Source organism: Ectorhizobium quercum (assembly GCF_026552795.1).
Classification (GTDB): domain Bacteria; phylum Pseudomonadota; class Alphaproteobacteria; order Rhizobiales; family Rhizobiaceae; genus Ectorhizobium; species Ectorhizobium quercum.
In genome coordinates, this window is record NZ_JANFPI010000001.1 from 918,058 (window position 1) to 974,548 (window position 56,491).

52 protein-coding genes and 1 pseudogene (2 of these 53 running past the window's edge) are annotated in these 56,491 nt (G+C 65.8%); 36 read left to right on the plus strand and 17 right to left on the minus strand.

The features are described 5' to 3' along the window. The 3 genes from hisS to hisG form a co-directional block, all read left to right on the plus strand. Positions 1-390, plus strand: partial view of a histidine--tRNA ligase gene (gene hisS / locus NOF55_RS04130; protein ID WP_306410031.1) — the 3' portion only. The gene continues 1,128 nt to the left of window position 1, outside the view; the window shows 390 of its 1,518 coding nt (coding positions 1,129-1,518); the start codon falls outside the window, past its left edge; its stop codon occupies positions 388-390. Positions 391-568: 178 nt separating this feature from the next. After that, positions 569-1,690: an ATP phosphoribosyltransferase regulatory subunit gene (locus tag NOF55_RS04135; RefSeq protein ID WP_306410032.1), complete on the plus strand. Its 1,122-nt coding sequence runs from the start codon at positions 569-571 to the stop codon at positions 1,688-1,690. Further along, entirely contained in the window at positions 1,687-2,379 is a 693-nt protein-coding gene (hisG, locus tag NOF55_RS04140) for an ATP phosphoribosyltransferase (RefSeq protein WP_306410033.1), read from the plus strand. The genes NOF55_RS04135 and hisG overlap by 4 nt, the downstream gene beginning before the upstream one ends. A gap of 237 nt (positions 2,380-2,616) precedes the next feature. Here the strand turns inward: hisG and NOF55_RS04145 are convergent, their stop codons facing one another. After that, entirely contained in the window at positions 2,617-3,048 is a 432-nt protein-coding gene (locus NOF55_RS04145; protein WP_306410034.1) for a DoxX family protein, read from the minus strand. Between the two features lie 411 nt (positions 3,049-3,459). Here NOF55_RS04145 and NOF55_RS04150 point away from each other — a divergent pair, with 411 nt between their 5' ends. Then, on the plus strand, positions 3,460-4,476 hold the full coding sequence (locus tag NOF55_RS04150) for a TIGR04086 family membrane protein (protein ID WP_306410035.1): 1,017 nt from the start codon (positions 3,460-3,462) through the stop codon (positions 4,474-4,476). 85 nt (positions 4,477-4,561) lie between these two features. Here NOF55_RS04150 and NOF55_RS04155 read toward each other — a convergent pair whose 3' ends face one another. From NOF55_RS04155 to groES, 3 genes are all read right to left on the minus strand, one after another. Beyond that, positions 4,562-5,341, minus strand: coding sequence for an alpha/beta fold hydrolase (locus NOF55_RS04155; protein ID WP_306410036.1), 780 nt, complete (start codon positions 5,339-5,341; stop codon positions 4,562-4,564). Positions 5,342-5,485: 144 nt separating this feature from the next. Then, a complete protein-coding gene (gene groL, locus NOF55_RS04160) occupies positions 5,486-7,120 on the minus strand; it encodes a chaperonin GroEL (RefSeq protein ID WP_306410037.1) in 1,635 nt (544 codons plus the stop codon). A 76-nt stretch (positions 7,121-7,196) separates the two neighbouring features. After that, positions 7,197-7,493: a co-chaperone GroES gene (groES, locus tag NOF55_RS04165; protein ID WP_306410038.1), complete on the minus strand. Its 297-nt coding sequence runs from the start codon at positions 7,491-7,493 to the stop codon at positions 7,197-7,199. A 298-nt stretch (positions 7,494-7,791) separates the two neighbouring features. On the opposite strand from groES, the gene NOF55_RS04170 reads away from it, so the two are divergent. From NOF55_RS04170 to NOF55_RS04190, 5 genes are all read left to right on the plus strand, one after another. Continuing rightward, positions 7,792-8,640: a TIGR01459 family HAD-type hydrolase gene (locus tag NOF55_RS04170; protein ID WP_306410039.1), complete on the plus strand. Its 849-nt coding sequence runs from the start codon at positions 7,792-7,794 to the stop codon at positions 8,638-8,640. A 10-nt stretch (positions 8,641-8,650) separates the two neighbouring features. Next, positions 8,651-9,631 (plus strand): bifunctional riboflavin kinase/FAD synthetase, encoded by a 981-nt coding sequence (locus tag NOF55_RS04175; protein ID WP_306410040.1) that lies wholly within the window; start codon positions 8,651-8,653, stop codon positions 9,629-9,631. 125 nt (positions 9,632-9,756) lie between these two features. After that, positions 9,757-10,965: a GGDEF domain-containing protein gene (locus NOF55_RS04180; protein ID WP_306410041.1), complete on the plus strand. Its 1,209-nt coding sequence runs from the start codon at positions 9,757-9,759 to the stop codon at positions 10,963-10,965. 261 nt (positions 10,966-11,226) lie between these two features. Continuing rightward, positions 11,227-14,118, plus strand: a complete 2,892-nt coding sequence (ileS, locus tag NOF55_RS04185) for an isoleucine--tRNA ligase (protein ID WP_306410042.1) — start codon at positions 11,227-11,229, stop codon at positions 14,116-14,118. Positions 14,119-14,263: 145 nt separating this feature from the next. Then, entirely contained in the window at positions 14,264-14,896 is a 633-nt protein-coding gene (locus tag NOF55_RS04190) for a hypothetical protein (RefSeq protein WP_306410043.1), read from the plus strand. 25 nt (positions 14,897-14,921) lie between these two features. Here NOF55_RS04190 and NOF55_RS04195 read toward each other — a convergent pair whose 3' ends face one another. Next, positions 14,922-15,371, minus strand: a complete 450-nt coding sequence (locus NOF55_RS04195) for a nucleoside deaminase (protein WP_306410044.1) — start codon at positions 15,369-15,371, stop codon at positions 14,922-14,924. A 135-nt stretch (positions 15,372-15,506) separates the two neighbouring features. Between NOF55_RS04195 and NOF55_RS04200 the strand changes: the two genes are divergently transcribed. The 8 genes from NOF55_RS04200 to lpxK all read left to right on the plus strand — a co-directional run bounded on the left by NOF55_RS04200 (position 15,507) and on the right by lpxK (position 23,836). Next, positions 15,507-17,222, plus strand: a complete 1,716-nt coding sequence (locus tag NOF55_RS04200; RefSeq protein WP_306410045.1) for a pseudouridine synthase — start codon at positions 15,507-15,509, stop codon at positions 17,220-17,222. Between the two features lie 6 nt (positions 17,223-17,228). Next, positions 17,229-17,789, plus strand: a complete 561-nt coding sequence (gene rsmD, locus NOF55_RS04205) for a 16S rRNA (guanine(966)-N(2))-methyltransferase RsmD (protein ID WP_306410047.1) — start codon at positions 17,229-17,231, stop codon at positions 17,787-17,789. Between the two features lie 15 nt (positions 17,790-17,804). After that, positions 17,805-18,674: a patatin-like phospholipase family protein gene (locus tag NOF55_RS04210; protein WP_306410048.1), complete on the plus strand. Its 870-nt coding sequence runs from the start codon at positions 17,805-17,807 to the stop codon at positions 18,672-18,674. A 110-nt stretch (positions 18,675-18,784) separates the two neighbouring features. Beyond that, complete coding sequence (locus NOF55_RS04215) at positions 18,785-20,131, plus strand: TldD/PmbA family protein (protein WP_306410049.1); 1,347 nt, start codon at positions 18,785-18,787, stop codon at positions 20,129-20,131. A gap of 11 nt (positions 20,132-20,142) precedes the next feature. After that, positions 20,143-20,952 (plus strand): 3'(2'),5'-bisphosphate nucleotidase CysQ, encoded by an 810-nt coding sequence (locus NOF55_RS04220; RefSeq protein ID WP_306410050.1) that lies wholly within the window; start codon positions 20,143-20,145, stop codon positions 20,950-20,952. Positions 20,953-21,012: 60 nt separating this feature from the next. Continuing rightward, a complete protein-coding gene (locus NOF55_RS04225) occupies positions 21,013-21,249 on the plus strand; it encodes a DUF4170 domain-containing protein (protein WP_306410051.1) in 237 nt (78 codons plus the stop codon). A 186-nt stretch (positions 21,250-21,435) separates the two neighbouring features. Next, entirely contained in the window at positions 21,436-22,755 is a 1,320-nt protein-coding gene (gene waaA / locus NOF55_RS04230) for a lipid IV(A) 3-deoxy-D-manno-octulosonic acid transferase (protein ID WP_306410052.1), read from the plus strand. Between the two features lie 52 nt (positions 22,756-22,807). Beyond that, a complete protein-coding gene (gene lpxK, locus NOF55_RS04235; protein WP_306410053.1) occupies positions 22,808-23,836 on the plus strand; it encodes a tetraacyldisaccharide 4'-kinase in 1,029 nt (342 codons plus the stop codon). A 31-nt stretch (positions 23,837-23,867) separates the two neighbouring features. Here the strand turns inward: lpxK and NOF55_RS04240 are convergent, their stop codons facing one another. Both NOF55_RS04240 and mutL read right to left on the minus strand, forming a co-directional pair. Next, positions 23,868-24,095, minus strand: coding sequence for a DUF2093 domain-containing protein (locus NOF55_RS04240; protein WP_306410054.1), 228 nt, complete (start codon positions 24,093-24,095; stop codon positions 23,868-23,870). An 87-nt stretch (positions 24,096-24,182) separates the two neighbouring features. Beyond that, positions 24,183-25,991 (minus strand): DNA mismatch repair endonuclease MutL, encoded by a 1,809-nt coding sequence (mutL, locus tag NOF55_RS04245; RefSeq protein ID WP_306410055.1) that lies wholly within the window; start codon positions 25,989-25,991, stop codon positions 24,183-24,185. A gap of 381 nt (positions 25,992-26,372) precedes the next feature. On the opposite strand from mutL, the gene NOF55_RS04250 reads away from it, so the two are divergent. After that, complete coding sequence (locus tag NOF55_RS04250) at positions 26,373-27,989, plus strand: response regulator (protein ID WP_306410056.1); 1,617 nt, start codon at positions 26,373-26,375, stop codon at positions 27,987-27,989. A 27-nt stretch (positions 27,990-28,016) separates the two neighbouring features. Here NOF55_RS04250 and NOF55_RS04255 read toward each other — a convergent pair whose 3' ends face one another. The 3 genes from NOF55_RS04255 to NOF55_RS04265 form a co-directional block, all read right to left on the minus strand. Continuing rightward, entirely contained in the window at positions 28,017-29,921 is a 1,905-nt protein-coding gene (locus NOF55_RS04255; RefSeq protein WP_306410057.1) for a potassium transporter Kup, read from the minus strand. A gap of 339 nt (positions 29,922-30,260) precedes the next feature. Further along, positions 30,261-31,394: an iron-sulfur cluster carrier protein ApbC gene (apbC, locus tag NOF55_RS04260; RefSeq protein WP_306410058.1), complete on the minus strand. Its 1,134-nt coding sequence runs from the start codon at positions 31,392-31,394 to the stop codon at positions 30,261-30,263. A 419-nt stretch (positions 31,395-31,813) separates the two neighbouring features. Next, entirely contained in the window at positions 31,814-32,524 is a 711-nt protein-coding gene (locus NOF55_RS04265; protein WP_306410059.1) for a LuxR family transcriptional regulator, read from the minus strand. Between the two features lie 474 nt (positions 32,525-32,998). Here NOF55_RS04265 and NOF55_RS04270 point away from each other — a divergent pair, with 474 nt between their 5' ends. Continuing rightward, complete coding sequence (locus NOF55_RS04270) at positions 32,999-33,526, plus strand: PRC-barrel domain-containing protein (protein WP_306410060.1); 528 nt, start codon at positions 32,999-33,001, stop codon at positions 33,524-33,526. 67 nt (positions 33,527-33,593) lie between these two features. On the opposite strand, the gene NOF55_RS04275 is transcribed toward NOF55_RS04270, so the two are convergent. Next, positions 33,594-34,955, minus strand: coding sequence for a putative bifunctional diguanylate cyclase/phosphodiesterase (locus NOF55_RS04275; RefSeq protein WP_306410061.1), 1,362 nt, complete (start codon positions 34,953-34,955; stop codon positions 33,594-33,596). A 359-nt stretch (positions 34,956-35,314) separates the two neighbouring features. Between NOF55_RS04275 and NOF55_RS04280 the strand changes: the two genes are divergently transcribed. The 7 genes from NOF55_RS04280 (at position 35,315) to NOF55_RS04310 (ending at position 40,003) form a co-directional block, all read left to right on the plus strand. Next, positions 35,315-36,490 (plus strand): cell wall hydrolase, encoded by a 1,176-nt coding sequence (locus NOF55_RS04280; RefSeq protein ID WP_306410062.1) that lies wholly within the window; start codon positions 35,315-35,317, stop codon positions 36,488-36,490. Between the two features lie 242 nt (positions 36,491-36,732). After that, entirely contained in the window at positions 36,733-37,098 is a 366-nt protein-coding gene (locus NOF55_RS04285; RefSeq protein WP_306410063.1) for an AtpZ/AtpI family protein, read from the plus strand. A gap of 60 nt (positions 37,099-37,158) precedes the next feature. Beyond that, positions 37,159-37,911, plus strand: a complete 753-nt coding sequence (locus NOF55_RS04290; protein ID WP_306410064.1) for a F0F1 ATP synthase subunit A — start codon at positions 37,159-37,161, stop codon at positions 37,909-37,911. Between the two features lie 81 nt (positions 37,912-37,992). Beyond that, on the plus strand, positions 37,993-38,220 hold the full coding sequence (locus NOF55_RS04295; RefSeq protein ID WP_183793373.1) for a F0F1 ATP synthase subunit C: 228 nt from the start codon (positions 37,993-37,995) through the stop codon (positions 38,218-38,220). A gap of 83 nt (positions 38,221-38,303) precedes the next feature. Continuing rightward, complete coding sequence (locus NOF55_RS04300) at positions 38,304-38,882, plus strand: F0F1 ATP synthase subunit B (protein ID WP_306410065.1); 579 nt, start codon at positions 38,304-38,306, stop codon at positions 38,880-38,882. A 4-nt stretch (positions 38,883-38,886) separates the two neighbouring features. Next, complete coding sequence (locus NOF55_RS04305) at positions 38,887-39,372, plus strand: F0F1 ATP synthase subunit B (protein WP_306410066.1); 486 nt, start codon at positions 38,887-38,889, stop codon at positions 39,370-39,372. Positions 39,373-39,544: 172 nt separating this feature from the next. Beyond that, positions 39,545-40,003: a hypothetical protein gene (locus tag NOF55_RS04310; RefSeq protein WP_306410067.1), complete on the plus strand. Its 459-nt coding sequence runs from the start codon at positions 39,545-39,547 to the stop codon at positions 40,001-40,003. A gap of 5 nt (positions 40,004-40,008) precedes the next feature. On the opposite strand, the gene rnhB is transcribed toward NOF55_RS04310, so the two are convergent. Together rnhB and NOF55_RS04320 are read right to left on the minus strand one after the other, a co-directional pair. After that, entirely contained in the window at positions 40,009-40,680 is a 672-nt protein-coding gene (gene rnhB / locus NOF55_RS04315) for a ribonuclease HII (RefSeq protein ID WP_306410068.1), read from the minus strand. 227 nt (positions 40,681-40,907) lie between these two features. Beyond that, positions 40,908-42,065 carry a PA0069 family radical SAM protein gene (locus NOF55_RS04320; RefSeq protein ID WP_306410069.1) on the minus strand — a complete coding sequence of 386 codons (1,158 nt, stop codon included), beginning with the start codon at positions 42,063-42,065 and terminating at the stop codon, positions 40,908-40,910. A 142-nt stretch (positions 42,066-42,207) separates the two neighbouring features. Here NOF55_RS04320 and NOF55_RS04325 point away from each other — a divergent pair, with 142 nt between their 5' ends. Then, positions 42,208-42,726: a glycosyltransferase family protein gene (locus NOF55_RS04325; protein WP_306410070.1), complete on the plus strand. Its 519-nt coding sequence runs from the start codon at positions 42,208-42,210 to the stop codon at positions 42,724-42,726. Between the two features lie 18 nt (positions 42,727-42,744). On the opposite strand, the gene moaB is transcribed toward NOF55_RS04325, so the two are convergent. The 4 genes and pseudogenes from moaB to NOF55_RS04345 form a co-directional block, all read right to left on the minus strand. After that, entirely contained in the window at positions 42,745-43,287 is a 543-nt protein-coding gene (gene moaB, locus NOF55_RS04330) for a molybdenum cofactor biosynthesis protein B (RefSeq protein ID WP_306410071.1), read from the minus strand. Next, complete coding sequence (locus NOF55_RS04335; RefSeq protein ID WP_306410072.1) at positions 43,284-44,165, minus strand: 4-(cytidine 5'-diphospho)-2-C-methyl-D-erythritol kinase; 882 nt, start codon at positions 44,163-44,165, stop codon at positions 43,284-43,286. Before NOF55_RS04335 ends, moaB begins: the two co-directional genes overlap by 4 nt. 176 nt (positions 44,166-44,341) lie before the next feature. Continuing rightward, positions 44,342-46,162 (minus strand): annotated as a pseudogene (locus tag NOF55_RS04340) (tetratricopeptide repeat protein); the annotation flags it as partial. Positions 46,163-46,291: 129 nt separating this feature from the next. After that, positions 46,292-47,308 carry a polyprenyl synthetase family protein gene (locus NOF55_RS04345; protein WP_306410074.1) on the minus strand — a complete coding sequence of 339 codons (1,017 nt, stop codon included), beginning with the start codon at positions 47,306-47,308 and terminating at the stop codon, positions 46,292-46,294. Between the two features lie 205 nt (positions 47,309-47,513). Here NOF55_RS04345 and NOF55_RS04350 point away from each other — a divergent pair, with 205 nt between their 5' ends. The 9 genes from NOF55_RS04350 to glyS form a co-directional block, all read left to right on the plus strand. Further along, positions 47,514-47,735 carry a putative signal transducing protein gene (locus NOF55_RS04350; RefSeq protein ID WP_306410075.1) on the plus strand — a complete coding sequence of 74 codons (222 nt, stop codon included), beginning with the start codon at positions 47,514-47,516 and terminating at the stop codon, positions 47,733-47,735. Continuing rightward, entirely contained in the window at positions 47,732-48,538 is an 807-nt protein-coding gene (locus tag NOF55_RS04355; RefSeq protein ID WP_306410076.1) for a tRNA1(Val) (adenine(37)-N6)-methyltransferase, read from the plus strand. Before NOF55_RS04350 ends, NOF55_RS04355 begins: the two co-directional genes overlap by 4 nt. 82 nt (positions 48,539-48,620) lie before the next feature. Then, positions 48,621-49,481 (plus strand): S49 family peptidase, encoded by an 861-nt coding sequence (locus tag NOF55_RS04360; RefSeq protein WP_306410077.1) that lies wholly within the window; start codon positions 48,621-48,623, stop codon positions 49,479-49,481. A gap of 13 nt (positions 49,482-49,494) precedes the next feature. Next, on the plus strand, positions 49,495-49,689 hold the full coding sequence (locus tag NOF55_RS04365; RefSeq protein WP_306410078.1) for an NfeD family protein: 195 nt from the start codon (positions 49,495-49,497) through the stop codon (positions 49,687-49,689). Between the two features lie 124 nt (positions 49,690-49,813). After that, entirely contained in the window at positions 49,814-50,770 is a 957-nt protein-coding gene (locus NOF55_RS04370; protein WP_306410079.1) for a glycine--tRNA ligase subunit alpha, read from the plus strand. Positions 50,771-50,852: 82 nt separating this feature from the next. Next, positions 50,853-51,407, plus strand: coding sequence for a LemA family protein (locus NOF55_RS04375; RefSeq protein ID WP_306410080.1), 555 nt, complete (start codon positions 50,853-50,855; stop codon positions 51,405-51,407). Positions 51,408-51,415: 8 nt separating this feature from the next. After that, the gene (locus NOF55_RS04380) at positions 51,416-52,678 is read left to right on the plus strand and encodes a 3-phosphoshikimate 1-carboxyvinyltransferase (RefSeq protein ID WP_306410081.1); all 1,263 of its coding nucleotides are present in this window, start codon (positions 51,416-51,418) and stop codon (positions 52,676-52,678) included. Then, positions 52,675-54,612: a DUF2207 domain-containing protein gene (locus NOF55_RS04385; RefSeq protein ID WP_306410082.1), complete on the plus strand. Its 1,938-nt coding sequence runs from the start codon at positions 52,675-52,677 to the stop codon at positions 54,610-54,612. Before NOF55_RS04380 ends, NOF55_RS04385 begins: the two co-directional genes overlap by 4 nt. Before the next feature lie 98 nt (positions 54,613-54,710). Then, a protein-coding gene (gene glyS / locus NOF55_RS04390; protein ID WP_306410083.1) for a glycine--tRNA ligase subunit beta crosses the window boundary here: on the plus strand, positions 54,711-56,491 show its 5' portion. The gene runs 394 nt beyond the window's last position; 1,781 of the gene's 2,175 nt are visible here — the first part of the coding sequence; the start codon lies at positions 54,711-54,713; the stop codon falls past the right edge of the window.

Genomic DNA, 56,491 nt, shown 5'->3' on the forward strand with positions numbered 1-56,491 from the left:
GAGGTGTTCGCCCCCGTTCTCGTCACCGTCATGGACGGCGATGCCGAAGCGATGGGCCTCTACCAGCGCTTCACGCAAGAACTTCGCGCCGAAGGCATCCGCGCCGAAATGTATCAGGGCAACTGGAAGAAGTTCGGCAACCAGCTCAAATATGCCGACCGCCGCGGCTGCCCGGTCGCCATCATCCAGGGCGGCGACGAGCGCGCTGAGGGCGTCGTCCAGATCAAGGACCTGATCGAGGGCAAGCGCCTGTCCGGCGAGATCGAGGACAATGCCGCCTGGCGCGAGGCCCGCGTCGCGCAGGTCGTCGTGCCGCAGGACGAACTGGTTGAAAAGGTGAAGGAAATTCTTGGGGCTCAGGCGGAGGACCGCAGGCGGGCCGGGAAGTGACTGCTTCGATGCGCCTGAAATTCCCCCTCTGGCCTGCCGGCCATCTCCTCCACAAGGGGGGAGAAGACGCGCGGCAAACCCTCGCCTCCCACGAACCGCAGGAGCGGGGCAGACACGCCGCTTCCCCTTGTGGACAGGGGGTGGGGAGGGGGGCTTCTTTCAATCCGGAGGCATTTCCATGCCGATGACCGATCTGCCGGGTTTTGCCGGCGAACTGCTGGATGTCTTCGCGGTTAGAAGGGCAGAGCGCATCGATACGCCGATCATCCAGCCGGCCGAGCCCTTTCTGGATATCGCCGGCGAGGACCTGCGCCGCCGCATCTTCCTCACCGAGAGCGAGCGCGGCGAGAGCCTGTGCCTGCGCCCGGAATTCACCATTCCCGTCTGCCGCCGCCATATCGAGAGCGCCACCGGCACGCCGAAGCGCTATGCCTATCTCGGCACGGTGTTCCGCCAGCGCCGCGAGGGCGAGAACGAATTCTATCAGGCCGGCATCGAGGATCTGGGCGACCGGGATTTCGCCAGTGCCGATGCGCGTGCCGTCGCCGATGCGCTGGCCTGCCTGACGACGATCCTGCCCGGCCGCGCCTTCGCGGTGACGATCGGCGATCAGGCCGTGTTCGAGGCGGTGGTCGATGCGCTCGGCCTGCCGGCCGGCTGGCAGCGGCGGCTGGTCCGCGCCTTCGGCCAGACCGAGCTTCTGGAACAGATGATCGCCCGTCTCGCCCGGCCCGAGGCCGTGTCGGGCCTCGGGCCCGAGGTCGAGGCGCTGCTGGAAAAGGGCGACGACGAGGCGCTGGCCGCCCTGATCGCCGCCCGCATGGAGGCGACCGGCTATTTCACCAATGCCAGCCGCTCGCCGGAGGATATCGTCCGCCGCCTCAAGGAAAAGCGGTTGCTCGCCGGTGCCTCGCTCGATGCCGGCAAGCTGGATACGCTGAAGGAATTTCTGTCGCTCAATGTCAGCCTGCGCTATGCGCCGGGCGTGCTGGCCGATTTCGCCCGCGCCGCGAACCTGCCGCTCAACGCCGCCATCGCCGGGTTCGACGCGCGCGTTGCGGCCTTCGCCAATGCTGGCGTGCCGCTGGCCGACATCACCTGGCGTGCCGCCTTCGGCCGGCCGCTGGATTACTATACCGGCCTCGTCTTCGAGATCACCGCGCGCGGCGACCATGCCATTCTGGCCGGCGGCGGCCGCTACGACCGCATGTTGACGCTGCTCGGCGCGAAGGACCATATTCCCGCCGTCGGCTTCTCGCTCTGGCTCGATCGCATCGTAAAGGCGAGGGGGAACCCATGATCACCATCGCGCTTCCCTCCAAGGGCCGGATGAAGGACGAAGCCTCGGCGGTCTTCGAGCGTGCCGGCATGAAGATCGTCGCCGTCGGCAACGACCGCTCCTATCGCGGCCGGGTCGAAGGCGCGGACGATATAGAGATCGCCTTTCTCTCCGCCTCCGAGATCTCGCGGGAGATCGGCGCGGGCACCGTCGATTTCGGCGTCACCGGCGAGGATCTGGTGCGTGAGGAACTGGCGGATGCCGACGCCCGCGTCGACTTCGCCGCCCGCCTCGGTTTCGGCCATGCCGATGTCGTCGTCGCCGTGCCGGAAATCTGGTACGACGTGGAGACGATGGCCGATCTCGGCGATGTCGCGGCGGATTTCCGCGCCCGCCACGGACGCCGGCTGGCGATCGCCACCAAATACTGGCGGCTGACGCAGCAGTTCTTCTCCGGCAGCCACGGCATCCAGCTCTACCGCATTGTCGAAAGCCTCGGCGCGACCGAAGGCGCGCCGGCGGCAGGCCAGGCCGATATCATCGTCGATATCACCTCCACCGGCTCGACGCTCCGCGCCAACCATTTGAAGATCCTCTCGGACGGGGTGATCCTGCGCTCCGAGGCCTGCCTGGTGCGGGCGCGCAAGGCGGAACACCACGGCAATCCGGCCGTGGAACGAATCGCTAGCGCCATCCGCACGGTGCTGTGAAGCGACCGTTTCCCTGAACGGGAAAAACCCGCCGGTGCGATCCCGGCGGGTCCGTGTATCGATCAACCCTCTCTTTAGTCACCCTCGGGCTCGAACCGAGGGTCCATGCCGCAAGCACGGCGATGGATGGTCGGGTCAAGCCCGACCATGACGAAAGAGAGCGATACGCTCGCTGTCAGAAGTCTGACCCGCCGGATCGCCCCGGCGGGTTTTGCCGTTCAGGCAGAGCGCGGTCGTTCAGGCGGCGCGTCTGGCATCGAGCGACCAGGCGCCGGCACCGAAGGCGGCGAGGATGAGAAAACCGCCGGCCAGTGCGAAGTTCTTGACGAGCATGATGCCGTTCAGCGTGTTGATCCAGCCGAGCGCGGGTGCCGGCCAGCCGTCGACGGCAACCGTGCCGGAATGGAAGGCAAGCGCGGTGAAGACCGAGAACGCGGCGAGCGCGACGGCGGCGATCTTGGTCTGGAAGCCGACCAGAATGGCAAGCCCGGTGACGGTTTCGAACAGGCCGGCCAGATAGGCGAGCAGGGTCGCGGCCGGCAGGCCGGCGCCCTCGATCATGCCCGCGGTGCCGCTCGGGTCGATGAGCTTCGGCACGCCTGCGGTAATGAAAAGATAGGCGAGGAGGATGCGTCCGGCGAGGACGAGGGCGTTCTGGGCAGTGGTCATCAGTATCTCTCCGTTTGAGCGCGTTCGGGAAGGCCGCTCTGTCGGGATGAGATATGCACCTTTTTGGTTGTTCTTAAAAGACGAACGAATAAAGACATATCGTTCACTGTTATTGACATAATCACGACGGCGCCTTTTCCGCTACCAGCCGGCGCGGCCGATCCCGGAGCCCCATCGAAAAAGCGTCGGGTGAAATCGGCCATTTGCGACTCTGGTTGTTTCCCCGGATCCAGGGACGAAAGGCCCGCAACGCGTGGGCCGGTTTCACCCGCCGGCAATACCCGATGCCTCGCAAGATGGTCCGTTTATGGAGGTCTTCGTAAGCCTGGCCCCAAGATAACGCGGCGATCTCCCCGGAACTTTTCCTCATCCTATGGGTTGTCTATACACGTTAACGTTGAGGGAAAGCCAATGACTCAAATATCCATTCACGACGATCTCCGTTCCACATCCTGGGGGGCCATCTTTGCCGGGACGGCTACGGTCATCGCCGTTTTCTTCACACTGTCGCTTCTGGCAACATCTCTGGGGCTGGGGATGGTGGATGCGCAGTCTGGCAGTCCCCTTGAAGGTGTCGGAACGACGTTTGGAATATCTGCCGCGATAACGTTGCTTCTTAGCCTCGTTGCCGGTGGATTCGTCGCAGGCAGGTTGGCCGGGACCAGCGGTTTCACACATGGCTTTCTAACCTGGGCCGTAAGCCTGATCCTCGCCGTCCTGTTCGGTATGGTGACAATCTCGGGCGCGGCGCGGACATCGGTCAGTGCGCTCGGGTCGGTCGCTTCGGGTGCGGGGGCAGTGGCCGGTGCGACAGGCAATGCGGCAGGCTCGGCCGTCAGTTCGATTGCCGGTGCCGTCGATGAAGACCTCATCGGTAACTTCGACATCAGCCAGACCCGAAACGATCTTCGGACCACGCTGCGCAATACCCAGATTGATGCGCTTCAGCCCGAGCGCCTCGAGCCGGTCATCGCCGCCGCACGCGACGACGTCGCGGCCGCGGCCCGGGAGATTGCATTTAATCCCGGCGACTTTTCCCGGATTGCCCAGGAGCTTGGAGAGCGGCTGAAAGAACGTGCCGATAGCGTCGCAGGCGATATCGACCGCAACGAGATCGTAACCGCGCTCACCAACACGGGAATGACGCAGCCGGAAGCCGAGCAGGCTGCGGACCGGGCCATTGCGACATATAGCAACGCCCGCGACGCGATAACGGAACGGATCAATAACGCGAATGAACTGATTGAAAAGGGACGCCAGCGGCTCGCCGCTCTTGAAGAGGAAGCGCGCCGTCAGGCCGATGCGGCGGCATCTGCCGCGTCCGCTGCCGCGCTTTGGGCATTTGTTGCCGCTCTGGTCGGCGCATTGGCAGCCTCGCTCGCAGGACTCGGAGGAGCCCGGTCCCGCGATCGCTACCATTTCGAATAGTCGTTCGCACAATTCGAACGGGACGGGCCGGGTTCGTTTCGGCCAAGTGCATGGGGCGCGGTAAAACCGCGCCCCATGCACTGCCTCAGTTCCGGTTCAGGAAGGTCTGCAACGCCCATAAAAGAATGGCGGGTTGGTCGTCCTGGGCGGAATGATCGGCGAACGGCAGGTTGAGGAAGACGGTGTTCGGGACGCGCTCGACCAGTTCGAGCGCATTTTCGCGCGACACCAGCCGGTCCTCGTCGCCCCTGACGGCCAGCAGCGGGCAGGCGATGGCGCGCACCGTCTCGCCGGGATAGCCGTCGGGTCCGTCATCCAGCCAGAGCGCGGTAATGGTGCGGGTCAGGCGTTCGAAATCGGGTTCCGGGTTCAGCCGCAGGTAAGCCTCGCAGCTCTCCGGGAACATGGCCTGCCAGCTTTCCGCGGTCACATCCGCATAAAGTGCGCGTGCCGGGTCGTCGGCGCCGAGCGCCCAGTGCGCGCCGATCGTGACGACCCTGCGCGGCGTCACGTCTCCATTCGCGGCCAGCCGCAGCGCGGTGATGCCGCCGTCGCTGAAGCCGACGATGCCGGCCGTTTCAACGCCGAGATGGCGGATGACGACCACGGCGTCCTTTTCGAGGCGGGCATAGGTGAGGGGCTCCCGTCCCAGCGTCGATTTCCCCTGGCCGCGGCTGTCGATGCCGATGAGGCGATACGTGTCGGCAAGCCCGGGCAGGATGGGATTGAAATCCTCGATGCTGCCGAGCCCGCCATGCAGCAGAACCAGCGGCTCTCCCGCCTCGTTGCCCCGGACTTCGTAATAGATCCGCGCGTCGCCGATATCGAGATACCGGCCGCTTTCATGGCTGAATAAAGCTGTCATCGTCAAAATCCCCGCGATTCCCTTCCATCCGACCATGCCATTGTTGCAGGGATTCCGCGCGGAAAAGTGATGGCGGCAAAGAAAGCGGCAAAGAAAAAGGGCGACCCGAAGGCCGCCCTTTCGTATTTCCGGGACGAGGACGTCTTAGAAGTCCATGCCGCCCATGCCGCCGCCCGGCATGGCCGGAAGCGGAGCGTCCTTCTTCGGCAGTTCGGCGATCATGGCTTCCGTCGTGATCAGCAGCGAGGCCACCGAAGCGGCGTTCTGGAGCGCCGTGCGGACGACCTTGACCGGGTCGACGATGCCGAGCGTGATCAGGTCGCCGTATTCGCCGGTCTGGGCGTTGTAGCCGTAGTTGTCCTCGTTCTTTTCGAGGATCTTGCCGACCACGATGGAGGCTTCGTCACCGGCATTGTCGGCGATCTGGCGAACCAGCGACTGGAGCGCCTTGCGCACGATGTTGATGCCGGCTTCCTGATCGTCGTTCTCACCCTTGACGGTGATCTTGACGGAGGAGCGCAGCAGGGCGACGCCGCCACCGGGGACGATGCCTTCCTGAACGGCGGCGCGCGTTGCGTTCAGCGCGTCGTCGATGCGGTCCTTGCGTTCCTTGACTTCGACTTCCGTGGAGCCGCCGACGCGGATCACGGCAACGCCGCCAGCGAGCTTGGCCAGACGTTCCTGAAGCTTTTCACGGTCGTAGTCCGAGGTGGTTTCCTCGATCTGGGCCTTGATCTGGGCAACGCGGCCTTCGATGTCGGACTTGGCGCCGGCGCCGTCGACGATCGTGGTGGTTTCCTTGGAGATCGAGACCTTCTTGGCCTTGCCGAGCATGTCGAGCGTGACGTTTTCGAGCTTGATGCCGAGGTCTTCGGAGATGACCGTGCCGCCCGTCAGGATGGCGATGTCTTCCAGCATGGCCTTGCGGCGGTCGCCGAAGCCCGGAGCCTTGACGGCAGCGATCTTGAGGCCGCCGCGCAGCTTGTTGACGACGAGCGTGGCAAGCGCTTCGCCTTCGACGTCTTCAGCGATGATGAGGAGCGGCTTGCCGGTCTGGACGACGGCTTCGAGAACCGGCAGGAGCGCCTGGAGGTTCGAAAGCTTCTTCTCGTGCAGGAGGATGAAGGCGTCTTCGAGGTCCGCAATCATCTTCTCGGCGTTGGTCACGAAGTAGGGCGACAGGTAGCCGCGGTCGAACTGCATGCCTTCGACGACTTCGAGTTCGGTTTCGGCGGTCTTGGCTTCTTCAACCGTGATGACGCCTTCGTTGCCGACCTTCTGCATGGCTTCGGCGATGTCGAGGCCGATCTGCTTTTCGCCGTTGGCGGAGATCGTGCCGACCTGGGCGACTTCTTCCGACGTGTTGATCTTCTTGGCCTTGGCCTGGAGATCCTTGACGACTTCGGTGACGGCGAGGTCGATGCCGCGCTTCAGGTCCATCGGGTTCATGCCGGCTGCGACGGCCTTGGCGCCTTCGCGGACGATGGCCTGGGCCAGAACCGTGGCGGTCGTGGTGCCGTCGCCGGCGATGTCGTTGGTCTTGGAAGCGACTTCACGGACGAGCTGCGCGCCCATGTTCTCGAACTTGTCTTCCAGTTCGATTTCCTTGGCGACCGAAACGCCGTCCTTGGTGATGCGCGGAGCGCCGAAGGACTTGTCGATCACGACGTTGCGACCCTTCGGGCCGAGCGTCACCTTCACGGCGTCTGCGAGGATATCGACGCCGCGCAGCATCTTTTCGCGAGCGCTGCGGCCGAATTTGACTTCTTTAGCTGCCATTTTAAAAACTCCCGGGCTTTTCGCCCTCAGTCGATCATGGAATGGTTGGAAACTTGATCTTCAGCGAAGCCGGCAATCAGCCGATGATGCCGAGAATGTCGGATTCCTTCATGATCAGAAGGTCTTCGCCGTTCACCTTGACTTCGGTGCCGGACCACTTGCCGAACAGCACGCGGTCGCCGGCCTTGACGTCGAGCGCAACGACCTTGCCGCTGTCATCACGGGCGCCGGTGCCGACGGCGACGACTTCGCCTTCCTGCGGCTTTTCCTTGGCGGTGTCCGGAATGATGATGCCGCCCTTGGTCTTTTCTTCGGACTCAACGCGACGAACGACGACGCGATCGTGAAGGGGGCGGAAGTTGGTGCTTGCCATTGTCTAATCCCTCGATCAAATGACACATGACGGCCTTGATGGCGCGTCGTGAATTTGCGTTAGCACTCTCTTTTTGTGAGTGCTAGCAGCGACGAGATAAGCAGGCCTCATCGAGGAGTCAAGGACGGGGCCTGCAAAAAATCCGCAAAATGGCGACGGCGTCTGGGGCGCCTTTGCGCAGCTCTCCGGCAGGGCCGTTTCGCCCGGGCGCTTTTTTGGCGGCGGGGCGGGGAAACTTCTTGCCACGCGCCGTTTCCTTTGCAATGTCACCCTGACGAAATGGAAGGGAACGAAGGATATGGCCGCTCTCATTGACGCTTTTCAGGATATCGTCGCGGATTATGACGTCATCCTCTGCGATGTCTGGGGCGTTCTGCACAACGGCGTCACGCCCTTCATGCCGGCCTCGCACGCGCTTGCGGCCGCCCGCAAGGCCGGCCGCACCGTGGTGCTCATCACCAATTCGCCGCGTCCGCGCCCCGGCGTCATCGCCCAGCTCGATGCGATCGGCGTTCCGGCCGCGGCCTACGACCGGATCGTCACCTCCGGCGACGTGACGCGCGATCTGATCGCTGCCGGGCCGAAAAGGATATTCCTGCTCGGTCCCGAGCGCGATCTGCCGCTGGTCGAGGGACTGGACGTCGATCTCGTGTCCGCCGGCGAGGCCGAATCGCTGGTCTGCACCGGCCTTTTCGACGACGAGACGGAAACGCCGGAAGACTATCGCGACATGCTGCTGGCCATGCGCGACCGCAATGTGCCGATGATCTGCGCCAATCCCGACCTGATCGTCGAGCGCGGCGACCGTCTCATCCCCTGCGCCGGCGCGCTGGCCGTCTATTACGAGCAGCTCGGCGGGACGACGCGCGTCGCCGGCAAGCCGCACCGGCCGATCTACGACGCCGCGCTTGCGGCGGCCCGCGAACTGCGCGGCGATGTCGATCCGGCCCGCATCCTCGCCATCGGCGACGGCCTGCCCACCGATGTGCGCGGCGCGCTCGATTACGGCCTCGATCTCCTTTATATCGGCGGCGGCATCCATGCGGCGGAATACACCGTCAACGGCGTGATGGACGACGCGCTGGTCAACGACTGGCTGAAGCGCGAAAACGCCGCGCCGAAATACTGGATGCCGAAACTGGCCTGAGACCGATCCGATGACCGTCTTCCATCGCAACGAGAAAAAGCACCCTCTGGCGGACAATCTGCGCGGCGGCGTCATTGCCGTCGGCAATTTCGACGGCGTGCATCGCGGCCACATGAGCGTGCTCGGCAGGGCGCTGGAACTGTCCGCCGCCCACCGCCGGCCGGCGCTGGTGCTGACCTTCGAGCCGCATCCGCGCACGGTCTTCAATCCCGACAGGCCGGTCTTCCGGCTGACCCCGGCGCATGTGAAGGCGCGTCTTCTCGAGGCGGCCGGCTTCCACTCGGTGGTGGAATATCCCTTCGACCGCGAATTCGCCTCCCGCTCGGCGGAGGATTTCGTTTCGTCCGTGCTGGTCGACTGGCTGGGGGCGGCGGAAGTCGTCACCGGCTTCGACTTCCATTTCGGCAAGGGCCGCGAAGGCGGCCCGGCCTTCCTGATGGAAGCCGGAAAACGCTACGGTTTCGGCGTGACGCTGGTCGACGCCTTCCGCGACGAGGGGGCCGAGGTCGTCTCGTCGAGCCGCATCCGCGCCTGCCTTTCGGAAGGCCGGGTGGAGGAGGCCGCCGGCCTGCTCGGCTATCGTTATACGGTCGAGGCGGAGGTCATCGGCGGCCAGAAGCTCGGCCGCACGCTGGGCTTTCCCACCGCCAACATGGCGCTTCCGCCGGAAACGGTGCTGAAACCCGGTATCTATGCGGTGCGCCTGCGCCGTGCCAACGGCGATCTGCACGATGGCGTGGCAAGCTTCGGCCATCGCCCGACGGTGACGGAAAACGGCGCTGCGCTGCTGGAAACCTTCGTTTTCGATTTTTCCGGCGATCTTTACGGCGAAACCTGTTCCGTCTCGTTTTTCGGGCATCTGCGCGACGAACTGAAATTCGACGGTCTGGAGCCGCTGGTGGCGCAGATGAACCGGGATTGCGAGGAAGCGCGCGCCCTGCTGGCGGGCGTCAGGCCGCTCGGCCGGCTGGACGCGCTGATCGCATTTTAACCAAACCGGATTTTTTCTGTGCTTTATTCGAAATTGACTTTGGCGCGGGCCAGGGCGTTCAATCTTTGTTGGCGCTTTTCTGATTGTTTGCCTCGCATCCGCAATATTGCAGGTGCGAGAGCTTGATGCTGGAACTGAAGACTGTCTTTCTCTATTCTGCGGCGATCAATTATTGTACCGTCGCAGCCGTCACGATCGGCTGGTTCCGCAGCGAGGGCCGCAGCGACATGAGGTTCTGGCTGCTGGCAGCCTGGCTCATGGTCGTCGGCAACGCCATCATGGCGCTCAGCAACACCCTGTCCTATCACGCCGCCGGCTATATCGGCGGTTTCGTCCACATGGCCTCGATGGGCTGCCTTCTGCTCGGCTTCAAGGCCTTCTTCGGCCTTCCCTATCACTGGTCGGAGGCGATCGCAGTTCCGTTGGCGACCAGCGGCGCCATCGTCCTGTCCATGTTCGTCACCGGCGGTGCGGCCGACGGCGTATGGCTGATCTATTTCGGTTCCGGCGCCAACCTGCTGATGACGTCGCTCGTCGTCTGGCGCGGCAAGCAGGGCGAAGTGCTGCCCTCGCGTATGCTGGCCATCGTCATCACGGCGATCTACGCGCTCGGCAACCTCTGCATTGCGCCCTTCGCCTATTTCTTCCCGCTCGGCTTCGTCGATGGCGTTCCGCAGGCCACGTGGCTGGAGGTCTGCGCGATCCCGCTGGTCATCTGCAATGTCGCGACCTACGTGGTCGTGCTCGTCCTCAAGCTGGAAAGGGCGACCGAGCGCCAGCGATACCTCGCGACCCGCGATATGCTGACCGGCGTCCTGAACCGCCGCGCCTTCTACGAGGCGGTGGCCGGTCTGGCCGATCGCGACGGCTCGATGGCCGTGATCGACCTCGATCATTTCAAGGCGATCAACGATGCGCACGGCCATCGGGGCGGCGACGATGCGCTGCGGGCCTTCGCCCGCTGCACGCAGGCCACGCTGCCGGAGACGGCGGTGTTCGGCAGAACCGGGGGCGAGGAGTTCGCGATCTGCCTGCCCGACTTCGATCCGGCCGCGACGCAGGGCCTGCTCGAGCGTCTGCGGAAAAATGTCGAGCGGATGGAGGTTGTCTCGCCGCGGGGCGGCGGCCTCATCCCCGTCACGATCTCCTGCGGCCACAGCGCCTTCAGGGCGGGCAACTGGGTCATGGACCAGACTATCGCCGAGGCCGACAGCGCGCTCTACCAGGCCAAGAACGGCGGCCGCAACCGCGTCGAGGGCTACGCGCCGGCGGCCTGGCTGCAACGCTGCATCGAGGACACGCTGGCGGCGCTCGGGGCGGCCACGCGGCGGTGAGAACCCGCCGGGCGCCGCGCAGCATTTCCTTGCCGCGCCCCCTTCCTTTTTGCGGCGAAAACACATAAACAACCGCAACCATGACCCGATACCGGTTGATGATCACGTCCCGAATTATGGGCCCGGCCTTCTGAGGCGACTTCCGCAAGGTCGTCCGAAGGTCCGGGATTTTCGCGCTGCCCGAGGCTGCGCATCGAGATTTTCACGCATTCCGTATTCCGGGCGGCTGGATGGCCAGCGCCCTATCCGATTGGCAAGACCATGACCGACGCCCCTGAAAAGAAAGACTATTCCTCCACCCTTTACCTGCCGCAGACGGATTTTCCGATGCGCGCCGGCCTGCCGCAGAAGGAGCCGCAGACGGTGGCCCGCTGGCAGGAGATCGACCTTTACAGAAAGCTGCGCGAGAACGCGCAGGGCCGCGTCAAGTTCGTGCTGCATGACGGCCCGCCCTATGCCAACGGCCACATCCATATCGGCCACGCGCTGAACAAGATCCTCAAGGACGTCATCACCCGCTCGTTCCAGATGCGCGGCCGCGACGCCAACTACGTCCCGGGCTGGGACTGCCACGGCCTGCCGATCGAATGGAAGATCGAGGAAAAATACCGCGAGAAGGGCAAGAACAAGGACGAGGTTCCGGTCAACGAATTCCGTCAGGAATGCCGCGACTTCGCCGCCCACTGGATCGGCGTGCAGGCGCAAGAGTTCAAGCGGCTCGGCATCGAGGGCGATTTCGACAATCCCTACACGACGATGGCCTTCCACGCGGAAGCGCGCATCGCCGGCGAACTGCTGAAGATCGCCAGCTCCGGCCAGCTCTATCGCGGCTCCAAGCCGGTCATGTGGTCCGTCGTCGAGCGCACGGCGCTGGCCGAGGCCGAGGTGGAATATCATGACGTCGAGAGCGACACGATCTGGGTGAAGTTCCCGGTCACGCAAGGCCCGGACGATCTCAAGGGCAACTATGTCGTCATCTGGACAACCACGCCCTGGACCATCCCCGGCAACCGCGCCATCGCCTTTTCGTCGCGCTATCCCTACGGCCTCTACGAGGTCGAGAGCGCCGTCAACGATTTCGGCCCGCAGCCGGGCGAGAAGCTGATCTTCGCCACCCGCCTTGCCGACGAATGCGCCGCCAAGGCCAAGGTGACGCTGAAATTCCTCCGTGATGTCGATCCGGCGGAACTGTCCTCGCTCGTCACCGCCCATCCGCTCGCCACCCTCGGCTACGATTTCCCCGTGCCGTTGCTCGATGGCGACCATGTGACCGACGATGCCGGCACGGGCTTCGTCCACACCGCGCCGGGCCACGGCCGCGAGGACTTCGATGCGTGGATGGATGCCGCGCCGAAGCTGCGCGCCGCCGGCATCGACACGAAGATCCCCTTCACCGTCGACGATGCCGGCTTCTACACCAAGGATGCGCCCGGCTTCGACGGCGCGCGTGTCATGGACGACAACGGCAAGAAGGGCGATGCCAACGAGCGGGTGATCAAGGCGCTGATCGCCGAGAACCACCTGTTCGCCCGCGGCCGCCTCAAGCACAGCTATCCGCATAGCTGGCGCTCGAAGAAGCCGGTCATCTTCCGCAACACGCCGCAATGGTTCGTCTACATGGACAAGGAGCTTGGCGACGGCACGACGCTGCGCTCGCGCGCTCTGAAAGCCATCGACGAAACGCGCTTCGTGCCCGCCGCCGGCCAGAACCGCCTGCGCACCATGATCGAGACGCGGCCCGACTGGGTTCTCTCGCGCCAGCGCGCCTGGGGCGTTCCGATCGCCGTCTTCGTCGACGACAACGGCGAAATCCTCGTGGACGAGGCCGTCAACGCCCGCATCCTCGACGCCTTCGAGGCCGAGGGGGCCGATGCCTGGTTCGCCGATGGCGCACGCGAGCGCTTCCTTGGAAGCCGCGCCAACGAAGACTGGAAGCAGGTTCGCGACATTCTCGACGTGTGGTTCGATTCGGGCTCCACGCATTCCTTCACGCTGGAGGACCGCCCGGACCTCAAGTGGCCGGCCGACGTCTATCTCGAAGGGTCCGACCAGCATCGCGGCTGGTTCCATTCCTCCCTGCTCGAAAGCGCGGCCACGCGCGGCCGCGCGCCCTACGATGCCGTCATCACGCACGGTTTCACGATGGACGAGAAGGGCGAGAAGATGTCGAAGTCCAAGGGCAACGTCGTGTCGCCCCAGGACGTGATGAAGGAATCGGGCGCCGACATCCTGCGCCTGTGGGTCATGACCACGGATTACTGGGAAGACCAGCGTCTGGGCAAGACGATCATCCAGACCAACATCGACGCCTATCGCAAGCTGCGCAACACGATCCGCTGGATGCTCGGCACGCTGGCGCACGACAGGGGCGAGGACATCGCCCATGCCGATCTGCCGGAACTCGAAAGGCTCATCCTGCATCGTCTGGCCGAACTGGACGTGCTGGTGCGCGAGGGCTACGACGCGTTCGACTTCAAGAGGATCGCCCGCGCGCTGATCGACTTCTCGAATGTCGAGCTGTCTGCCTTCTACTTCGATATCCGCAAGGATGCGCTTTATTGTGACGCGCCGTCGTCGCTGAAGCGGCGCTCGGCGCTGTTCGTCATCCGCAAGCTGTTCGAAAGCCTCGTCACCTGGCTTGCGCCGATGATCCCGTTCACCACGGAGGAAGCGTGGCTGTCGCGCCATCCGGATGCGGTTTCGGTCCACCTGGAGCAGTTCCCGGCCATTCCGTCCGAATGGCTGGACCCGGCGCTGGCCGAAAAGTGGGAAAAGATCCGCAAGGTCCGCTCGGTCGTCACCGGCGCGCTCGAGATCGAGCGCAAGGACAAGCGCATCGGCTCCTCGCTGGAGGCCGCGCCGGTCGTCCATGTCGCCGACAAGGCGCTTCTGGCCGCGCTGGAGGGTCAGGACTTCGCGGAAATCTGCATCACCTCGGCAATCGCCGTGACCGGCGACGAAGGCCCGGCGGACGCCTTCCGGCTTGCGGAGGTGACGGGCGTTTCCGTCGAGCCGAAGCTGGCGGAAGGCACTAAATGCGCCCGCTCGTGGAAGATCACCTCGGATGTCGGCTCCGATCCGGAGTTCCCGGATGTTTCCGCGCGCGACGCGGCGGCGCTGCGCGAACTGAAGGCGCTCGGCGTCGCGATCTGACCGGCTGTCTGGGCCGGATTGTGCCGGATGAATTGCACTTCGGTGCTTCATCCGGTACAACACCGCCTGAAATTGGCCGGAATTGCCGCGCAATGGAAAGACAAAAGGCTGTTCGGGCCGCATGACGGTCGGCGGAAGGGGTTTCATGAGCAAGACGCATATGTATCGGGTAAGCGCTTATGCGGCGGGCATCGCCTCTGCGTGCCTGGCGCTCGGCAGTTGCGCCAGCGGGCCGACCTACGGCACGGACAAGACCGCGACGGAGCAGCTTTTCTCGGATCTGGGTTCCGTCGTTGCGGTGAGCCGCAAGAGCGACGGGCCGGCGCCCAAATACACGCCGCGCCCCGGCCTCGTCACCCCGGCCCAGGGTTCTGCGCCGAATCTCGTCGCGCCGCAGACGGCCCTCAACGACCGGACCAACAATCCCGACTGGGTGGAATCGCCAGAGGAAACCCGCCGGCGTCTGGTGGCTGAGGCCGATGCCAATGCCGACAACCCGAACTACCGTTCGCCGTTGCTGGCCGGGCGCGGCCAGGCCGGCACGCTCACCGAGGAACAGCGCTGGCAGGCGTTCCGCAAGGCGAAGGCCGACGCCAGCCCTGCGGCCGGTCTCGAGCGCCGCCGCTACCTGAGCGATCCGCCCCCGACCTATCGCCAGCCCGCCGAGACGGCGAGCATCGACGATCTGGGCGTGCCCGAGACCCAGAAGGAAAAGCGCCGCCTGAAGGAAGCGCAGTCCGGCGAGAAAAGTACGAGCTGGTGGAACCCCTTCCGCTGAGTTCCCTTTCGCGGTCGGAAATGCTTTAGCGCCTGTTCCTGAAAAAATCGGTGAGGATCTGCGCCGCCGCCGTTTCGGCTATGCCGGAATAGACCTCCGGCGCGTGATGGCAGGTCGGTTGCGCATAGAAACGTCCGCCGTGATCGACCCCGCCGCCCTTCGGATCGGCGGCGCCGTAATAGAGACGGCGGATGCGGGCGAAGGAAATCGCCGCCGCGCACATCGCGCAGGGCTCCAGCGTCACATAGAGATCGGCGCCGGTCAGCCGCTCCTGTCCGAGTCGCGCCGATGCTGCGCGGATCGCCAGGATTTCGGCATGGGCGGTGATGTCGGCAAGCTCGCGGGTGCGGTTTCCGGCCCGCGCCACGATTTCGCCGTCGAGCGCGATCACGGCCCCCACCGGCACCTCGCCTCGGCGGGCGGCGGCTTCCGCCTCTTCAAGGGCGACGGCCATGTAGCGATTTTGAGCGGCCATGCGGCAATTCCTCTGATAAACCCTCTTAACCCCGGACGCCTCACCTGATAGAGCATGTTTCCAAAAAGTGCGATGCGGTTTCTGGCGTGGACGATCCTGTCCGGCCGGCCTTCGCCAGCTTCAGGCAAACGGTACATGAGCTTCAACGACAAATCTGGAAAACCCGGTGGAAAACGCCCCGGCGGCAACAAGGCGTTCAAGGGCGGCGGCAGGGCGTCCGGCGGCAAGTTCGCCGGGGGCGGCGCTGGCAGGGACGGCAAGGACCGCTTCGCGGACAAGCCCGCCCGTGACAAGGCCCCGGCCAGGGCTCAGGACAAGGCCCCGGCCAAGGCCATTGCCGCAAAGGCGGCGAAGCCGGTCCGCGAGAAGGCGGTAGAGGCCGCACCGGGCGAACCGGAGCGCATTTCCAAGCTGCTCGCCCGCGCCGGCGTCGCCTCGCGCCGCGACGTCGAGCGGATGATCATGGAAGGCCGCGTCAGCGTCAACGGCAAGGTGCTGGACACGCCGGTGGTCAACGCCACCTTCGACGACACGATCGAGGTGGACGGCAAGGCCATCCGCGGCCCCGAGCGTACCCGGCTGTGGCTCTATCACAAGCCCTCCGGTCTGGTGACGACCAATTCCGATCCCGAAGGCCGCCCGACCGTGTTCGAGAACCTGCCGCCGGAACTGCCGCGGGTGCTGTCCGTCGGCCGGCTCGACATCAATACGGAAGGCCTGCTGCTGCTGACCAATGACGGCGGTCTCGCCCGCACGCTGGAACTGCCGAAGAACGGCTGGCTTCGCCGCTATCGCGTGCGCGCCCACGGCAAGGTCGAGCAGGCCCAGCTCGACGCGCTGAAGGAAGGTGTGGCCGTCAACGGCGTGCTCTATGGCGGCATCGAGGCGACGCTCGACCGCGTGCAGGGCGGCAATGTCTGGATCACGATGGCCTTCCGCGAAGGCAAGAACCGCGAGGTCAAGAACGTGCTCGGCTCGTTCGGGCTCGAGGTGAACCGTCTCATCCGCCTGTCCTACGGTCCGTTCCAGCTCGGCGACCTGCCGGAAGGCGCGGTGGTCGAGGTGCGCGGCCGCACGCTGCGCGACCAGCTCGGCCCGCGCCTCATCGAGGAATCGGGCGCGAATTTCGATGCGCCGATCTTCACCGTTTCCATCGATGACGACGAGGATGGCGAGGCGCCGGCCGCGCCGGCCCGCCGCGCCGACAGGCCGGATGCCAAGGCCGGGCCGCGCAAGGAGGGCAGGCCCTTCGAAAAAGACCGCGGCGGCAAGGGGCGCGACGACAGGGGAGCCGACAGGCCCGCCCGCGGCTTCGACAAGCCGCGCCGCGATTTCGACGACGACGGCGAGCGCCCGAAGCGCGCGAAACCCGGTTCGAGCCGCACGGCCAACATCTGGATGGCGCCCGGCGCCCGCCCGGTCGGCCCGAAGCAGGCGGCTCGGCCCGGCAAGTCGCGCCCGGAAGCCGCACCCTATCGCCCGGTTTCCGACAAGCCGTCTGTCGCCTCGACCATCCGTCGCTCCGGCGAGGAGAATGAATGGATCAGTGCCAGCGAGGCTCCTGCCGGCCGCGGGCGCGATGACGACAGGCCGTCCGGCCGCAAGGATGCCGGCGGAAAGCGCGGCTTTGCGGGCAAGCCGGCCCGTCCGGCCGGCGAGGGCCGCCCGGAACGCGGTGAACGCGGCGAGAAGCCTTTCGCGGACAAGCCGCGCGGCGCGAAGTCCTTCGGCGGAAAACCGCGAGGAGACGGCGGCGGCAAGCCGTTTGGCGGAAAACCCCGCGGCGCCGGCGGCAGCAAGCCGTTCGCCGGCAAGGGCGGCAAGCCCGGCGGGCGAGGCAGGAAGGGGTAAGGCACAGTGCGGATCGTAGGTGGAGAATTCCGGGGGCGCACCCTGGCGACCCCGAAGTCCAGCGCCATCCGGCCGACCGTCGACCGGACGCGCGAAAGCCTGTTCAACATTCTCACCCACGCCTATCCGGAGGCCCTCGACGGCACGAGGATGATCGACGCTTTCGCCGGCACCGGCGCAGTGGGGCTGGAGGCGCTCTCGCGCGGCTGCCGCCATGCGCTGTTCGTGGAAAGCGGCGTCGAGGGCAGGGCGCTCCTGTGGGAGAATATCGATGCCTTCGGCCTGCACGGGCGCACCCGTATCCTGCGCCGCGACGCCACCCGCCTCGGCTCGCTGGGCAATCTGGAGCCGTTCCACCTGATGTTCGCCGATCCGCCCTATGGCAAGGGGCTGGGCGAGCAGGCGCTGCGCGCCGCCCATGAGGGCGGCTGGCTCGTGCCCGGCGCGCTCGCCATTCTCGAGGAGCGTGCCGATGTCGAGCCGCAGGTGTATAATGCCTTCCAGCGGCTCGAAACCCGCACCTTCGGCGATACGAAAATGCATTTCTACCGCTATCAGCCGGCATGACGTGAAAGTCCGGGCATGACGAACCAGAACCTGCCTGCTGTCGTTTCCTCCTCCACCCCGACTATCGCCGTGGCCTTCGGCGGCGGCGGCGCGCGCGGGCTGGCCCACATTCATGTCATCGAGGTGCTCGACGAACTGGGGCTGAAACCCGTCGCCGTGGCGGGCGCGTCGATCGGCGCGATCATGGGCGCAGGCCTCGCCGCCGGCATGTCGGGCCGCGAGATCCGCGACTATGCGGTGGAGACGCTCGGCAACAGCGGCCTGGTCTTCTCGAGGCTGTGGAGCATCCGGCCCGACAACATGCGCGATGCGCTGGGCGGTTTCCGGCTCGGCCAGTTCAATCTGGAACGGATTCTGAAAGCCTTCCTGCCGGAAGCGATCCCCGACGATTTCAAGGATCTCGTCCTGCCGCTGAAGATCGTCGCGACCGATTACTACGGCCAGTGCGGCACCCTGATCGAAACCGGCCCGCTGCGCCCGGCGATCGCCGCCTCGGCGGCGCTGCCGGCGCTGTTCATGCCCGTGCGCATCCACGGACGCGTGCTGATCGATGGCGGCATCTTCAACCCGATCCCCTACGAGCCGCTGATGGACGAGGCCGACATCGTCATCGGCGTCGACGTCGTCGGGGCGCCGGAGGGCGACGGCACCCATGTGCCGAACCGCATCGACAGCCTGTTCGGCGCCAGCCAGTTGATGATGCAGGCGAATGTGGCCCTGAAGCTCAGGATCGCGCCGCCGCACATCTTCCTGCGCCCGCCCGTCAATCGGTTCAAGGTGCTGGATTTCCTCAAGGTCGAGGAAGTGCTGGAAGCCACCGCCAGCGTTCGCGACGAACTGAAGCGCGAACTGGACCGGGTGATTGAGGCGCGCATCCGGGCGTGAGGCCGGCCTGTCACGTCAAAGTGTCGTGCCGTGCCGCACGATTGCCGGTTCCCCCGGCTTGATGACGCCGCCGTCCGGCAATAAATGAAAGAAAACGAAAGGCCGACGTGATGACCGATACGATCAATGCCGCAACCCTGACCGACCGTGCCGGCGCGCTCGTCGAGCTTGCCCTGAAAGCCGGTGCGGACAAGGCGGACGCCGTTATCGTGCGGTCCCGCTCGACCGGCGTCACCGTTCGCCTCGGCAAGGTCGAGGGCACGGAATCGTCGGAAAGCGACGATTTCTCGTTGCGCGTCTTCGTCGGCAACCGGGTAGCGAGCGTTTCCGCCAATCCCGGCTTCGACCTGAAGGCGCTGGCCGAACGGGCCGTCGCGATGGCCAGGGTTTCGCCGGAAGATCCGTTCGCGACGCTTGCCGACGCGGCGGCACTCGCCCGCGATATCGCCGATCTCGATCTTTTCGACCCGACGGTGGTTTCCGCCGAGGAACTGACGGCCGCGGCGCTGGAGGCGGAAGCGGCCGCCCTTGCCGTCCAGGGCGTGGCCAACAGCGGCGGCGCCTCGGCCGGCGCCGGCATGGGCGGTCTCGTCCTCGTCACCTCGCACGGCTTTTCCGGCAGCTACATGGCCACGCGCTTCAGCCGTTCCGTCAGCGCCATCGCCGGCGAGGGCACCGGCATGGAGCGCGATTACGATTTCGATTCCAGCCTCTATTTCGGCGCCCTTCGGGGTGCCGCCGATATCGGCACGGTTGCCGGCGAGCGCGCGGTAAGACGCCTGAACCCGCAGCGTCCCGATACCGCCTCGGACGTCACGGTCGTCTTCGATCCGCGCGTGGCGCGCGGCTTCGTCGGCCATATCGCCGGGGCGATCAACGGCGCGGCGGTGGCCCGCAAGACCTCGTTCCTGCGCGACAGGATGGGCCAGCAGGTGCTGAAGAGCGGTCTTTCCATCACCGACGATCCGCAGATCCGGCGGGGTTCCTCCTCGCGCCCCTTCGACGGCGAGGGCGTGAAGGGCGAGAAGCTGACGATGATCGAGGACGGTGTGCTGAAGCACTGGTTCCTGTCGACCTCCACGGCCCGCGAGCTTGGCCTGACCACCAACGGGCGCGGCGTGCGCGGCGGCAATCAGGTCTCGCCCGGCTCCACCAACCTGGCGCTGGAGCCCGGCACGGTCTCGCCGCAGGACCTGATCCGTTCGGTCGGCAACGGCATCTATGTGACCGAACTGATCGGGCATGGCGTCGACATGATCACCGGCGAATACAGCCGCGGCGCCTCGGGCTTCCTGATCGAGAACGGCGAACTGACCGTTCCGGTTTCCGAAATCACCATCGCCTCGAACCTCAAGGACATGTTCATGCGGGTGACGCCGGCCGACGATATCGACCGGTCCTTCGGCGTCGCCTCGCCGACGCTTGCCATCGAGGGCATGACGCTGGCGGGCCGCTGACGATGGCCGGGATGCGCCAGACGCCGGCGGAACCGTGGGCGGACGACCTTGAATTGCTGCGCGCGGCGGCACGCGAGGCAGGCCGCGCCGTCATGGGCTTTTTCCGCAACGACCCGCACGTCTCCTGGAAGAACGGCGGGCGCTCGCCCGTGACCGAGGCCGATTTCGCCGCCAACCGCATTCTCGCCGACCGGCTGCGGCCGGCGCGGCCGGATTACGGCTGGCTTTCCGAGGAAAGCGACGACGACGCCTCGAGGCTCTCGCACGAAACGCTGTTCGTCATCGATCCGATCGACGGAACGCGGGCCTTCATCGCCGGCGAGCCGACCTGGGTCGTCAGCGCTGCCGTCGTCCATCGCGGGCGGCCGGTCGCGGGCGTTCTCTATGCGCCGGTCATGGAGGAGGAGTTCACGGCGGTGGCCGGCGGGCCGGCCCTCAGGAACGGCGCTGCCATTTCGGTCAATGCGGTGCGGCCGGACGGGCCGCTCCGGCTGGCCTGCGGCAAGGACATGCTCGGCCTTTTCGAAAGCGGCTTCGCCGCGCGGATCGAGCGTGCCCCGCACGTGCCTTCGCTCGCCTACCGGCTGGCGATGGTGGCCGACGGGCGGCTGGACGCGACGCTCGTCAGGCCGGACGCCCAGGACTGGGATCTGGCGGCGGCGGAACTTGTGCTCGAGGCCGCCGGCGGCGCGCTTTGCGATTGCAACGGCGAGGCCATCGCCTACAATCGGCCCGACGTTTCCCACGGATTCCTCTGCGCCGCGGCAGCGCCATTGATCGGCCCTCTGCTGCGGCATTTTTCCTGGCCTCGCGAAGGTTGACGTTTGGCCCGGAATCCAGCAGATGAAAGAATGAAATCAGCCAATGGAAGAGACTGAGAGATGACGCAAGGCGATAACAAGAAGCAACTGCTCCATCTGGTGTTCGGCGGCGAGCTGGAACATCTCGAAGAGGTCGAGTTCAAGGATCTCACCGCTCTCGACATCGTCGGAATCTTCCCGGATTACGCCAGCGCCCTGACCGCCTGGAAGGCCAAGGCGCAGCAGACGGTCGACAACGCGCACATGCGCTACTTCATCGTTCACATGCACAAGTTGCTGACGCCGGAAAAGAACTGACGTCACACGTCTGCGCAGCTTGCGCGCCGCTTCAATTTCGACGTATTCCGGGGGCATCAACATATGCTTTCCCGCGCACAGTTCAGATGGAGAGGAAAGGGATATTTCGGTGATGGCAGCGGCGCCTTTCCCGGTCGGCCGGACGGCATTGGAGCAGGCGGATCGCATCCGCCCCGGGAGAGGCCTGTGATGAACGGTCTGGCTCGTGTCGCGCTGATGACCTACCGGGGACTCGGTGTCTGCGCCTATCCCGTCGTCTCGCCCTATCTTCTCTGGCGCGCCGCCAAGGGCAAGGAAGACCGCAGGCGCAAGTCCGAGCGGTTCGGCTATGCCGGCGTTGCCCGTCCGCAGGGGCCGCTGATCTGGATTCACGCCGCGAGCGTGGGCGAAATGCTGTCGGTCATCGCTCTGGTTCGCGAACTGCGTCGTCTCGATATCGCCGTGCTTCTGACGACCGGCACGATCACCTCCGCCCGGATCGCCGCCGAGCGCCTCGGAGGCGATGTGATCCATCAATATGCGCCCCTCGACCTCAAGCCGGCGGTTTCCCGTTTTCTCGATTACTGGCACCCGGATGTGGCGCTGACGGCGGAATCGGAGATCTGGCCGGCGACGATGGCCGAACTGGAAGCCCGCCATATCGCCCAGGTGCGCGTCAATGCCCGCCTGTCGGACCGCTCCTTCGCCCGCTGGAGCCGCCATCAGCCGATGGCCGAATTGCTCTTCTCGAAGCTCTCGCTGGTGGTGGCCCAGTCCGATCTGGACGGCGAGCGCTATCGCGATCTCGGGGCGTGGCCGGTCGTCGTATCCGGAAACCTGAAGGGCGACAGCGATCCCCTGCCGGTCGACGAGGGGGAACTGCAAAAGTACCGCCGCCAGATTGGCCAGCGCAAGACCTGGGCCGCGACCTCGACCTTCGAGGGCGAGGAGAAGGCGGCCGCTATGGTGCATCGCGCGCTGAAGGCCCATAACGACCAGCTCACCATCATCGTGCCGCGTCACCCGGAAAGGGCAGACGCCATCGAGGCCATGTTGGTGGAGAAGGAACTGAAGGTGGCGCGCCGCAGCCGCGGCGACGTCATCACCGCCGAAACGGATGTCTTCCTCGGCGATACGATCGGCGAAATGGGGCTCTACCTGCGCCTGACCGATCTCGTCTTCGTCGGCCGTTCGCTGATGACGGAGACCGGCGGGCAGAACCCGATGGAGCCGGCAGCCCTCGGCTGCGCGATCCTGTCCGGTCCGCATGTCGAGAATTTCCGCGAGGCCTATCAGAAGCTGGTGCGCAATGGCGGCGCGCGCATCGTCAAGGATGTCGAGGTTCTGGCCAAGGCGGTGCATTACCTCCTGACCAACGACATGGCCCGCCTGCGCATGATCGATGCCAGCCAGGCGACGGTGCAGGACATGCGCGGCGCGCTGTCGGCCACGCTTCGCGCGCTCGAACCCTATATCAATCCGCTGGCGATGAAGGCGCGGCTGGAGCCGAGGGCCGCGGCCCAGTGACGGGCTTTGCGGCGGCTTTTGCCGTGGGCGGGGCAGGCGCGAGGCACCGGCGATGATGGCCGGAACCCCGTCCTTCTGGTGGAAGCCTCCCGGCTGGCAGGCGCTGGCCCTCTGGCCACTGTCGCTCCTCTACGGTTTCGTGTCCGGACGCCGGATGCGCCGCGCCGCGGGCTTCGCGGCCTCCGTCCCGGTGCTGTGCGTCGGCAATTTCACGCTCGGCGGCGCAGGCAAGACGCCCACGGCGCTGGCGCTCGCCGAGGCGGCCAGGGCAAGAGGGCTGGTTCCCGGCTTTCTGTCGCGCGGCTATGGCGGTTCGCTGGGCGGTGGCGTTCTGGTCGATCCCGCCCGCCACACGGCGGCCCTGGTGGGGGACGAGCCGCTCCTTCTGGCGCGCAGTGCCGTCACCGCGGTGTCGCGCAAGCGTGTGGACGGTGCGCGGCTGCTCGCCGGGCAGGGCGTCGATCTCATCATCATGGACGACGGTTTCCAGAGCGCCCGCATCGCCATCGATTTCGCGCTGATCGTCGCCGATGCCCGGCGTGGCGTCGGCAACGGCCTCGGCTTTCCGGCCGGGCCGCTGCGCGCACCGCTTTCCATTCAGGCGGCGGCGGCCTCCGCGCTGCTTGCGGTCGGCGAGGGGGAGGCATGCGCGTCCCTCGCCTCGGATTTCTTGGCATGCGGCAAGCCGGTTTTTTCGGCCGCGCTCGAACCGGAGCCGGCCGAAGACCTGCGCGGCGCGCGCGTGCTTGCCTTCGCCGGCATAGCCGACCCCGCGAAGTTCCAGCGCACGCTGGAAGGCCTCGGGGCGGAGGTCGCGGAACGGCGCGATTTCGCCGATCACGCGCCATTGTCGGACGTGGAGATCGGCGCCCTGCTGCGCGATGCCGCGTCGCGGGGGCTGAAGCTCGTGACCACGGCCAAGGATGCCGCCCGGCTGGCGGGCCGCGACGGGCTGGCGGCGGAGCTTCTGGCCGCTACCCGCGTCGTTAAGGTGAAAATGGCCTTCGCGGACCCGCAGGCGCCGCAAAAGATCGTCGCGGCGGCGATGGACGCCGGAAAGGCGCGTCTTCGCGCGCCATGAAAAAAGCGGAAGTGTTTCGGCGCGGGAAGAGTCAGTTCTGGACGGGAAGCGCTCCGGCGCGTTTTTCGGCCTCGAAGGAGGCCTTGGCGTCGGCATAGGCTTCCTGCCGGGCCACGCTCCAGTAGCGCAGCTCGTCCAGCGGAATGTGTTTGCCGGTGATCGCGCAGACCACGTAGTTGCCATGCGTGACGATCTGGAAATCGCCGTCCAGATACTTCACCCTGGCTTCCCTCGGGCCTCCCACGTCGATCCGGTTCATGCGCTGTCTCCTGCGTTTACCCCTTTGCAATAACGCCGCCAGAAGCCGATTGCCAGCCATTTTTGTCCCCGCCATGCTCTCGTCGCCTCATGCGCGCCCGAACAGCCGCTCGATATCGGCGAGCTTCAGCTCGATGTAGGTGGGGCGTCCGTGATTGCACTGGCCGGAACCGGGCGTGGCTTCCATCTGGCGCAGGAGCGCGTTCATTTCCTCAGGCCGCAGCCGGCGCCCGGAGCGCACCGAGCCGTGGCAGGCCATCGTCGCGGCGACGTAATCCAGCTTTCCGCCGAGCGTCGCCGCTGCGTCCCATTCCGCGATCTCGTCGGCGAGCTGGCGCACCAGCCCCGTCGCATCCGTCTCGCCCAGCATGGCGGGCGTCTCGCGAACGGCGATGGCGCCCGGCCCGAAGCGCTCGATGGCGAGGCCCATGCGGTCGAACTCTTCGGCATGGTCCATCAGCCGGTCGCAATCCTCTTCCGGCAGGTCGACGATTTCGGGAATGAGAAGCGCCTGCGATGGCACGCGCCGGTCGGCGAGCCCCTTGCGCAGGGCCTCGAAGACGAGCCGTTCGTGGGCGGCGTGCTGGTCGACGATCACCAGCCCGTCCGCCGTCTGGGCGACGATGTAGTTTTCATGGACCTGGGCGCGGGCCGCCCCCAGCGGAAAGGCCTGCGCCTCCTCCGTCTTCGCGGCCGGTGCGGGAGCCGGTGCCTCGCCGGGTTCCATCCGGGCCGAAGGCTCCGAAAGCCCGTCGAAGCTGTTCTGGCGCAGGGGCGCCGCAGTGACGAAGTCCAGAGGGCGGGACGGCGAGGCGGCCGGCGCCCAGCGCTGCGCCGGGGCGGTGTGGCGCGGCGAGAAACCCGGCCGGAACGAGGAGAGCATGTGGCTGGCGCCGCGCGTCGAGGCGCGGTCGCCCTCGCGCTGGAGCGCCTCGCGGATCGCGCCGATGATCAGGCCGCGGATCAGGCCGGGATCGCGGAAGCGCACGTCCGACTTGGCCGGATGGACGTTAACGTCCACCAGGGCCGGATCGAGCGCCAGCGACAGCACGGCGACCGGATAGCGCCCCTGCGGGATGGTCTCGGCATAGGCCGCCCGCAGCGCCGACATGATGAGCTTGTCGGCCACCGGCCGGCCGTTGACGAAAGCGTATTGATGGGCGGAATTGCCCCGGTTGAAGGTCGGCAGCCCGGCGTGGCCGGTCAGGCTCACGCCCTCGCGTTCGGCGTCGATCTCGATGGCGTTGTCGCGGAAATCCTCGCCGAGAACCTGCGCGATCCGGGCCAGCCTGTCGGCGCCGGTGGCCGGAAATTCCAGTGTCTGCCGGTCGGTGCCGGACAGTACGAAGCGGATGGCGGGAAAGGCGATGGCCATGCGCTTGACGATTTCGGTGATCGCCCCCGCTTCGGCCCGTTCGGTCTTCAGGAATTTCAGCCGCGCCGGCGTGGCGTAGAAAAGGTCGCGCACCTCGACCACCGTGCCCGGATTGGCCGGGGCGGGGCGAACGTCCGAGACCGAACCGCCGGCGACGGTGACGGACGCGCCGGTCGCCGCGCCCGGCGGACGGCTGGTGATGGTCAGCTTGGCCACAGAGCCGATGGAGGGCAGGGCCTCGCCGCGAAAGCCGAGCGTGCGGATGTCGTCGAGGTGGGTGGCGATCTTCGAGGTGCAATGCCGCTGCACGGCCAGCGCCAGGTCGCGTTCGTCCATGCCCGCGCCGTTGTCGGTCACGCGCAGCAACGCCTTGCCGCCGCCGGCGGTGGCGATCTCGATTCGCGAGGCACCGGCGTCGATGGCGTTCTCGATCAGCTCCTTCGCGGCGCTCGCGGGGCGTTCGATGACCTCGCCGGCGGCGATCTGGTTGATGAGCGTTTCGGGAAGGAGATGGATGTTCATGGAACCATTTTCCCGGATTCGCGCGGCCATGAAAAGGCGGGCGCTCTTTTTTGACGGGGAAATGTGCAAGTCGCGCTTTATTAATGTCAATTTAAGACAAATTTTCTACGGTCGGCCGGTCTGAAATGACACGGGAATTCGGTTTTCGATCCGATGTGCGATGACGGCAGGCCGGTCCGTCACCTCCAGGCACGATCCTGTTCAGCATCTTTCCCCGGCATGATCGCGGCAATTGCGCCCTGACCCGTCCGCCACGGCCGGCGTCCGGGCCGACCCTCCGTTTGAGGGACGAGGATGTATCGACGGTCTCGCCCTCGTACATTCGAAAAAGGGGGAGCGATGGAGAATGTTGCGTCCTGCGACGCGAGCATTCAGACGGCAGTGCTTGAGACCCTCAGCGAAGGGCTCGCCGCCGCCATCCTGATCTATGACCGAAACGATCTGCTCGTATTCGCCAGCCATTCCATCCAGCAGTTCTTTCCGGTGCCGGCCAGCGCCTTTTCCGCCGGCAGGCGTCTCAGGGATTTTCTGGGCGCCGTCTACGACAGCGGCGCATGCTTCGCTAACGGCGTGCCGCCCGACCGGACCGGCGGCCGCGAGGGCTGGCTTTCCGCCCAGATCGCCCGCCACTGGAAGGAGCGGTCCGACAATGTCGAGCGCTTCGGGCAGGACCGCTGGGTCCGCAATGTCACCCGCCGCCTGCCCACGGGCTACGGCATATGCCTGATCCGCGACGTCAGCGAGGAAACGAAGCGCGAGAACCAGCAGCGCATCGATCTGGAACGGGTGCAGCTGACCGAGGACATTCTCGACAGCCTGCCGTTCCCGATCTCGGTCAAGGATCGCAACCTCACCTACGCGGCCGTCAACCGCGCCATGTGCAGGCTCTTCCGGCGCGAGCCGGAGGACATCATCGGCCGCACCGACCGGGATATCCAGCCGCCGCATGTGGCCGCGGCTTTCGAGGCCAGCGACCGGCGGGTCATGGATACCGGCGCACCGCTGCATTTCACCGAGCGCGTGAAGGACGACGCGGGCGATGATGCCCTTCTCTTCACGCAGAAATGGCGGGTCGGAAAGCCGGGCCGTTCCTTCCTCGTCACCGTCACGCAGGATATCACCGATCTGGCGGAGGCGCCCGCCAGCGAGGGGCCGGCGGTGGTGCGCAATGGCGGCCAGCCCGTCCGCGCCCTTAATTACCAAACGCTCCAGGCCCTGCCGGGACAGCGCATCCTGCTCGTGACCGCCGACGGCGGCCTCGAAGCGCGCGCCCTGCGCGTTCTCTCCCGGCTCGGCTTCGATTCCTGCTCCGTGCGCAACGGCCGGGAATTGTCGGCGTTTCTCGATGTCGCCCGCTCGTCCCATGTGCATATCGATCTCATCGTGCTGGACAGCGACATGGATGTCGCCTGCCTCGAACTGGCGGAACGTCACGGTGTTGAGACGCTGGCGCTGGATGGCTGGCAGATCGCCAACGAACTGGCCTTTTCCATCGCCCGCGTGCTGAAGCCGCGCGACGCCGAGGCGCGCAAGGCCGATCCGCAGGAGCTTGAGGCGGCGCATGTCGTTGCCGGCAAGCCGCCCGTTCCCGAGCCGCCCGCCCCCTCGCTCGACGTGCTGGTGGTGGAGGATAACGACATCAACCGCATTGTCTTCTCCCAGATCCTGGACGGGCTCGGCTATTCCCACGTCATCGCCACCAGCGGCGAGGAGGCGCTGCGCCTGTGGCAGGAGCATGCGCCGCGCATCGTCCTTCTGGACACGACCCTGCCCGACATGCCGGGCGGCGAGGTGGCGCGCCGCATCCGCCGGCAGGAGACTGTCGACGGCGGCCGCGTGCCGATCGTCGGCGTGCTGGCGCGCGCCACCGATGGCGACCGTGAGACCTGCCTGCTCGACGGCATGGACGAAGTGATGATGAAGCCCATCAGTCCAGACATGCTCGAAGGCGTCATCCGCCGCTTCTTCGTGGAAGGCATGACCGGCGTCGCGCTCTGACGGCGCCGGCCTTTCGCCGTCCTTCGATCAGACGAAGACGTGCGAGCCCATTTCCACCACGCGATTCGCCGGCAGGCGGAAATAGTCGGAAGGGTCGGCGGCATTGTTGGCCAGCACGATGAACAGGCGGTTCTGCCAGCGCGGCATGGCCGATTTCGGATCCGGCATCAGCTTGCGGCGTCCAAGGTAGAAGGACGTGGACATGATGTCGAACTTCAGCCCGCTCTTGCGCAACTGGCCGAGCGCCTGCGACACGTTCTGGGTTTCCATGTAGCCGAAGCGCAGCTCGATGCGGCTGAATCGCTCCGATATCGTCTCGATGACGAAGGGCGCTTCCGCACCGATGCGCGGAACGTTCAGCGTGCGGATCGTCAAGATGACGTTGCGGCTGTGCAGGACGTGGTTGTGCTTGAGGTTGTGCAGCAGGGCGGCGGGCGTGTATTCCGGGTCGGAGGTCAGGAAGATCGCGGTGCCGGGCACCAGCGTCGGGGCGTTCTCGCCCGGGCGCTCCAGCGTGGCGACGAAGCTTTCCAGCGGCACGTCCGTGCGGCGGGTCTTCGCCATCAGGATGGCGGTGCCGCGCCGCCAGCTCACCATCAGAACGGTGAAGCCGCCGGCGAACAGGACCGGAATATAGCCGCCGTCGTGGATCTTGAACATGTTGGCGCCGAGGAAGACCAGTTCGAGCGCCATGAACGGGGAGAGCGCCAGAAGGGCGAGAGACCGCGGCCAGCGCCAGACGGTGCGCAGGAACTGGAAGAAGAGCACGGTCGTCACCACCATCGCCCCGGTGACGGAAATGCCGTAGGCGGTGGCGAGCTTTTCCGAACTGCCGAAGCTCAGCACCAGCCCCATCACGCCGGCCATCAGCAGGGCGTTGACCGCCGGCAGGAAGATCTGCCCGGTATTGGTTTCCGAGGTGAAGAGGATGCTCATGCGCGGCAGGAAGCCGAGATGGATCGCCTGGCTGACCAGCGAGAACGCCCCGGTGATGACGGCCTGGCTGGCGATCACCGTCGCGATGGTCGCGAGGATGACGACCGGCAGGATGCTCCATTCGGGAAACATCAGGAAGAACGGATCGGAGACCGCTTCGGGATGGCGCAGCACCATCGCGCCCTGGCCGAGATAGTTCAGCGTCAGGGCGGGGAAGACCAGCACGAACCAGGCGAGCTGGATCGGCGCGCGGCCGAAGTGGCCGAGGTCGGCATAGAGCGCCTCGGCGCCGGTCACGGTCAGGAAGACGGCGCCGAGGACGACGATGCCGAGCCAGCCTTCGGTCATCATGAAGGTGATGGCGTGCAGCGGGTTGAAGGCGGCCAGGATGCCGTAGTCGTCGGAAATGTGCAGGATGCCGCCGAGCGCCATGACGATGAACCAGAGCGCCGTGATCGGGCCGAAGAAAGCGGCAAGCGCGCCGGTGCCGCGCGACTGCATCACGAACAGCCCGACGAGGATCGCAAGCGCGATCGGCACGATGTAGCTCTCCGTGGCCGGATAGACGATCTTCAGGCCCTCGACGGCGGACAGCACGGAGAGCGCCGGCGTGATCATCGCGTCGCCGAGGAAGAGGGCCGCGCCGATCAGGCCCAGCACCATCAGCAGCGTGCCGTGGGGCGCATGCTTCTTCATCAGCAGCGCCAGAAGCGACAGCGTGCCGCCTTCGCCCGCATTGTCGGCGCGAAGCAGCAGGAGAACGTATTTGACGGTGACGATGATCGTCAGCGACCAGATGATCAGCGAGGTGAGGCTGATGATCTCCTCGCGCACCAGCCCGTCGTGGGAGATGGGCTTCAGCGCCTCGCGAAAGGCGTAGAGCGGGCTCGTGCCGATGTCGCCGTAGACGATTCCGACGGAACCGAGCGCCAGCGCGAGAAACGCGCGCAGGTCGCCCTTGCCGCCGTTCTCGGAAGAAGCATTGCGTGTCTGCATGTAGGATCAGGCTCCTGGGGCTTGTCCGGCGCGCGGGCGGAACGCGGTTGTGCGTCCGGACATGCGTAAAAACGAGAAATGAGAGCGTTCGGGGCGATTCCGCGAACCGCCGGACCGCGCCGGAGCCGGCCTTTCCGGCGAAAGACGAAAAGGAAAACGGCTGCGCAGACCGGTGTCGGCGCCGGCAGGGGAGGGTGGCGGTTTCCCGCAAGGAGGCCGCATCGCGGCGTCACTCGCGCCATAGGCAATGGTCAAGCGTTTCGAAGCTCCGCGTCTGCCCGGGCAGACGGGATTCATACGGCTTTTCCGGGGGCGAGGGAAGCCCCCTGCCGGAAGGGCCTATTCGAAGACGATGGCCGGCGGCGGCGCGATCCTGCGGCCGGCAAGGGCGGCCTGAACGCGCTCGGCGATCGCCAGGTAGGTCTTTGCCTGCTCGCCCTCCGGATCGGCGACGACCACCGGTGTGCCGGCGTCGGAAAGCGCGCGGATCGACATGGTGAGCGGCACTTCGCCGAGGAAGGGCACGCCGATGCGTTCGGCTTCCGACCGCGCGCCGCCGTGGCCGAAGATATCGTAGCGGTGGCCGGTGTCCGGCGCGATGAAGTAGCTCATGTTCTCGACGATGCCGAGCACCGGGATCTGCACCTTGTTGAACATGGTGATGCCCTTGCGGGCGTCGAGCAGCGCCAGGTCCTGCGGCGTCGAGACGATGACCGCGCCGGCCAGCGGAACCTGCTGGGCCATCGTGAGCTGGACGTCGCCGGTGCCGGGCGGCATGTCCACCACCAGAATGTCGAGATCGCCCCAGGCCACCTCGCGCAGCATTTGCAGGAGGGCCGACTGCACCATCGGCCCGCGCCAGATCATCGCCGCTTCCTCGTCTACCAGGAAGCCCATCGACATGACCTTGAGGCCGTAATTCTCCATCGGCACGATGATGCGGCCGTCGATCTGGCGCGGCCGGCCCGAAATGCCCATCAGCCGGGGCAGGGAAGGGCCGTAGATGTCGGCGTCGAGAATGCCGACCTTCAGGCCGTGCGCCTTCAGGGCGAGCGCCAGATTGACCGCGGTAGTCGACTTGCCGACGCCGCCCTTGCCGGAGGCGACGGCGATGATGCTGGCGATGCCGGGAATGCCGGGCTTTGCCGGAGCGGCGGGCCGATGCGGGGCGGGCGCGGCCGGCGGCGCCGGGCGTGCGGGCGCGGCGCCGGCAGGGGCCGCCTTGCGGTCCGCCGTCAGCGCCACCACCGCGCCGCGCACGCCCGGCAGCGCCTTGACGGCGTTTTCGGCGGCGATGCGCAATGGTTCCAGTTCGCGGGCCTTTTCCGCCGGCACGGTGATCGAGAAATAGACCTTGCCGTCGGAAATGAAGATGTCCGAGACGAGCCCGCCGGTCAGGATGTCGGCCTTCGAGCCGGGAATGGCGATTCGGGAAAGCGCCGCGCGCACCTGGTCGCTGGTAATGTCAGCCATTTCGTTCTGCCTGTCTCATTCGCACTGTGCCGCCGCCAGAGGTGGGGGCCGGTCCGGGCAAGCTGTAACGGTACGGCAGGATGCGTCAATGGCAAATTTGTGCGGAAGGCGCCGCGACCGGGCCGGTATGGCTGCGGTCAAAAAACGAACCGCCGCTTCCGGCAGGCGTATCATACACCCTCGAAAGCGGCGGTTCGGTGTCCGTATCTCTAGGTGGATACGTGTTGACGTCCCCTCTGGACCTGCCGATTAACATGCAGGATGCGTGCCAGTTTCGAGGGTGTGTCAAAAAATGTTTCGAATCAATATATTATTGTCTTTCTTCTGATGAGTGTATGTCGTCGTTCCCTTGACTGCTTAGTTTTTGTGCGGTGCAAACCTTCAAATCGGGCCGATGACCAAAAAATATTCTCCGCGCATTACTTCAGGATATTGAGCCGCATGGCCTTGGCGACCGCCTGGGCACGGTTCACGGCGTCGAGCTTGCGGGTGGCGCGGTTGAGGTAGTGATTGACGGTATGTTCCGAGAGGCCGAGGATTTCGGCGATCTCCGCGCTGGTCTTGCCGGCGGAGGTCCAGACCAGGCAGGCGACCTCGCGCTCGGTCAGCAGCTCGCGGGCCGGCGTGTCCCTGCGCTCGATTTTCTGAAGCTGGTCGTAGACGGCGATGCTGATCCAGCACAATTCCACGAGGTCGAGGGGCCTCGGCGGCGTTTCGCCGGAAAAGGCGATGGCGCCGAGCGCGCCGAAGGAGCCATGCACCGGGAACCATAGCCCGTGGCGCATGCCGAAGCTTTCGAACAGCGCGCCGTGTTCGCCCGCGGTCCGCGCGTCGAAGTGGAAAGGCCGCGTGGACTGGCGCAACTGCCGGAAAACCGGGCTGTGCGGCAGCAGCTCCTTGCGATCGTACTGGTTCAGAAGGTCCGTCGGCCAGTTGGTGATGAGCGTGCAGGCCGAAAGCTCGCTCGAGAATTCCGTCGGCCGGGCCATGACCATGAATGCCTTCATCCGACGGTCTTCGGTCAGGCGCTTCAGGAAACGGAAAACGTCGAACTGGGTTTCCAGCCCGGAAATTTCCGTCGTCGCTTTCTCCAGCCGTGCTGCGATAGCGTTATCGTCAGCGAAATCCATCAGGGTCGCACTTCTATAATCGTTCGCTTGTCGATTGGCCTTCGGAAAGAAGAGGCCGGCGGCGATGTCGCTGCCCTCGGGCGACGGGAGACGGTATCCGCCGACGGGCGGGCGGCAGAGTTTGCGCTGACGGGCTGGCCGGCAAATCCGTTTTCTGCAAACGGGACGGGACGCACGGTGCCATGCGGGCGCGGCGAAGGGTGAGGCACTTGTTCGCGAATGCCAAGCAGCGACGTGTATTTTACGGTTAACTTGGGGGTTTCCGGTCTTTCTGGCCCCGCTGGCGGCCATTTGCGCCGGCCCTACCGTTCTCTCCCGCCGCCCGCCATCTGCGCCGGATGCGATGCCGGTTCCGTCTTCGGGCAGAAATTTTTTTGGGAACGATCCTCTCGGACAGCCATTTCCCCCTTGTATCCAGTCGAGACCGGAGGGTGACAAATCACCTCGGTGAACTTGAAACATGGAGATTAAGAGATGTCCAAGACCCTGAAAATGATGACGACCGCCATTCTGCTTGGCTCGGCTGCTGCTGCACCGGTTGCCTATGCCCAGATGACGCCTGCGCCCTCGCAGGGGGCAGAAGACACCTCGCCCTCGGCCACGCCGACCCAGCCGGGCGCCGTGCCTGACGTGATGCCGTCCGCCCCGGCCACCCCGGGCGATTCCGCGGCCACGACCACGGAGACGCCGGGCAGCTACCTGACCGGCCAGGAGCCGGGCCAGATCGCCGCCACCAGCTATATCGGCCAGACGGTTCACAACAGCGCCGATGAGAGCATCGGCAAGGTGACGGACCTGATTCTCGATGGCGACCAGCGCGTGGTTGCCGCCGTGATTGGCGTGGGTGGTTTCCTCGGCATCGGCGAAAAGAATGTCGCCGTCCCGATCGACAGCATCGAGGCCGTTCGCGATCCGGAAAACGGTTCGCTGAAGCTGACGACGCTCGAAACCGCGGAAACGCTTCAGGCCGCACCGGAATTCAAGGCCGTGGTGACGCAGTAACCCCCATCGGCATGGCGCACGCCAAGTCGATACGATGGAAGGCCGGCATGACGCCGGCCTTTTTTCGTCAGTCCATTCTGTCGAGGGGGCGGACGTCCAGATTGTGGCGTTCCAGATAGGCGAGCGTCGCGGCGGCGTCGACGGGTTTGCCGAACAGGTAGCCCTGCCCGTAGCGGCAGCCGAGTGCCTTGAGCATGTCCGCTTCCGTTTGCGTCTCGATGCCTTCGGCCACCACGGCCAGGTCCAGCCCGTCGCACATGGCGATGATGGCGCGGATGATGTGCTCGCTCGCGCGGTCGGTCGCAATGCGCGAGACGAAGGCGCGGTCGATCTTGACCTTGTCGAAGGTGAAGTCGCGCAGGCGGCCGAGGCTCGACTGACCGGTGCCGAAATCGTCCAGCGAGATGCGCACGCCGGCCGAGCGCAGTTCCTCGATGATTCGATGCGCCGTGTCGGCGCTGGTCATCACGGCGGTTTCGGTGATTTCCAGCTCCAGCCGATTCGGGTCGAGGCCGACCCGCCGCAGGGTGGAGAGAATGTTCGCCGCCGTGCCCGGGTCCATGAGCTGCGCCGACGACAGGTTGAACGACAGGAACAGGTCCCGCGGCCAGGAGAGGGCGGCCTCCGCGGCCTTGCGCAGCAGCGTTTCGGACAGCGTGTCGATGAAGCCGCGTTCTTCCGCCAGCGGCACGAAGACGCCGGGCGAGACGAAGCCCAGATCCTTGTCGATCCAGCGCGCCAGCGCCTCGAAGCCCGTGGGCACGCCGTCGGCAATGCGGACGATCGGCTGGAAATGCACGTCGACGGCATCGGCGATGATGGCGTTGCGCAGCGTCTGTTCCAGTTGCGTGGCGCGCTTCATTTCCAGCGCGATCTCGTGCGAATAGACGGTGATCTGGCCGCGCCCGCGCCGCTTGGAGCGATAAAGCGCGGTCTCCGCGCTCTTCAGCAGGTCCTCGAACTCCTCTCCGGCGAACGGATAGACGGCAAAGCCGAAGGAGGCGGACAGGCGCACATTGCGGTCGCCGAGATCGTAGGGGGCGGACAGCACCTCGCGGATCATCTGCCCGATCTTTTCCGCGCCGGAGCGTTCGAAGATCAGCGGCAGGACGAAGGCGAACTCGTCGCCCTCGTGGCGCGTGACGATGGCGCCGTCGGGAATGCAGGCTTTCAGCCGGTGGGCCACCTGGCAGAGAATCTCGTCGCCAGCATCGCTGCCGAAGAGGTCGTTGATCGGTTTGAAGCCGTCGAGATTGGCAATGGCGATGGTGAACGGCGCGGGGTCGCTGGCGCGTTCCGCGGCCAGCTGGCGCACCTTGTCGCGCAGCCGGTAGCGGTTGCCCAATCCGGTGAGCGGATCGGTATAGGCCATTGTCTGCAATTCGTGCTGGCTGAGAGAATCAGCCAACGGCGGCAACGCCGACTTCATTCGGAACCTCGTGCTGTCTGGGCCCCGCAAGCATGCGCCCAATCCCTTAAGAATAACGAAACCGGCCACCCGCAGGTGGCTGGGGAAGAGATTCGGAATGCGGAGGAATGTCTTCGTGTTGGGCCGCGCAAGAGCCGTTCAATTGTGGGCAATTTGAGGCGCGAATGAGATTTTTCGGGTCATATGCGTTGATTTGGCACGATATTTGCCTCAAAAATTGACCCTGTGCGCCAAACGGGCGGAAATCTTGGCTTGCAGCGCCTTGCGGTCAAGTGCCGGGTGCGGACGTTAACCTCGTATCAAGGTTAACAGCATATTTCTTGCAGGAGTTTCCGGTGGGTTCCTGTGGGGTACTTGCGTTGTCCGTCAAGCGTAACAAGGATCGCGGCCGTTCCGCGTCTCTCGAGAAATGGCTGTCGCCCGCCGTTTTCGGCGTTGCCGCCTGGCTGGTTTTTCCCTCCGTGGCCGCCAGGGCCGATCTGGCGGCGCTGCTGACGGGCGCCGATGGCGGTGGCTCCGCCTGGCGCATGGTGCTGACGGATTCGCCGGCCGGCTCGCTCCACCGGTCCGAGCTGACGTTCGCCGACCTGTCCAGCGCCCCAGCGCTGGCGGGCAATTCCGGCATCGCCCTGCCGAACGGCGAGCGCATCGCCATGTCGAGCGGCCGCAAGGGCGAAGACGGGGTGACGCCCGACGAGGAGCGCGTCAACCGCTCCGCCAAGAAGGGGCGGGTGATGGCCGTCGAGCAGGTCCGGCCGCCGCGCAGTTTCACGGCGGGCGCGATCAGCGATCAGCGCGCCGGGCTGATTCTCGGCGCCCCGGCCGAAAAGCTGGAGCGCGTCGCCCTCGTCAAGCCGGACGCGGCCCGCAAGGTGGAGGTGGCGACCTTCTATCGCGCCCGCCCCGACGTTCCGGCCACGGCGTTGCCGTCCGCCATCGCCAGCCTCGTCACCAATAACGTGCCCGACAGCCTGGCCACGGCCTATGCGCCGCCCGCTCCCGACTTTGCAAGGGAATCGCCGTTCGACGCCATCCTGCGCGACGAGAGCGCAGGCCGCTTCGTGCCGAAGATCGGCCCGGGGGATCACGCCTGGGCGGCCAGCGTGCTTTCGCCCTCCGTCTTCAGTGCCGCCGAGCAGAAGTGTCTGGCCGAGGGCATTTATTTCGAGGCGCGTGGCGAAACCGTGAAAGGGCAGGCGGCGGTCGCCCAGGTCATTCTCAACCGCGTGCGCAATCCGGCCTATCCGAAGACCATCTGCGGCGTCGTCTACCAGAATGTGGACTGGACCAACGCCTGCCAGTTCTCCTTCGCCTGCGACAAGATCAAGGACGTCGTGACCGAGCCGGACCGCTGGAAGATCGCCCGCGACGTGGCGATGGCCGTCACCGCCGGAAAGATCTGGCTGGCGGAAGTGGGTTCGTCCACCCATTACCACGCCACCTATGTCCGGCCGCGCTGGGCGCGCACCATGAAGAAAATGGGCCGGATCGGCCTTCATGTCTTCTACAGAACCTATGGTGGTGGGTGGATATGATCCGTTCGCGGGCGGCCGGATCGGCCGTTGCGCGCCGATTCTTGCGGAAAGAATGGCCGTTTTGCGGCGTTTGAGACTTAAGTCTATGTTTTTCCCTGTTTAATTTGTGTTGAATCAAGGGCGGTCAATGCCTTGACTATGCGGGCGCTCAAAACTATGGTGCGCCCGACTTCAAAACGGGTAAGAAGGTATCAATCCTTGCCGTTTGCGCGTGCTTGGCAGGCTGAACAGGCGGAGCGGAAATGCCGGAAGACCGGGAAGACAGTCTTGACGAACGTCGCAAGCGCCTGGGTGCAAGCCTGAAGCGCATCAGGACCGACGAGACGATGGAAGCGAAGGCCGAGGCCAGCTCCGAGGAAAGCCGTAAGGGTTTTGCCGTGGCGATGAAGCTCTCGAGCGAGTTCATTTCCGCCATCGTCGTCGGTGCTGCGCTGGGCTGGTTCGTCGACTGGTATTTCGGCTGGACGCCGTGGGGCATGATCTTTTTCCTGCTTCTCGGTTTCTGTGCCGGTGTTTTGAATGTTCTGAGGGCGACGGGCGCCGTGCCGACGAGGCTGGCGGACACCCCGAGGGACAAGACTGACGACAGTAACCGGGACGGCGCATAGGCGCGGTTTCCGGGAAATGGTTCCGCCCTCGGGCGAGCATAGCGAGAGAGGCCTTTCAAGGTGGCAGACGATCCGACCCATCAGTTCGTGGTTTCCCCCATTGTTCCGATCGAAATCGGCGGTATCGATTTCTCCTTCACCAATGCTTCGCTGTTCATGGTGGCCACTGTCGCCTCGGCATCCGCTTTCCTCTATCTGTCGACTGCCCGCCGCGGGCTGATTCCCGGCCGCGCCCAGTCGGTGGCGGAAATGTCCTATGAATTCATCGCCTCGATGCTGCGCGAGGGCGCCGGAACGCAGGGGATGAAGTTCTTTCCCTTCGTGTTCTCCCTCTTCATGTTCGTGCTGACGGCCAATCTTCTCGGCATGGTGCCGTACTTCTTCACCGTCACCAGCCAGATCATCGTCACCTTCGCGCTCGCCCTGCTCGTCATCGGCACCGTCATCGTCTACGGTTTCTACAAGCACGGGACCGGCTTCCTGCATGTCTTCATGCCGCCGGGCGTGCCCGCCGTTCTTCTTCCGCTCGTATCCGCGATCGAGGTCGTGTCCTTCCTCTCGCGTCCGATCAGCCTTTCCGTCCGTCTTTTCGCCAACATGCTCGCCGGCCACATCACGCTCAAGGTGTTCGCGGGCTTCGTCGGCTCGCTTGGTGCGCTGGGCGCACTCGGCGTCGGCGGTGCGATCCTGCCTCTTCTGATGACGGTCGCCATGACCGCTCTCGAGTTCCTGGTTGCTTTCCTGCAGGCCTATGTCTTTGCGGTGCTGACGTGCATGTACCTCAACGACGCCGTGCATGGGGGAAGCCACTAAGGTCCACGTTAGGCGCCGCCGGCATCCCGGTTCGTGCGCCGCACAATCCAGCCGCAACAACCATTCTAAAGGAGTTCTTACATGGAAGCGGAAGCAGCAAAGTTCATCGGCGCAGGTCTGGCTTGCCTTGGCATGGCTGGTACGTCCCTCGCTCTGGGCAACATCTTCGGCAGCTACCTGACCGGTGCCCTGCGTAACCCGTCCGCCGCCGACAGCCAGTTCGGCCGTCTGGTGTTCGGCTTCGCCGTTACGGAAGCTCTGGGCATCTTCTCGCTGCTCGTTGCCCTTCTCCTCCTGTTCGCCGTCTGATTTTTCGGCGGGAGTTCGGATCACGGCCGGCCTGAAGCGCTTGCCGTGATCCTTTGCATCCGAGAATACACCTGGAGGTGAGCATGTTCATCAGCCCGGCATATGCACAAACTGCGCCGGACGAGGGAGCGACGCATACGGAAACCGGTACCGCCCACGAAGGCGCGTCCGGCGTTTTCCCGCCCTTCGACAGCCAGACCTATCCGTCCCAGATCCTGTGGCTGGTCATCACGTTCGGCCTGTTCTACGTGCTCATGCAGAAGGTCATCGCGCCGCGCATCGGCAGCATTCTGGAGCAGCGGCATGACCGTATCGCCCAGGATATCGACGAGGCCGGCCGCCTGAAGGCAGAAGCCGACGCCGCCGTCGAGACCTATGAAAAGGAACTGGCGGAAGCCAGGGCCAAGGCAGGCGAGATTGCCGCCGCCGCCCGCGACGACGCCAAGGCCAAGGCCGATGCCGAGCGCGCAGCGGTGGAAGCCGACCTGACGGCCAAGGTCGCCGCCGCCGAGGCCGGCATCGTCGAAATCAAGACCAAGGCGCTGGCCGAGGTTGGCACCATTGCCGAGGAGACGGCCTCCGCGATCGTCGAACGGCTGATCGGAACCCCGGTTTCCGAAGGCGAGCTGAAGGCAGCCGTCTCTGCCGCCAAGGAGGCCTGATCCCATGACGTTCGATGCAACATTTTTCGCATTCGTCGGCCTCATCCTCTTCTTCGTCCTTCTCGCCTTCCTGAAGGTTCCGGGCAAGGTCGGCAAGTCGCTCGACGAGCGCGCTCAGAAGATTTCCGAGGAACTGGCCGAGGCCAAGCGCCTGCGTGAAGAGGCGCAGCAACTGCTCGCCGAATACCAGCGCAAGCGCAAGGAAGCCGAAGCCGAAGCGGCCGGCATCATCGCCGCCGCCGAACGCGAGGCCACCGCGCTGACCGCCGAGGCCCGTCAGAAGACCGAGGAATTCGTCGTCCGCCGCAATGCGCTGACGGAGCAGAAGATCAAGCAGGCGGAAACGGAAGCGGTCAATGCCGTCCGCGCCGCCGCCGTCGATCTGGCGATCGCCGCCGCCGGCAAGGTTCTCGCCGGCAAGGCCGATGGCGCTGTTCGCGACGAGCTGTTCCGCAATGCTGTCGGCGAGGTGAAGACGCGCCTCAACTGAGACGCCTTCTTTTCGAGGATACAAAGCCGGTTGCGAAAGCAGCCGGCTTTTTCATTGGAGCAATTCCAGGAAAAGTGTGAAGCGGTTTTCCGTTTGGAATTGCGCAAAAACAAAGAGTGAGATCATTTCAACGTTTCCATGAAACGCTGAAATGATCCAGGGGAGCCGGGCCATGCGGGATGAAAAGGCGCTGTACGATCTGGCCGCGGCATTGCGCCGGTTCATGCCCGATCTCTGGCGGGAATGGCACATGCGGGCCGGAAGTCCCCTGCCGTCGCCGCTTTCCACCGATACCTGCGGTCGGACGAGCCTCGTCCTGCAAGGCGTGCTGGCGGATGCCGGCTTTCAGGCCGTCTGGCGTAGCGGCGCGGCCGATGCCGGTTGCGGCTTTTTCGACGGCGCGCGCTGGCGCAGCCATTCATGGATCGAATGCGGGCCGTTCGTCGTGGACATTACGGCCGACCAGTTCGGCGCCGCCCCGGTTGTCGTCGCACTGGTGACGGACGGGCGTTACAGGCCGGGCGGCGGTGATCGCGCCTCCGGGGCGGCCAGGTTGAACCGGCGGCGCTGTGCCGATACGGCCCTGCTGCGCTGGCGACAGGCGGTCGCACCGGGTCGCGAATCGGGCTGACGCGCCTATTCCTTGCGCAGCGGCCGGAAACTCATGCGGTGCAGGGCGCAGGGGCCGGTCTGCTCGATGGCGGCCCGGTGCCCGGCCGTCGGATAGCCCGCATGCTTTTCGAAGCCGTAGGCCGGGAACACGATGCCGGCCCGCGCCATCAGCCGGTCGCGCGTCACCTTGGCCAGAATGGAGGCGGCGGCGATCGAAACGCTGCGCGAATCGCCCTTCACCACCGCCTTGCCCGGCAGCCCGGTTCCCGGCGGAAGGTCCCTGCCGTCCGAAAGAACGAAGCGCGCGGCCACCGGCAGGGAAAGAATCGCGCGCCGCATTGCGTCGAGGCTCGCCTTGCGGATATCGGTTGCATCGATGCGCGCCGGCCCGGACGACGCGATGGAAACCGCAAGTGAGGTTTCGAGGACAAGGCTGAACAGCCGTTCGCGCTGCGCCTGCGAAAGCCGCTTGGAATCGTCGAGGCCGGGCGGGATGTTGTCGGGATCGAGAATGACGGCGGCGGCCACGACCGGCCCGGCAAGAGGGCCGCGGCCTGCCTCGTCCGTCCCGGCGACGGGCCAGCAGCCGAGCGCCTTCGCTTCCAGCTCGAAACTGAAATCGGGACCGGCGGGTTTCACGGCGGCGGGGAGCCCGGCAAGGAGCGGCGGAGAATCGGGGGGCGTGCGGCGTCTCATGCGGTATCAGTCGCACGCTCCCCCGATCTTCTGCAAGAGCCTCCGGCCGCGTGGGACCCATGCGGTGGACCGTGACGCGGCCGGAGGCGGCGGGGCGAGGCGGTGGCGTGCTCGACCCCGAACCGGTCCGGCCGAGGCGGCAGCCGGATCGGACACCGGTCCGCGATGGCGGCGCGGACCGGAATGGCGTGCCTCCCGGAGGGGAGGCGTGAAATGCGCAAGCGGCCTCAGAGCAGCGAAAGCTGCACGCCGCTGCCGTTCGGTGGAACGAAGAGATCGTCGCGCATGTGTATGCCGCGCCGATGCAGTTCCAGCCGCTTGGTGACCAGCTCGAAACGGCGGCTGATCTGCCAGGCATAGGGGCCGGCCCCCTTCATGCGCTTGCCGAATTCGGCGTCGTAATCCTTGCCGCCGCGCATGGAGCGGATCAGCGACATGACGTGCCGGTAGCGATCCGGATAGTTTCGCAGCAGCCAGTCGCGAAACAGCGGGCTGACCTCCAGCGGCAGGCGAAGCAGCACATAGCCGGCCTCGCCCGCGCCCGCCGCCTTGGCGGCTTCGAGGATGCGCTCGATCTCATGGTCGTTGAGCGCCGGGATGACGGGTGCCGCCATGACGCTCACCGGAATGCCGGCGGCGCTCAGCGCCCGGATCGCCTCCAGCCGACGGGCGGGCGTCGAGGCGCGCGGCTCCATCAGCCGGGCGAGCTTGCGGTCGAGCGTCGTCACCGAAATGCCGACCTTGGCAAGCCCCTGCGCGGCCATGCCGGCAAGAATGTCGATGTCGCGCATCACCATCGCGGATTTCGTGACGATGGCGACGGGATGCCGGGCGGCCGCCAGCACTTCGAGGATCTGGCGCATGATGCGCCACTCCTTCTCGATCGGCTGGTAGGGATCGGTATTGGTGCCGATGGCGATGGTGCGCGGCTTGTAGCCGGGTTTCGACAATTCGCGCTCCAGAAGCCGCGCGGCGTCGGGCTTGGCAAACAGCTTCGCTTCGAAATCCAGCCCGGCCGACAGCCCCATATAGCTATGGGTGGGGCGGGCGAAGCAATAGATGCAGCCGTGCTCGCAGCCGCGGTAGGGATTGATGGAGCGGTCGAAGGGAATGTCCGGCGATTCGTTGCGGGTGATGATGGTGCGGGGCTTTTCCACCTGCACCTCGGTGCGGAACGGTTCGAGCGATTCCAGCGTCTGCCAGCCATCGTCGACATCCTCTTTTGCCTGGGGTTCGAAACGGCCGGACGGATTGAGTGCGGCTCCCCGGCCGCGCCGCCGCTCGCCATCGACGCGCAGGCCGGAAGCGTCGATCAGCGCGTCGGCAATATCCGCCGTATTGGCAGGCGCGAATGCGGCCTGCCCTGTCAGGGACGACTGGTTCATGCGGTGGGCTCCGGCGAGGCTTCCTCTGCCTCGATGATTTTATTCCTACCGCTGAAAACGGAACATTGCAAGAACAAAAATGCGGAATTGGCCAATGGTGTTTCAGATGGCGTTTCGGGTTGCGATGCGATAAATGTGACACATGCTGACTGTGCTGATGGAATGCCGCGATCAGGAACCCGAACTCGCCCAGAGCCTTGCCGTGCTTGTCGCCGGCGCGGTGGAGGGGCTGGTCAGCGATGTCGTCGTTCTGGACCACGGTTCGAAGGACGGCAGCGAGCGGGTCGCCGACGCTGCGGGATGCCGCTTCCACAGCGACTGGAACCTGGGCGACGTGCTCGGTACGGTACGCGGCGAATGGCTGCTTTTGATGGAAGCCGGAGCGCGCCCCCAGTTCGGCTGGGTCGACGAGCTGTCCGAATATGTGACGCTCAACCGCGATCCGGCCCGCTTCTCCCCCTCGCGCACCTATCGCCGGCCGTTGCTGAAGCGTCTCATGCAGCCGTCGCCGCCGCTCGAAACCGGCATCGTCCTGTCGCGCAGCCAGGCGCTTTCCGTGGCGCGGGCGGATATGAAACTGTGCGAACTGGCGCGTGGCCTCAAGTCGCGCCGCTTGTCGAGCGAGATGATCCCGGCCTGGGCGGCCCGCAGTCCCCGTTAAAGCTGAAACGCTCTGACGTCAGGGTTTGCGGCGCAGATGCTCGTCGAGCCGCTGCATGATTTCCACGAAATTGCAGGGCGTGTGGCGGTAATCGAGCTGGTCCCGGAGAATGCCGTCCCAGCCGTCCTTGCAGGCGCCGGGCGAGCCGGGCAGGCAGAACACGAAGACCGTGCCGATCAGCCCGGCGGTCGCCCGCGACTGGATCGTCGATGTGCCGATCTTGTCGAAGGAAATGCGGTGGAAGACCTGCGAGAAGCCGTCCATGCGCTTGTCGAACAGCGGTTCCAGCGCGTCCGGCGTCACGTCGCGGCCGGTGAAGCCGGTGCCGCCGGTGGTGATGACGACATCTGCCGTCCCGTTTTCGATCCAGCCGAGCACGGTCGCGCGGATGCGCTCGCGGTCGTCGGGAACGATCGCGCGGGCGGCAAGGCGATGGCCGGCGGCACTGATGCGGTCGGCGAGCGTCTGGCCGGACCTGTCGTCCTCCGGCGTGCGGGTGTCCGAAACGGTCAGCACGGCGATGTCGAGCGGAATGAAGGGGCGCTGCGGGGCGTCGCTCATGTCTCGTCTCCCGAAACGGTGGTCAAGGCCTCGACGAACCAGCCGGGCTGGGCGGTGCGCAGGTTGCGTTCCGCGGCACGCGCCGCCTCACGGCTCTCGTAAAGGCCGAAACAGGTGGCGCCGGAGCCGGACATGCGGCAGAGCTGCGCGCCGGTCAGCCGCAGCAAGGTCTGGATGATGCCGATCTCCGGCACGCATTGCCGCGCCGGAGCTTCCAGATCGTTGCGCTGGCCGGCCAGGAATTCGCTCCAGTCCGGCAGGGAGAACGAGCCGGGCAGGGCATCCATCGGCGGATTGTCGCGCCGGTCGAGCCGGCGGAAGATGTCGGGTGTCGAGACCGGCTTCAGCGGATTGACGAGCAGAAGATGAAGCGAAGGCAGGCTCGGCGCCGGCGTCAGCTTCTCGCCGATGCCGCGGGCGACGGCCGGCCGGCCGGCGAGGCACATGGGTACGTCCGCACCCAGCCGGAGCGCCAGCGCGCCGAGCGCTTCCGCGTCGCTCTCCACGTTCCACAGCCGCATCAGCGCCCTCAGCGTCGCGGCCGCATCCGCCGAACCGCCCCCGATGCCGGCGGCGACGGGCAGGTTCTTTTCCAGATGCAGGGCAACCGGCGGAGCCGCGCCGCCGGCCTCGATAACGGTTGCGCGCAGCAGGTCGCGGGCCTTGAGGGTCAGATTGTTGCCATCCGTTTCCAGCCCGCCGGAAAAGGGGCCCGAGAGCATGAACGCATCCGCGTCCGCGATCCGGGCGCTCACGCGGTCGCCCCGGTCGGCGAAGGTCACGAGACTGTCGATCAGGTGATAACCGTCAGCGCGCTGCCCGATGACGTGCAGCGCGAGATTGATCTTCGCCGGAGCGATTTCGGCCGTCTGGTCCACGGATCGGCTTATTCGGCCGGGGGAACGATCAGGATCTGACCGGGCGCGAGGCGGTTCGGATAGCGTTGCAGCGCCGGATTGGCCCGGATGAGTTCGATGAAGCGGTTTCCGTCGCCATAGACCTTGACGGCGATCTTCCACAGCGTGTCGCCGGGCTCGACCGTGTAGGTATCCTCCGGCGCGCTTTCGGCCTTTTCCTTTTCGGCGGCGAAGGCGGCGCGGGCGGCCGCGGCCTGCGCGACCTCTTCCGGCGTCAGTTCCGGCAGGCCGTTCTTGATCTTTTCCTCGATCTTCGGGATATCGGCCAGTTCCGGGTTCAGCTTGAGGGCGTTCTGCCACTGGAAGCCCGCCTCGAGCCGGCGGCCGACGCGCCAATAGGCATCGCCGAGATGGTCGTTGATCGTCGCGTCGCCGGCGCGCAGCGAGGTGGCGCGCTCCAGTTCCTCGACGGCCTCGTCGAACCGCCCAAGGCGGTAATAGGCCCAGCCGAGGGAATCGACGATATAGCCGTCATCGGGGCGCAACTCGACGGCCTTGCGGATCATCTCCAAGCCCTGGTCGAGATTGCGGTTCATGTCGACCCAGGAATAGCCGAGATAGTTCAGGACCTGCGGCTGGTCGGGGTTGAGTTCCAGCGACTTGAGGAAATTCGGCTCGGCCTTGTCCCATTCCTTGAGGCGCTCGTAGGCGATGCCGCGCTGGAAGAAGATCGACCAGTTCTGCGGCCGGGCGTTGTTGCCGATCACTTCGACGGCCTTGTCGTAGTTCTCGGCCATCGCCTTGTAGTCCTTGGCCTCGGAAAGCACGCTGCCATAGGAAAGATAGCTGCGCAGATCGGTCGGATCGGCCTCGATCAGCGATTTCAGGTGCGAGCGCGCTTCCTCGACCTCGCCCGTCTGGGCGAGCGCCAGGCCGAGTTGCAATTCGGAAACCCGCCGCATCGGCGAGTTTTCCGGCACCTTGCGATAGTACTCGATGGCTTCCGCGGGCCGTTCCAGGTTTTCGGCCAGCCCGCCGAGCAGGATCAGCGTGTCGGCGCTCTGCGGGTCAAGCGCATGCGCGATCTGAAGGTAGAGGCTGACGACGTCCTCGGCACCCGGACGGTTCAGCGCGCCGCCGACAGAAAAGAGAACCGCGCCGGCGCCCTGCGCGGCATCCTTGACCTGCTGTTCCTGCGGCTCGTCCTGCTCGATGGCCGAGCGCAGCGCCTTCAGCGGTGCGTAATTGGAAATGACGGCCTCGCCGGCGGAGATGCTGTCGAGCGCCTTCTGCTTGTTGCCGGCGGCGGCTTCGAGCCGCGCCAGCGCCATGACGGAGCGCATGAACGTATCCGGCGCCGTGCCGGCGCCTTCGCGGTCCGTCACCGCCGCTGTCAGGAAACGGCGCGCCTTGTTCTGGTCGCCGGCCACGATGGCGATCGCGCCCGCATGGTAGTTGCGGAACAGGGCGTACCAGTCCGGCCCGCGCAGTCTTTCGAGCTGGGTGAGCGCTTCCGCGCCCTTGCCGGCGCCGGTCATGGACCATGCGGCCAGCAGGGAATTCATCAGCCGGTCGAGATCGTTCGGTCCGTTATATTTGAGGATCGCGTCGGCGGCGGCATAGTCCTTGCGGCGGATGGCGTCGGTCGCGCGCACCACGGTTGTCACGCGCTCGAAGGCCTTGCCGGTCTTCAGTTCCTCGGCGAGCTTGGCGCCTTCCTCGAAATCGCCGCTCATCAGCAGCGTGAACATCAGCCGTTCGCGGATCTCGACATGGCCCGGCTCGAAGGCCAGCGCTTTCCTGTAAAGCGCGGCGGCCATCTTGTAGTCCTTGTCGGTGTCGGCATTGCCGGCGGCCAGCAGCGCGCCCGAGAAGCTGTTGATGCTGTCGGGATCGAAGGTGCCGGTTTCGACCGTTTCCGGCTTCTCTTCCTGGGCATGGGCGGGAAGAGAGGTGAAACCGACAAGCAGGGCGAGCGCCGTACCGGACAACAAGCGAATGGCGGAACCTTGCCGCATGGAAAAGCCTTTCATCAGAAGTCACCGGCTGGTGCCGGGCGGACAGAACGGATTTCCGCAAGCCGAGTCATTCATACGCAGGATGGCTTTTTTGTAGCGATGCCGCAAGAAATCCGTTTTTCCATATCCTCAATTTACGCGGCCGATGCAGAAGTCGATCACTTCCATCATTGCGTCCTTGTGGGCCCCGTCGGGCAGCGGCGCCAGTGCGTCGCGGGCGATGGCGCCATAATGCTCGGCGCGGGCGATGGTGTCCGTCAGGCCGCTGTAGCGGGTGATCAGCCCGAGCGCCTTTTCGAGATTCTCGTCGCTGGTCTCGCCGTTCTCGATGGCCTTGCGCCAGAAACTGCGGTCCTCGGCCGTGCCGCGCCGCCAGGCAAGGATGATCGGCAGCGTGATCTTGCCCTCGCGGAAATCGTCGCCGACATTCTTGCCGAGGTCGGCGGCCTTGCCGCCATAGTCCAGGACGTCGTCGACGAGCTGGAAGGCGAGGCCGAGATTCATGCCGTAGGATTTCAGCGCGTTGCGGGTCGAGCGGTCGGTGCCGGCGATGATCGGGCCGACTTCCGCCGCCGCGGCGAACAGCGCCGCCGTCTTGGCGCGGATGACGGAGAGATAGTCGTCCTCGGTCGTTTCCATCTTCTTGGCGACGGAAAGCTGGAGCACCTCGCCCTCGGCGATGACGGCCGACGCGGTGGAAAGCACGTCGAGCGCGTCGAGCGAGCCGACATCGACCATCATGCGGAAGGCCTGGCCGAGCAGGAAGTCGCCGACGAGCACGCTCGCCTGGTTGCCCCAGATGGTGCGGGCGGTGGACTTGCCGCGCCGCAGGTCGCTTTCGTCCACCACGTCGTCATGCAGGAGCGTGGCGGTGTGGAGGAATTCGACGCTGGTCGCCAGCTTGATGTGGCCCTCGCCCTGATAGCCGAACATGGCGGCGGAGGCGAGCGTCAGCATCGGGCGCAGCCGCTTGCCGCCGGAGGAGATCAGGTGATTCGCCACTTCGGGGATCATCTGCACGTCGGAACCGGCCCTGGACAGGATGAGCTGGTTCACGCGCTCCATGTCCGGCCGCGTCAGGTCGACGAGGGGCTTGACCGAAGCCTGTTTGTTCTTGCCGTCTTCAAGCGGTATCACGACGCCCAAGGATGAAACTCCTGCTCACTGCGCCGCCGCGCCGTCCTGAAGGGGTGGCGTGGTCGCAGACCTGAAAAAATGCCGCATAACGTCCATCAATAAACCGGAATTGGGTTCGAGGCGTATGCACTGTGTTGCCCTAAGAATAAAAAGGGGCCGGTGGCACGGCAAGGGTGAATCGTTTCAGTCCAGAAAAATTGAGGAATCGGCCAATATGCGTGAACTGATCCGGACGAATGACGCAGTGATCCTTTCCTTCGCGGAAAGCCTGATGAAGGATGCGGGCATTGCCTGTATGATCGCCGACCAGTCCATGAGCGTTCTGGAAGGCTCGCTCGGGCTTCTGCCGCGCCGCTTCCTCGTCGAGGAGGCGCGCGGTGCCGAGGCCCGCCTGATCCTCGTCGAAGCCGGGCTGGAATCGGAGCTGGTCGCTTGAGCCTTGTCGAAGACATTCATGCCGAACCCGCGAGGGCCGAAACCGTCGATGCCTTCCACCGCGGGCGCTTCCACCTCGTCCAGCCGAAGGGCAGGGGGCACCGCGCCGGCGTGGACGCCATGCTGCTGGCCGCGCTCGTCGATGCCGCCGGCCCGGTTCGCGTCGCGGATCTCGGAGCGGGAGCGGGGGCCGCCGGCATGGCGGTCGCGGCGCGGATCGGCCAGGCGCAGGTGGTTCTCTACGAGCGCTCGCCGGATATGGCCGCCTATGCCCGCAAGAGCCTTGCGCTTGCCGAGAACGCCGCGATCAGCGATCGCGTGTCGGTCATCGAGGCCGATGTGACGCTGAAGGGGCGGGCTCGCGTCGCCGCCGGCCTGCCCGACGACACGTTCGATCACGTCGTCATGAACCCGCCCTTCAACGACGCGGATGACCGGCGCACGCCCGACAGGCTGAAGGCGGAGGCCCATGCCATGACGGAGGGGCTGTTCGAGGACTGGATCCGGACCGCCGGCGCGATCCTGAAGCCCGGCGGCCAGCTTTCGCTCATCGCCCGGCCGCAATCGATCGCCGACATCATCGCCGCCTGCGGGCGCCGGTTCGGCGGGCTGGAACTGACGGCGCTTCATCCGCGCCCCGGCGAGGATGCGGTGCGCATTCTCGCGACGGCGATCAAGGGGTCGCGCGCCCGGCTCCGGCTGCGGCCGGCGCTGGTGATCCACGACGGGGAGGCGCACGCCTTCTCCCCACTGGTGGACGATCTCAACAACGGCCGCGCGGCGCTGGCCCGCAACGGCCGCTGAGGCGATTCGTCCCGCCGGGCACTTGCGGTCGACCCCGGACGTCATACATGTGGGAAAACCTCCAACATGGATTCGTGCCGGAATGAAGAACCTCATCAAACGCCTGCTGCCGAAGCGCTTCCGCAAGGAAGGCACCGTCATCCCCGTCGTGCGCCTGTCCGGCGCGATCATGACGGGCGGCAGCGCCCTGCGTCCGGCGCTCAACCTCGCCTCGGTCGCGCAGATGCTGGACAAGGCCTTTTCCGTGAAGAAGGCGCCCGCCGTGGCCGTCATCGTCAATTCGCCGGGCGGCTCTCCGGTCCAGTCGCGGCTGATCTTCGCGCGCCTCCGGCAGCTTGCGGAGGAAAAGGACAAGAAGGTCCTCGTCTTCGTGGAGGATGTCGCCGCCTCGGGCGGCTACATGATCGCGCTGGCGGGCGACGAGATCATCGCCGATCCGACCTCCATCGTCGGCTCGATCGGCGTCGTTTCCGGCGGCTTCGGCTTTCCCGAACTGCTGAAGAAGATCGGCGTCGAGCGCCGGGTCTACACCTCCGGCGAGAACAAGGTGATCCTCGATCCGTTCCAGCCGGAAAAGGCAGCCGACATCGAATACCTGAAAACCCTCCAGCACGAGATCCACGACGTTTTCATCGGCATGGTGAAAGCCCGGCGCGCCGCGCGTCTCGCCGACGATCCCGACCTGTTCTCCGGCCTGTTCTGGACCGGCACGAAGGCGCTCGAACTCGGCCTGATCGACGGTCTCGGTGATCTGCGCGGCACGCTTCAGGCCCGCTACGGCAAGGATGTGAGGCCGGAACTGGTCACGGCGGCCAGGGGCTTCTTCGGCCGCCGCATTCCCGGTGTCGATGCCGGCGGACCGGAGCGTATCGCCGCAGCCGCCGCCGGCGGTCTTGCGCAGACCGTCGAAGAAAGGGCATTGTGGGCCCGCTTCGGACTGTAATCGCGGGCTTCGCATGACACGTATTCTCTTCTTCATCGCCGTTGCCGCGGCGGTCTACTGGTTCTACCGCCGCTTCACCGCGGATGCGAAAAGCCTGACGCGCAAGCAGAAGCGTCGGTCGCGGGAGGTGCGAAACCGCGCGCACGGCACGCTCGTGAAGGACCCGAAGACCGGCGAATACCGGGTGAAGAAGGACGACGAAGAGTAGGGGTTGCGAAAATCGGCCGGGGCGGCAGCCGCCCGGAACAGGGCGCGAGGCCTATTCGCGCTTGACCCCCGCGCTTCGGCGTGGCACTCGTCCGCATCCGAAAAACAAGCAAGCGCCTCCGTCCATGAACGCCACGAACCTGCCCGCTCACATGCATCCCTCGCGCTCCTTTCAGGGGCTGATCCTGACGCTCCAGACCTACTGGGCCGACAAGGGCTGCGCCATTCTCCAGCCCTACGACATGGAAGTGGGTGCGGGCACGTTCCACCCGGCCACCACGCTGCGCGCGCTCGGCCCGAAGCCGTGGAAGGCGGCTTATGTGCAGCCCTCGCGCCGCCCCTCCGACGGGCGCTACGGCGAGAACCCCAACCGTCTCCAGCATTATTACCAGTATCAGGTCATCCTGAAGCCGAACCCGTCGAACCTTCAGGAGCTTTACCTCGGCTCGCTGGCGGCCATCGGCCTCGATCCGCTGGTCCACGACATCCGCTTCGTGGAGGACGACTGGGAAAGCCCGACGCTCGGCGCCTGGGGTCTCGGCTGGGAATGCTGGTGCGACGGTATGGAAGTCTCGCAGTTCACCTATTTCCAGCAGGTCTGCGGCATCGAATGCGCGCCGGTGGCCGGTGAACTGACCTATGGTCTCGAACGGCTGGCCATGTACGTTCAGGGCGTCGACAACGTCTACGACCTGAACTTCAACGGCCGCGAGGGCGACGAGAAGATCACCTATGGCGACGTCTTCCTTCAGGCGGAGCAGGAATATTCCCGCTTCAATTTCGAATTTGCCGACACCGAACTGCTGCACCGCCACTTCATCGACGCGGAAAAGGAATGCCTGGCGCTTCTTTCCGCCGGCGCGCCCGGCGATTCGAACGGCCTGCACAAGTGCGTCTTTCCCGCCTACGACCAGTGCATCAAGGCGTCGCACGTCTTCAACCTGCTCGATGCGCGCGGCGTGATTTCGGTGACGGAGCGCCAGAGCTACATCCTGCGCGTGCGCACGCTGGCCAAGGCCTGCGGTGAGGCCTTCCTGCTGACGGAAGCCGGTGGCGTGAATGCCAGGCGCGAAGCGGCCTGACGGGCATGGCGCGCGGGCGGGGTGACATTTCCTGCTCGTCCGACTAGTCTCCGGGCAAAACATGAGCCGGAGGAGTCTCCCTGTGTCGACCTATATTCTTCTCGCGATCGTGGCGGTCGCGCTCTATGGCGTCTTTCTCTACAACGGCCTCGTCAGGGCGCGCCAGATGGCGGAGGAAGCGTGGTCCGGCATCGACGTGCAGCTCAAGCGCCGCGCCGATCTCGTTCCGAACCTCGTCGAAACGGTCAAGGGCTATGCTTCGCACGAGCGCGAGACGCTGGATGCGGTGATCGCCGCCCGTAACAGGGCCATCGCCGTTCCGGCGGGCGATGTCGAGGGCCGCGCGGCGGCGGAAGGCGTTCTGGGCCAGGCCCTCGGCAAGCTCTTCGCACTTTCCGAAGCCTATCCCGACCTCAAGGCCAACGAGAATTTCCTGGAGCTTCAGCGGGCCCTCGACAGTCTGGAGGGCGAGGTGCAGATGGCGCGCCGCTACTATAACGGCGCCACCCGCGACCTCAACGTCAAGGTCGAGAGCTTCCCGTCCAACCTCGTCGCCAGCCGGTTCGGCTTTGCCAAGAAGCCCTATTTCGAAATCGACGATCCGGCCGACCGCGCCGTTCCGTCCGTGACATTCTGAAGGCCGCAATGACTGCCGACAAACTGACCATCCTGCCGCCCGCCCGACCGCTTTCCGGCGCGGTGAGCCCGCCGGGCTCCAAGTCGATCACCAACCGCGCCCTGCTGCTGGCCGGACTGGCGAAGGGCGAGAGCCGGCTGACGGGTGCGCTGAAAAGCGACGACACGCTCTACATGGCCGAGGCGCTGCGCGCGATGGGCGTCGCGGTGGAGGAGCCCGATGCGACGACCTTCCTCGTCCGCTCGGCGGGCGTCCTGAAGGAACCGTCCGGGCCTCTCTTCCTCGGCAATGCCGGCACGGCGACCCGCTTCCTGACGGCTGCGGTTTCGCTGGCGAAGGGGCGCTTCGTCATCGATGGCGACGCGCACATGCGCAAGCGGCCCATCCTGCCGCTGGTCGAGGCGCTGCGCTCGCTCGGCGTCGCCATCGATGCGCCGACCGGCTGCCCGCCGGTGACGGTCGAGGCCACGGGCGCCTTCGCAAAGCACCGCGTCGTCATCGATGCCGGCCTGTCCAGCCAGTACGTGTCCGCCATCCTGATGGCGTCGGCGCTGGCCGATGCGCCCTTCGAGATCGAACTGGCCGGTGCCGAGATCGGTGCGCGCGGCTATATCGACCTGACGCTGGCGGCCATGCGGGCCTTCGGCGCGCGGGTGGAGCAGGTGTCGCCCGCCATCTGGCGCGTCGCGCCGACCGGCTATACGGCGACCAACTTTCACATCGAACCGGACGCCTCGGCCGCCACTTATCTCTGGGGCGCGGAAGTGCTGACGGGCGGCGCGATCGATATCGGCACGCCGGCGGACGCCTTCACCCAGCCGGATGCCCGGGCCCACGCGGTCATCGCCGCCTTCCCGCACATGCCGGAGGTGATCGACGGGTCGCAGATGCAGGATGCGATCCCGACGATTGCCGTCCTTGCCGCCTTCAACGAAAAGCCGGTGCGCTTCACCGGCATCGCCAATCTGCGCGTCAAGGAATGCGACCGCATCCGCGCGCTCTCCACGGGCCTGAACGCCATCCGCCCCGGCCTTGCCGAAGAGGAGGGCGACGAGCTGATCGTCCATGCCGATCCGTCGCTGGCCGGCCAGCGCCTGCCGGCGGAGATCGACACCTTCGCCGATCACCGCATCGCCATGAGCTTCGCGCTGGCCGGGCTGAAGATCGGCGGCATCGCCATCCTCGATCCCGGCTGCGTGGCGAAGACCTACCCGGCCTACTGGGATGCGCTCGCAAGCCTTGGCGTCGGATTCAGCCGCGAGGCCGCATGAAAACGCTTCTTCGCTTCTTCGTCGTCCTTGTCCTCGCCCTTGGCGCTGCGGCGGGCGCTGCACGGGCGCAGGAATATATTCAGTCCTACCACGCGGATATCGAGGTTTCTCCCGAAGGACCGCTGACGGTGGTCGAGACCATCCAGGTGCGGGCGGAAGGGCTCAATATCCGGCGTGGCATCTACCGCGATTTTCCCCTTTTCCAGACCGGGCCGGGCGGGGCGAGGCGCGAGGTCGATTTCAGGGTGATTTCGGTGGAGCGCGACGGCCAGCCGGAAAACTGGTTCACGGAAAGCATTTCCGGCGGCGTGCGCATCTATACCGGTGATCGCGACGTGCTCCTGGCCCGCGGCCCGCATGTCTACCGCATCACCTACGAGACGGGGCGGCAGATCCGCTATTTTGAGGATCACGACGAGCTTTACTGGAATGTCACCGGCAACGGCTGGCGGTTCGCCATCGCCGAAACCTCGGCCACCGTCACCCTGCCGCCGGGCACAAGCGTGCTGGAGACGGCGGTCTACACCGGCCGCCTGAACGAGACCGGCCAGGATGCCCGCGCTGTCGTCGAGGGCAACAGGGTTTCCTTCTCCTCGACCCGTCCGTTCCGGGCGGGCGAGGGGCTGACCATCGCCGTCAAGCTGCCGAAGGGCGTCGTCGCGCCGCCTTCGGCAAGCGAGGAGCGCCGGTGGTGGTTCCGCGACAACCGCGTGCTGATCGTCGGCATCGGCGGGCTGCTGGCGGTCCTCGCCTATTATTTCCGCGCCTGGACCGCGGTGGGGCGCGATCCGCCCGCCGGTGTCGTGGTGCCGCGCTGGGACCCGCCGGAGGGCATTTCGCCGGCGCTGGTCAACTACATCGACAACAAGGGTTTTTCCGGCCAGGGGTGGACGGCGCTGTCCGCCTCGGCGCTCGACCTCGCCGTCAAGGGTTACGTGACGCTGGAGGACCTGAAGCGGTCCATCGTCATCCGCCGCACGGACAAGCCGCTGTCCCCGCAACTGCCGGCGGGGCAGGCCGCGCTCCTGTCGGAAATCGGCGCGGCAGGCCGTGAACTCGTCATCGACAAGGCCAATGGCGAGCGGGTCCGCACGGTGGGCAGACGCTTCCGCGCGGCCATCGAGAAGGAGCATAGCGGTAAATATTACCGCAGCAATGCGGGTTACATCGCCGGCGGCCTCGCGCTTTCGGCGGCGGCTCTCGCCTGCCTTCTGGCGTTCGGGGGGCTGCGAGGCGACGAGGTGGCGCTGATGGTCATGCCGGTCGTGGTGGCTGTTTTCGCCGGCCTGATCGCGGTGAGGATCGGCAGGAGCTTCCGTCCGGGCGGTTCCCTCGCGAGCCGAATCGGCGCGATCATCGTCCTCGGCTTCATCGGCACCTTCTTGCTCAGCGTCCTCGGCACGCTCTTCGCGACGGTGATGACGGAAACGGCCGATCGCGCCGCGATTGTCACGCTGCTCGCCGGCGGCGGCATCGCTCTGGTCAATGCGCTGTTCTTCTTCCTGATGGGCGCCCCGACGCCGCTCGGGCGCCGCCTGATGGACGGGATCGAGGGGTTGCGCACCTATCTGAGGCTGGCCGAGAAGGACCGTATGAACATGGCCGGCGCGCCGGAAATGTCGCCCGCCCATTTCGAGAAACTGCTGCCCTATGCGGTGGCGCTCGGCCTCGAGAAGCCGTGGACGAAGACCTTCGAGACCTGGCTGGCCTCCGCCGCCGCGGGCGCTGCCGCCGCAACGAGCTACCAGCCGGTCTGGTACGCCGGCAATCTCGGCTCGTTTTCCGACCGGATCGGCAACTTCTCCTCCTCGATGGCGTCCACCATCGCTTCCACCATTCCCCAGCCGTCGCCTTCCTCCTCCGGTTCCGGCTTTTCCGGCGGCGGCGGTTTTTCAGGCGGCGGCGGCGGTGGCGGCGGCGGGGGTGGCTGGTAAGGCCCTTTCCGGCGAAAACCTGGCCCTTGCGGCGTGACATTTCCCCCGCGGCTTGCTAGAGCCTGCCGCAATCATTCCAACAGTCAAAGTCAGCGACAATGCCCGATCTTCTGCTTGAACTCCGCTCCGAAGAGATTCCCGCACGCATGCAGCGCAAGGCTGCCGGCGACCTGAAGAAGCTCGTCACCGATGCGCTGGTGGAAGCGGGCCTGACCTATGAGGGCGCGCGCGAATACTGGACGCCGCGCCGTCTGGCGCTCGACATTCGCGGCCTGACCGCCCGTTCCGCCGATATCCGCGAAGAGAAGAAGGGCCCGCGCACCGATGCCAACGAGAAGGCCATCGAAGGCTTCCTTCGCGGCGCCGGCCTTTCGTCCGTTGCCGAGGCGCAGGTGCAGAGCGATCCGAAGAAGGGCGATTTCTATGTCGCCATCGTCGAGAAGCCGGGCCGTCCCGCGCAGGATATCGTCGCCGAGGCGATGCCGGGCATCATCCGCAATTTTCCCTGGCCGAAATCCATGCGCTGGGGGGCCGCCTCCGCCCGGCCGGGGTCGCTGCGCTGGGTGCGCCCGTTGCAGTCGATCGTCTGCACGCTCGGCTCCGAACATGACGAGACGACCGTCATTCCGTTCGAGGTGGATGGCATCGTCGCCGGAAACGTCACCTATGGCCACCGTTTCCACGCGCCGGACGCGATCACCGTGCGCCGCTTCGAGGACTATGCCGCGTCGCTGGAGCGGGCCAAAGTGGTGCTCGACGCCGAGCGCCGCAAGGATATCATCCTGCACGATGCCCGCGATCTGGTCTTCGCCTCGGGGCTGGAACTGGTCGAGGACGAGGGCCTGCTGGAAGAGGTCTCCGGCCTCGTGGAATGGCCGCAGGTGCTGATGGGCTCCTTCGAGGAGGAGTATCTGGCGATCCCCTCGGAAATCATCCGCCTGACCATCAAGACCAACCAGAAATGCTTCGTCACCCGCGCGCCCGGAGCGGAGACACTGTCGAACAAATTCATTCTGGTTTCGAACATCGCCGCGACCGATGGCGGCCGGGAAATCGTCCACGGCAACGGCAAGGTCGTGCGCGCCCGCCTGTCGGACGCCAAGCACTTCTGGACCCGCGACCAGGGCGACCTGCCGGACCTCGGAACGCTGGAGGCCTCCGCCGCGAAATTCGGCCTCGATCTTGCCAGGCCGCTCGACCAGCGCATGGCCAAGCTGGACCATCTCAATGTCACCTTCCATGCCAGGCTCGGCTCGCAGGGGGAGCGCGTCAGCCGCATCCGGGCACTCGCCGCCGAACTCGGCAAGACCGTCTTCGCCGGCATGACGGAGACCGCGAAGGTCGCGGAGCCGGACATCGCGAAGCTTTCGGAAGCCGAATTCCTGAAGCTGGTGGACCGTGCCGCAGTGCTCGCCAAGGCCGACCTGCGCACCGAAGCGGTCGGGGAGTTCCCGGAGCTTCAGGGCGTCATGGGCCGCAAATACGCCCTGCTTCAGGGCGAGGCCGAAGCCGTCGCCGCCGCCATCGAGGACCATTACAAGCCGCAGGGCCCTTCCGACCGGGTGCCGGCCGGGCGCGTGGCGCTGACGGTGGCGCTGGCCGACAAGCTCGACACGCTGACCGGCTTCTGGGCCATCGACGAAAAGCCGACCGGCTCGAAGGACCCCTATGCCCTGCGCCGGGCCGCGCTCGGCGTGGTGCGCATCCTGCTGGAACGGGATATCCGCCTGCCGCTGCTGCCGGTTGTCGGCAATGCCGATCTTCTCACTTTCTTCCATGATCGCCTGAAGGTCTATCTGCGCGACCTCGGCGCGCGCCACGACCTGATCGACGCGGTGCTGACGTCCGAATCCGACGACCTGCTGATGATCGCCCGCCG

Excerpts from the sequence above, each read along its gene's own strand:
- NOF55_RS04325 (WP_306410070.1), top strand. The coding sequence starts at position 42,208 with ATGCTGACTGTGCTGATGGAATGCCGCGATCAGGAACCCGAACTCGCC.
- NOF55_RS04385 (WP_306410082.1), top strand. The coding sequence starts at position 52,675 with ATGAAAACGCTTCTTCGCTTCTTCGTCGTCCTTGTCCTCGCCCTTGGC.
- NOF55_RS04150 (WP_306410035.1), top strand. The coding sequence starts at position 3,460 with ATGACTCAAATATCCATTCACGACGATCTCCGTTCCACATCCTGGGGG.
- NOF55_RS04225 (WP_306410051.1), top strand. The coding sequence starts at position 21,013 with ATGACGCAAGGCGATAACAAGAAGCAACTGCTCCATCTGGTGTTCGGC.
- NOF55_RS04365 (WP_306410078.1), top strand. The coding sequence starts at position 49,495 with ATGACACGTATTCTCTTCTTCATCGCCGTTGCCGCGGCGGTCTACTGG.
- mutL (WP_306410055.1), bottom strand. The coding sequence starts at position 25,991 with ATGAACATCCATCTCCTTCCCGAAACGCTCATCAACCAGATCGCCGCC.
- NOF55_RS04275 (WP_306410061.1), bottom strand. The coding sequence starts at position 34,955 with ATGAAGTCGGCGTTGCCGCCGTTGGCTGATTCTCTCAGCCAGCACGAA.
- lpxK (WP_306410053.1), top strand. The coding sequence starts at position 22,808 with ATGATGGCCGGAACCCCGTCCTTCTGGTGGAAGCCTCCCGGCTGGCAG.
- NOF55_RS04295 (WP_183793373.1), top strand. The coding sequence starts at position 37,993 with ATGGAAGCGGAAGCAGCAAAGTTCATCGGCGCAGGTCTGGCTTGCCTT.
- NOF55_RS04240 (WP_306410054.1), bottom strand. The coding sequence starts at position 24,095 with ATGAACCGGATCGACGTGGGAGGCCCGAGGGAAGCCAGGGTGAAGTAT.
- NOF55_RS04195 (WP_306410044.1), bottom strand. The coding sequence starts at position 15,371 with ATGGCCGCTCAAAATCGCTACATGGCCGTCGCCCTTGAAGAGGCGGAA.
- NOF55_RS04155 (WP_306410036.1), bottom strand. The coding sequence starts at position 5,341 with ATGACAGCTTTATTCAGCCATGAAAGCGGCCGGTATCTCGATATCGGC.
- groES (WP_306410038.1), bottom strand. The coding sequence starts at position 7,493 with ATGGCAAGCACCAACTTCCGCCCCCTTCACGATCGCGTCGTCGTTCGT.
- NOF55_RS04175 (WP_306410040.1), top strand. The coding sequence starts at position 8,651 with ATGACCGTCTTCCATCGCAACGAGAAAAAGCACCCTCTGGCGGACAAT.
- NOF55_RS04180 (WP_306410041.1), top strand. The coding sequence starts at position 9,757 with ATGCTGGAACTGAAGACTGTCTTTCTCTATTCTGCGGCGATCAATTAT.
- NOF55_RS04360 (WP_306410077.1), top strand. The coding sequence starts at position 48,621 with ATGAAGAACCTCATCAAACGCCTGCTGCCGAAGCGCTTCCGCAAGGAA.
- NOF55_RS04320 (WP_306410069.1), bottom strand. The coding sequence starts at position 42,065 with ATGAACCAGTCGTCCCTGACAGGGCAGGCCGCATTCGCGCCTGCCAAT.
- NOF55_RS04135 (WP_306410032.1), top strand. The coding sequence starts at position 569 with ATGCCGATGACCGATCTGCCGGGTTTTGCCGGCGAACTGCTGGATGTC.
- NOF55_RS04350 (WP_306410075.1), top strand. The coding sequence starts at position 47,514 with ATGCGTGAACTGATCCGGACGAATGACGCAGTGATCCTTTCCTTCGCG.
- NOF55_RS04170 (WP_306410039.1), top strand. The coding sequence starts at position 7,792 with ATGGCCGCTCTCATTGACGCTTTTCAGGATATCGTCGCGGATTATGAC.
- NOF55_RS04255 (WP_306410057.1), bottom strand. The coding sequence starts at position 29,921 with ATGCAGACACGCAATGCTTCTTCCGAGAACGGCGGCAAGGGCGACCTG.
- NOF55_RS04190 (WP_306410043.1), top strand. The coding sequence starts at position 14,264 with ATGAGCAAGACGCATATGTATCGGGTAAGCGCTTATGCGGCGGGCATC.
- NOF55_RS04265 (WP_306410059.1), bottom strand. The coding sequence starts at position 32,524 with ATGGATTTCGCTGACGATAACGCTATCGCAGCACGGCTGGAGAAAGCG.
- rnhB (WP_306410068.1), bottom strand. The coding sequence starts at position 40,680 with ATGAGACGCCGCACGCCCCCCGATTCTCCGCCGCTCCTTGCCGGGCTC.
- NOF55_RS04305 (WP_306410066.1), top strand. The coding sequence starts at position 38,887 with ATGACGTTCGATGCAACATTTTTCGCATTCGTCGGCCTCATCCTCTTC.
- NOF55_RS04300 (WP_306410065.1), top strand. The coding sequence starts at position 38,304 with ATGTTCATCAGCCCGGCATATGCACAAACTGCGCCGGACGAGGGAGCG.
- apbC (WP_306410058.1), bottom strand. The coding sequence starts at position 31,394 with ATGGCTGACATTACCAGCGACCAGGTGCGCGCGGCGCTTTCCCGAATC.
- NOF55_RS04370 (WP_306410079.1), top strand. The coding sequence starts at position 49,814 with ATGAACGCCACGAACCTGCCCGCTCACATGCATCCCTCGCGCTCCTTT.
- NOF55_RS04270 (WP_306410060.1), top strand. The coding sequence starts at position 32,999 with ATGTCCAAGACCCTGAAAATGATGACGACCGCCATTCTGCTTGGCTCG.
- NOF55_RS04310 (WP_306410067.1), top strand. The coding sequence starts at position 39,545 with ATGCGGGATGAAAAGGCGCTGTACGATCTGGCCGCGGCATTGCGCCGG.
- moaB (WP_306410071.1), bottom strand. The coding sequence starts at position 43,287 with ATGAGCGACGCCCCGCAGCGCCCCTTCATTCCGCTCGACATCGCCGTG.
- groL (WP_306410037.1), bottom strand. The coding sequence starts at position 7,120 with ATGGCAGCTAAAGAAGTCAAATTCGGCCGCAGCGCTCGCGAAAAGATG.
- NOF55_RS04285 (WP_306410063.1), top strand. The coding sequence starts at position 36,733 with ATGCCGGAAGACCGGGAAGACAGTCTTGACGAACGTCGCAAGCGCCTG.
- ileS (WP_306410042.1), top strand. The coding sequence starts at position 11,227 with ATGACCGACGCCCCTGAAAAGAAAGACTATTCCTCCACCCTTTACCTG.
- NOF55_RS04380 (WP_306410081.1), top strand. The coding sequence starts at position 51,416 with ATGACTGCCGACAAACTGACCATCCTGCCGCCCGCCCGACCGCTTTCC.
- NOF55_RS04145 (WP_306410034.1), bottom strand. The coding sequence starts at position 3,048 with ATGACCACTGCCCAGAACGCCCTCGTCCTCGCCGGACGCATCCTCCTC.
- NOF55_RS04210 (WP_306410048.1), top strand. The coding sequence starts at position 17,805 with ATGACGAACCAGAACCTGCCTGCTGTCGTTTCCTCCTCCACCCCGACT.
- NOF55_RS04200 (WP_306410045.1), top strand. The coding sequence starts at position 15,507 with ATGAGCTTCAACGACAAATCTGGAAAACCCGGTGGAAAACGCCCCGGC.
- NOF55_RS04215 (WP_306410049.1), top strand. The coding sequence starts at position 18,785 with ATGACCGATACGATCAATGCCGCAACCCTGACCGACCGTGCCGGCGCG.
- hisG (WP_306410033.1), top strand. The coding sequence starts at position 1,687 with ATGATCACCATCGCGCTTCCCTCCAAGGGCCGGATGAAGGACGAAGCC.
- NOF55_RS04220 (WP_306410050.1), top strand. The coding sequence starts at position 20,143 with ATGCGCCAGACGCCGGCGGAACCGTGGGCGGACGACCTTGAATTGCTG.